This window comes from Lignipirellula cremea (assembly GCF_056501455.1).
Window position 1 is genome coordinate 5,171,960 of sequence record NZ_CM151415.1, and the last position, 57,281, is coordinate 5,229,240.

49 protein-coding genes (2 of these 49 running past the window's edge) are annotated in these 57,281 nt (G+C 65.4%); 22 read left to right on the forward strand and 27 right to left on the reverse strand.

The window, feature by feature from the left end; all coding sequences use genetic code 11:
* Together SH602x_RS20160 and SH602x_RS20165 are read left to right on the forward strand one after the other, a co-directional pair.
* Positions 1-643, forward strand: the end of a protein-coding gene (locus SH602x_RS20160) for a PSD1 and planctomycete cytochrome C domain-containing protein (RefSeq protein WP_479474009.1). It extends 1,826 nt beyond the left edge of the window; 643 of the gene's 2,469 nt are visible here — the last part of the coding sequence; its start codon lies off the left edge, out of view; it ends in the stop codon at positions 641-643.
* 2 nt (positions 644-645) lie between these two features.
* Positions 646-2,094: a DUF1501 domain-containing protein gene (locus tag SH602x_RS20165; protein ID WP_479474010.1), complete on the forward strand. Its 1,449-nt coding sequence runs from the start codon at positions 646-648 to the stop codon at positions 2,092-2,094.
* Between the two features lie 118 nt (positions 2,095-2,212).
* On the opposite strand, the gene SH602x_RS20170 is transcribed toward SH602x_RS20165, so the two are convergent.
* Both SH602x_RS20170 and prfB read right to left on the reverse strand, forming a co-directional pair.
* A complete protein-coding gene (locus tag SH602x_RS20170; protein ID WP_479474011.1) occupies positions 2,213-2,827 on the reverse strand; it encodes a hypothetical protein in 615 nt (204 codons plus the stop codon).
* A protein-coding gene (gene prfB / locus SH602x_RS20175) for a peptide chain release factor 2 (protein WP_479474012.1) occupies positions 2,824-3,946 on the reverse strand; the annotation gives its coding sequence in 2 pieces (ribosomal slippage) (positions 2,824-3,876 and positions 3,878-3,946; 1,122 coding nt in all). The genes SH602x_RS20170 and prfB overlap by 4 nt, the downstream gene beginning before the upstream one ends.
* 277 nt (positions 3,947-4,223) lie before the next feature.
* Here prfB and mnmA point away from each other — a divergent pair.
* From mnmA to SH602x_RS20210, 7 genes are all read left to right on the forward strand, one after another.
* On the forward strand, positions 4,224-5,444 hold the full coding sequence (mnmA, locus tag SH602x_RS20180) for a tRNA 2-thiouridine(34) synthase MnmA (RefSeq protein WP_479474013.1): 1,221 nt from the start codon (positions 4,224-4,226) through the stop codon (positions 5,442-5,444).
* Positions 5,445-6,025: 581 nt separating this feature from the next.
* Positions 6,026-6,991 carry a flotillin-like protein FloA gene (floA, locus tag SH602x_RS20185; RefSeq protein WP_479474014.1) on the forward strand — a complete coding sequence of 322 codons (966 nt, stop codon included), beginning with the start codon at positions 6,026-6,028 and terminating at the stop codon, positions 6,989-6,991.
* A 72-nt stretch (positions 6,992-7,063) separates the two neighbouring features.
* Positions 7,064-7,762: a formylglycine-generating enzyme family protein gene (locus SH602x_RS20190; protein WP_479474015.1), complete on the forward strand. Its 699-nt coding sequence runs from the start codon at positions 7,064-7,066 to the stop codon at positions 7,760-7,762.
* Positions 7,763-7,924: 162 nt separating this feature from the next.
* The gene (locus tag SH602x_RS20195) at positions 7,925-8,863 is read left to right on the forward strand and encodes a dihydrodipicolinate synthase family protein (RefSeq protein WP_479474016.1); all 939 of its coding nucleotides are present in this window, start codon (positions 7,925-7,927) and stop codon (positions 8,861-8,863) included.
* A gap of 149 nt (positions 8,864-9,012) precedes the next feature.
* A complete protein-coding gene (locus tag SH602x_RS20200; RefSeq protein WP_479474017.1) occupies positions 9,013-9,408 on the forward strand; it encodes an NINE protein in 396 nt (131 codons plus the stop codon).
* Positions 9,409-9,438: 30 nt separating this feature from the next.
* Entirely contained in the window at positions 9,439-10,257 is an 819-nt protein-coding gene (locus tag SH602x_RS20205) for a hypothetical protein (protein WP_479474018.1), read from the forward strand.
* 74 nt (positions 10,258-10,331) lie between these two features.
* On the forward strand, positions 10,332-11,351 hold the full coding sequence (locus SH602x_RS20210; RefSeq protein ID WP_479474019.1) for an endonuclease/exonuclease/phosphatase family protein: 1,020 nt from the start codon (positions 10,332-10,334) through the stop codon (positions 11,349-11,351).
* Positions 11,352-11,384: 33 nt separating this feature from the next.
* Here the strand turns inward: SH602x_RS20210 and uvrA are convergent, their stop codons facing one another.
* Both uvrA and SH602x_RS20220 read right to left on the reverse strand, forming a co-directional pair.
* Positions 11,385-13,952, reverse strand: coding sequence for an excinuclease ABC subunit UvrA (gene uvrA / locus SH602x_RS20215; RefSeq protein WP_479474020.1), 2,568 nt, complete (start codon positions 13,950-13,952; stop codon positions 11,385-11,387).
* Positions 13,953-13,971: 19 nt separating this feature from the next.
* A complete protein-coding gene (locus tag SH602x_RS20220; protein WP_479471292.1) occupies positions 13,972-14,373 on the reverse strand; it encodes a bifunctional nuclease family protein in 402 nt (133 codons plus the stop codon).
* Positions 14,374-14,642: 269 nt separating this feature from the next.
* On the opposite strand from SH602x_RS20220, the gene SH602x_RS20225 reads away from it, so the two are divergent.
* Both SH602x_RS20225 and SH602x_RS20230 read left to right on the forward strand, forming a co-directional pair.
* Positions 14,643-15,920 (forward strand): BaiN/RdsA family NAD(P)/FAD-dependent oxidoreductase, encoded by a 1,278-nt coding sequence (locus SH602x_RS20225; protein ID WP_479474021.1) that lies wholly within the window; start codon positions 14,643-14,645, stop codon positions 15,918-15,920.
* Between the two features lie 11 nt (positions 15,921-15,931).
* Positions 15,932-16,897, forward strand: coding sequence for a hypothetical protein (locus SH602x_RS20230; RefSeq protein WP_479474022.1), 966 nt, complete (start codon positions 15,932-15,934; stop codon positions 16,895-16,897).
* Between the two features lie 21 nt (positions 16,898-16,918).
* Here the strand turns inward: SH602x_RS20230 and SH602x_RS20235 are convergent, their stop codons facing one another.
* From SH602x_RS20235 to SH602x_RS20265, 7 genes are all read right to left on the reverse strand, one after another.
* Complete coding sequence (locus SH602x_RS20235) at positions 16,919-17,608, reverse strand: hypothetical protein (protein WP_479474023.1); 690 nt, start codon at positions 17,606-17,608, stop codon at positions 16,919-16,921.
* Positions 17,609-17,679: 71 nt separating this feature from the next.
* Complete coding sequence (locus SH602x_RS20240) at positions 17,680-18,582, reverse strand: DUF1559 family PulG-like putative transporter (RefSeq protein ID WP_479474024.1); 903 nt, start codon at positions 18,580-18,582, stop codon at positions 17,680-17,682.
* A gap of 141 nt (positions 18,583-18,723) precedes the next feature.
* Positions 18,724-19,209: a hypothetical protein gene (locus SH602x_RS20245; protein WP_479474025.1), complete on the reverse strand. Its 486-nt coding sequence runs from the start codon at positions 19,207-19,209 to the stop codon at positions 18,724-18,726.
* Between the two features lie 199 nt (positions 19,210-19,408).
* On the reverse strand, positions 19,409-19,909 hold the full coding sequence (locus SH602x_RS20250) for a hypothetical protein (RefSeq protein ID WP_479474026.1): 501 nt from the start codon (positions 19,907-19,909) through the stop codon (positions 19,409-19,411).
* Positions 19,910-19,947: 38 nt separating this feature from the next.
* Positions 19,948-20,511 carry a hypothetical protein gene (locus tag SH602x_RS20255; RefSeq protein ID WP_479474027.1) on the reverse strand — a complete coding sequence of 188 codons (564 nt, stop codon included), beginning with the start codon at positions 20,509-20,511 and terminating at the stop codon, positions 19,948-19,950.
* Complete coding sequence (locus tag SH602x_RS20260; protein WP_479474028.1) at positions 20,508-20,963, reverse strand: hypothetical protein; 456 nt, start codon at positions 20,961-20,963, stop codon at positions 20,508-20,510. The genes SH602x_RS20255 and SH602x_RS20260 overlap by 4 nt, the downstream gene beginning before the upstream one ends.
* Positions 20,960-21,823, reverse strand: coding sequence for a 3-keto-disaccharide hydrolase (locus tag SH602x_RS20265; RefSeq protein ID WP_479474029.1), 864 nt, complete (start codon positions 21,821-21,823; stop codon positions 20,960-20,962). The genes SH602x_RS20260 and SH602x_RS20265 overlap by 4 nt, the downstream gene beginning before the upstream one ends.
* A gap of 264 nt (positions 21,824-22,087) precedes the next feature.
* Between SH602x_RS20265 and SH602x_RS20270 the strand changes: the two genes are divergently transcribed.
* A complete protein-coding gene (locus SH602x_RS20270) occupies positions 22,088-23,476 on the forward strand; it encodes a sulfatase-like hydrolase/transferase (protein WP_479474030.1) in 1,389 nt (462 codons plus the stop codon).
* A gap of 38 nt (positions 23,477-23,514) precedes the next feature.
* On the opposite strand, the gene SH602x_RS20275 is transcribed toward SH602x_RS20270, so the two are convergent.
* Together SH602x_RS20275 and ggt are read right to left on the reverse strand one after the other, a co-directional pair.
* Positions 23,515-24,957 (reverse strand): sulfatase, encoded by a 1,443-nt coding sequence (locus SH602x_RS20275; protein WP_479474031.1) that lies wholly within the window; start codon positions 24,955-24,957, stop codon positions 23,515-23,517.
* Positions 24,958-24,988: 31 nt separating this feature from the next.
* Positions 24,989-26,701 (reverse strand): gamma-glutamyltransferase, encoded by a 1,713-nt coding sequence (ggt, locus tag SH602x_RS20280; RefSeq protein WP_479474032.1) that lies wholly within the window; start codon positions 26,699-26,701, stop codon positions 24,989-24,991.
* A gap of 297 nt (positions 26,702-26,998) precedes the next feature.
* Here ggt and SH602x_RS20285 point away from each other — a divergent pair, with 297 nt between their 5' ends.
* The 4 genes from SH602x_RS20285 (at position 26,999) to SH602x_RS20300 (ending at position 33,990) form a co-directional block, all read left to right on the forward strand.
* Positions 26,999-30,418 carry a PSD1 and planctomycete cytochrome C domain-containing protein gene (locus SH602x_RS20285; protein ID WP_479474033.1) on the forward strand — a complete coding sequence of 1,140 codons (3,420 nt, stop codon included), beginning with the start codon at positions 26,999-27,001 and terminating at the stop codon, positions 30,416-30,418.
* Positions 30,419-30,445: 27 nt separating this feature from the next.
* Positions 30,446-31,864 (forward strand): DUF1501 domain-containing protein, encoded by a 1,419-nt coding sequence (locus tag SH602x_RS20290; RefSeq protein WP_479474034.1) that lies wholly within the window; start codon positions 30,446-30,448, stop codon positions 31,862-31,864.
* Between the two features lie 154 nt (positions 31,865-32,018).
* Positions 32,019-33,035, forward strand: a complete 1,017-nt coding sequence (locus tag SH602x_RS20295) for an aldo/keto reductase (protein ID WP_479474035.1) — start codon at positions 32,019-32,021, stop codon at positions 33,033-33,035.
* A 58-nt stretch (positions 33,036-33,093) separates the two neighbouring features.
* A complete protein-coding gene (locus SH602x_RS20300) occupies positions 33,094-33,990 on the forward strand; it encodes a hypothetical protein (protein ID WP_479474036.1) in 897 nt (298 codons plus the stop codon).
* 158 nt (positions 33,991-34,148) lie between these two features.
* On the opposite strand, the gene SH602x_RS20305 is transcribed toward SH602x_RS20300, so the two are convergent.
* The 4 genes from SH602x_RS20305 to SH602x_RS20320 all read right to left on the reverse strand — a co-directional run bounded on the left by SH602x_RS20305 (position 34,149) and on the right by SH602x_RS20320 (position 39,179).
* Positions 34,149-35,525: a DUF1552 domain-containing protein gene (locus tag SH602x_RS20305; RefSeq protein WP_479474037.1), complete on the reverse strand. Its 1,377-nt coding sequence runs from the start codon at positions 35,523-35,525 to the stop codon at positions 34,149-34,151.
* Positions 35,526-35,536: 11 nt separating this feature from the next.
* The gene (locus tag SH602x_RS20310; RefSeq protein ID WP_479474038.1) at positions 35,537-37,927 is read right to left on the reverse strand and encodes a DUF1592 domain-containing protein; all 2,391 of its coding nucleotides are present in this window, start codon (positions 37,925-37,927) and stop codon (positions 35,537-35,539) included.
* A 442-nt stretch (positions 37,928-38,369) separates the two neighbouring features.
* Complete coding sequence (imm48, locus tag SH602x_RS20315) at positions 38,370-38,840, reverse strand: Imm48 family immunity protein (protein ID WP_479474039.1); 471 nt, start codon at positions 38,838-38,840, stop codon at positions 38,370-38,372.
* Positions 38,841-38,921: 81 nt separating this feature from the next.
* Positions 38,922-39,179, reverse strand: a complete 258-nt coding sequence (locus SH602x_RS20320; RefSeq protein WP_479474040.1) for a hypothetical protein — start codon at positions 39,177-39,179, stop codon at positions 38,922-38,924.
* A gap of 267 nt (positions 39,180-39,446) precedes the next feature.
* Here SH602x_RS20320 and SH602x_RS20325 point away from each other — a divergent pair, with 267 nt between their 5' ends.
* Positions 39,447-39,809 carry a hypothetical protein gene (locus tag SH602x_RS20325; protein WP_479474041.1) on the forward strand — a complete coding sequence of 121 codons (363 nt, stop codon included), beginning with the start codon at positions 39,447-39,449 and terminating at the stop codon, positions 39,807-39,809.
* A gap of 173 nt (positions 39,810-39,982) precedes the next feature.
* On the opposite strand, the gene SH602x_RS20330 is transcribed toward SH602x_RS20325, so the two are convergent.
* On the reverse strand, positions 39,983-40,969 hold the full coding sequence (locus SH602x_RS20330) for a hypothetical protein (RefSeq protein ID WP_479474042.1): 987 nt from the start codon (positions 40,967-40,969) through the stop codon (positions 39,983-39,985).
* Positions 40,970-41,305: 336 nt separating this feature from the next.
* Here SH602x_RS20330 and SH602x_RS20335 point away from each other — a divergent pair, with 336 nt between their 5' ends.
* The 3 genes from SH602x_RS20335 to SH602x_RS20345 all read left to right on the forward strand — a co-directional run bounded on the left by SH602x_RS20335 (position 41,306) and on the right by SH602x_RS20345 (position 43,817).
* Positions 41,306-42,301 (forward strand): NADPH:quinone reductase, encoded by a 996-nt coding sequence (locus SH602x_RS20335; RefSeq protein ID WP_479474043.1) that lies wholly within the window; start codon positions 41,306-41,308, stop codon positions 42,299-42,301.
* A gap of 11 nt (positions 42,302-42,312) precedes the next feature.
* Positions 42,313-42,858, forward strand: a complete 546-nt coding sequence (locus SH602x_RS20340; RefSeq protein WP_479474044.1) for a hypothetical protein — start codon at positions 42,313-42,315, stop codon at positions 42,856-42,858.
* A 71-nt stretch (positions 42,859-42,929) separates the two neighbouring features.
* The gene (locus tag SH602x_RS20345) at positions 42,930-43,817 is read left to right on the forward strand and encodes a class I SAM-dependent methyltransferase (protein ID WP_479474045.1); all 888 of its coding nucleotides are present in this window, start codon (positions 42,930-42,932) and stop codon (positions 43,815-43,817) included.
* Here the strand turns inward: SH602x_RS20345 and SH602x_RS20350 are convergent.
* The 3 genes from SH602x_RS20350 to SH602x_RS20360 all read right to left on the reverse strand — a co-directional run bounded on the left by SH602x_RS20350 (position 43,781) and on the right by SH602x_RS20360 (position 47,269).
* Positions 43,781-43,999 (reverse strand): hypothetical protein, encoded by a 219-nt coding sequence (locus SH602x_RS20350; protein ID WP_479474046.1) that lies wholly within the window; start codon positions 43,997-43,999, stop codon positions 43,781-43,783. The genes SH602x_RS20345 and SH602x_RS20350 overlap by 37 nt on opposite strands.
* Positions 44,000-44,232: 233 nt before the next feature.
* Positions 44,233-44,859 (reverse strand): RNA polymerase sigma factor, encoded by a 627-nt coding sequence (locus SH602x_RS20355; protein ID WP_479474047.1) that lies wholly within the window; start codon positions 44,857-44,859, stop codon positions 44,233-44,235.
* Positions 44,860-44,926: 67 nt separating this feature from the next.
* Positions 44,927-47,269 carry a serine/threonine-protein kinase gene (locus SH602x_RS20360; protein ID WP_479477124.1) on the reverse strand — a complete coding sequence of 781 codons (2,343 nt, stop codon included), beginning with the start codon at positions 47,267-47,269 and terminating at the stop codon, positions 44,927-44,929.
* Between the two features lie 186 nt (positions 47,270-47,455).
* Here SH602x_RS20360 and SH602x_RS20365 point away from each other — a divergent pair, with 186 nt between their 5' ends.
* Positions 47,456-48,112 (forward strand): hypothetical protein, encoded by a 657-nt coding sequence (locus tag SH602x_RS20365; RefSeq protein WP_479474048.1) that lies wholly within the window; start codon positions 47,456-47,458, stop codon positions 48,110-48,112.
* 27 nt (positions 48,113-48,139) lie between these two features.
* On the opposite strand, the gene SH602x_RS20370 is transcribed toward SH602x_RS20365, so the two are convergent.
* The 5 genes from SH602x_RS20370 to SH602x_RS20390 form a co-directional block, all read right to left on the reverse strand.
* The gene (locus SH602x_RS20370) at positions 48,140-48,514 is read right to left on the reverse strand and encodes a hypothetical protein (RefSeq protein ID WP_479474049.1); all 375 of its coding nucleotides are present in this window, start codon (positions 48,512-48,514) and stop codon (positions 48,140-48,142) included.
* Positions 48,515-48,803: 289 nt separating this feature from the next.
* Positions 48,804-49,730: a hypothetical protein gene (locus SH602x_RS20375; RefSeq protein WP_479474050.1), complete on the reverse strand. Its 927-nt coding sequence runs from the start codon at positions 49,728-49,730 to the stop codon at positions 48,804-48,806.
* 361 nt (positions 49,731-50,091) lie between these two features.
* Positions 50,092-51,276, reverse strand: coding sequence for a S1 family peptidase (locus tag SH602x_RS20380; protein WP_479474051.1), 1,185 nt, complete (start codon positions 51,274-51,276; stop codon positions 50,092-50,094).
* Between the two features lie 219 nt (positions 51,277-51,495).
* On the reverse strand, positions 51,496-52,071 hold the full coding sequence (locus SH602x_RS20385) for a PRC-barrel domain-containing protein (protein WP_479474052.1): 576 nt from the start codon (positions 52,069-52,071) through the stop codon (positions 51,496-51,498).
* A 440-nt stretch (positions 52,072-52,511) separates the two neighbouring features.
* Entirely contained in the window at positions 52,512-53,474 is a 963-nt protein-coding gene (locus SH602x_RS20390) for a type III secretion system chaperone (RefSeq protein ID WP_479474053.1), read from the reverse strand.
* 272 nt (positions 53,475-53,746) lie between these two features.
* On the opposite strand from SH602x_RS20390, the gene SH602x_RS20395 reads away from it, so the two are divergent.
* Positions 53,747-56,608 (forward strand): HYR domain-containing protein, encoded by a 2,862-nt coding sequence (locus tag SH602x_RS20395; protein WP_479474054.1) that lies wholly within the window; start codon positions 53,747-53,749, stop codon positions 56,606-56,608.
* Positions 56,609-56,636: 28 nt separating this feature from the next.
* On the opposite strand, the gene SH602x_RS20400 is transcribed toward SH602x_RS20395, so the two are convergent.
* On the reverse strand, positions 56,637-57,281 hold the final stretch of the coding sequence (locus SH602x_RS20400; protein WP_479474055.1) for a glycosyltransferase. The gene runs 711 nt beyond the window's last position; only the last 645 of its 1,356 coding nucleotides appear in the window; the start codon falls outside the window, past its right edge; it ends in the stop codon at positions 56,637-56,639.

Here is a 57,281-nt window from a genome sequence, read left to right on the forward strand (position 1 = left end):
CGCGCTGTCGATCGGCGGCCTGCTCGTCGACGAGATGGGCGGCGACAGCGTCAAGCCGTACCAGCCCGACGGATACTACAAGCACCTGAACTTTCCGAAGCGAACGTACAAGAGCCACGACGACGAACGCCAGTGGCGCCGGGGCGTCTACGTTCACTGGCAGCGGCAGTTTCTCCATCCGATGCTGAAGGCGTTCGACGCCCCCAGCCGCGAGGAATGCACGGCCAAGCGCCCGCAGTCGAACACGCCCCTCGCGTCGCTCGTGCTACTGAACGACCCGACCTTCGTCGAAGCCGCGCGGCGCTTCGCCGAGACGCTGCTGCTGGAAGCGGAGCATCGTGAGACGCCCGTTTCCACCGCCGCCGCGCCAGCCGATGCCGATCAAGCCGCTTTCGACGTCGTTCTCGAAAACGCCTTCCGCCGGACGCTCTCCCGCTCGCCGGAAGATTCCGAACGGGCGAAGTTCGCGGAGTTCTACGCTTCGCAGAAGGCCCGCTTCGCCGCGAGTCCGAAGGATGCCGAGGCTCTGATCGGCGTCGGACTGGCCAAGCGAATCGGCGAAGCAGACCCCGTCGAACTCGCCGCCTGGACCAGCGTCTGCCGGGTTCTGTTCAACCTGAGCGAGACGATCACGAGGAACTGACCATGCACGATCCCCGCCTCGCCGCGCTCCTGCAACGCCGGACGTTTCTATCGAACGCCGGCGTCGGGCTCGGCGCGCTCGCGCTCGGCAGCCTGCTCCGCGGGAACGAGTCGGCGCCGAAGCTCGACCCGTCAACGCTCCGCGCCAACGGTCCGGGCGTCGCGGGTCTTCCACACCTGCCGCCGAAGGTGAAGCGGGTCATCTTCCTCTGCATGGCGGGCGGTCCGTCGCATCTGGAGACGTTCGACTGGAAGCCGAAGCTGGCCGAACTCGACGGCAAGCCGATGCCCGAGTCCTACACGAAGGGCCAGCCGATCGCCCAGTTGCAGGGCACGGATCTGAAGGCTGCCGGGCCGATGACCAAGTTCAGGAAGCATGGCCAGAGCGGGCTGGAAGTCAGCGACTTTCTCCCCTGGCAGGCGAAGCTGGCCGACGAGATCTGCGTCATCAAGTCGATGGTGACCGAGCAGATCAATCACGACCCCGCCCACACGTTCATGAACACCGGCACCGCCATCAGCGGTCGCCCCTCGATGGGCTCGTGGGTGAACTACGGCCTGGGGAGCGAAGGCGACGACCTGCCCGGCTTCGTCGTTCTGACCAGCGTCGGCGGCCGCGATCCGCAGCCGATCGCCTCGCGCCAGTGGGCCTCCGGCTTCCTCCCCAGTCGGTTCCAGGGCGTGGAGTTCAACTCCTCCGGCGACCCCGTCAACTACGCCCGGAATCCGCCAGGCGTGGACGACTCGTCGCAGCGGGAGGTCGTCGATCTCGTCCGTCAGCTCGACGGCGAACGCTACGCGAAGACCGTCAACCCCGAAATCGCGACCCGCATCGCCGCGTACGAGATGGCGTTCCGCATGCAGTCGTCGGTGCCCGACCTGACCGATCTGTCGGACGAGACGCAGGAGACGCTCGACCTCTACGGCGCCAAGCCGGGCGACGGGTCGTACGCGTCGAACTGCCTGCTCGCGCGGCGACTGGCTGAGCGGGGCGTGCGGTTCATTCACCTGTACCACCGGGGCTGGGACCACCACGGCGACTTGGTGAAGTACATGAACGTCTGCTGCGGGCTAACCGACCAGCCGACGTACGCCCTGCTGACCGACCTCAAGCGTCGCGGGATGCTCGAAGACACCCTCGTCATCTGGGGCGGCGAGTTCGGCCGCACCCCGATGTTCCAGGGGAAGGGCGGGCCCGGTCGCGATCACCACATCAAGGGCTTCTCGATGTGGATGGCAGGCGGCGGCCTGAAGAAGGGAATCAGCTACGGAGCGACCGACGACCTCGGCTACAACGCCGTCGAAAACGTCGTCCACGTCCGCGACCTGCACGCGACGATGCTCCATCTCCTCGGCATCGATCACAGTCGCTTCACCTACGAGTACCAGGGCCTCGACACCAAGCTCACCGGCGTCCAACCGGCCAAGCCGGTGAGGGAGATTCTGGCGTAGCCATGGCGGGAAGCTCGACGCCTTCCTGAGCGGGGGACGAAAGTCCCCCGAGGAATGTCCAGAGTTGCGTCGAAGACCTCGGGGGACTTTCGTCCCCCGCTCAGAAATTACGCAATCGTCAACCGAACCCGCACACGTACCGCCAGCGTGCCGACGCGGGCGGCGAAGCGCCGCGAGTTTCGTCCGACGGAACCGCGGCGACGACCTCTTCGCGTCCGACCAGCTCCGTCGTTTCGCCGGTGATCAGCGTGAAGAACGCGGGGCGGGGGAGGCGATCGTCAGGGAAGGCGACGCGGTAGGCGCTGCCGAGATACCCGGGCGCTTCGCGGTAGCGGCAGGCGACGTCGAATTCCCAGCCGGCGACGTCGTCGCGGGCGGTGACGCTGGCCGACCAGTGACTCTTCCCGGCCATGCCGACGAAAAACCACGCGGGTCGTCCGTCGATCTCCTGGCGGTGAAACTGTTGGAAGGGCGGACTCGCCGGCCAGGCCTCCGTCGCCGCGGCGTGCATACCGTGCGATCCGTCAGGCGCAGCCTGACCTGCGAAGGCTCCCTCTTCGCTCGCTGCCGAGGCGATTCGTTCCCCCTCGGCGCTCAGCAGTTCGATCCGATGGGCGTACCGGTCGCCCGCGCGAAACAGCACGAGCCGGAGGAAGCGTTCCCCCGACTCGATCGTCCATTCGGCTTCTATCGGGCGCTCGACGGGCGGCCCGTTTCCTGTCGATTCGCTCAATCGTCGTCGCCGCCTTCCGCGACGTCCTGACCGACGCGCCAGCGGAGCGTCGCGTCGAGGAACGGCTGAATTTCGCCGTCCATCACCGCGTGAAAGTTGCCCATTTCGTATTTATGCCGGGCGTCCTTCACCCGCTGATCCGGATGCAGGAAGTAGTTGCGGATCTGGCTGCCGAAGCCGACGCGGGCTTTGTTCTTGTATGCGTCCGCCTGCTCGGCTTCCCGCTTCTCTTCCTCGATCCTGAGCATCGCCGCGCGGAGCATCTTCCAGGCGGTGGCGCGATTCTTGTGCTGGCTCCGTTCCTGCTGACACTGGGCCACGGTGCCCGTGGGAAGGTGGGTCAGACGGATGGCGCTGCTCGTCTTGTTGACGTGCTGACCGCCGGCGCCGGACGCGCGGAACGTATCCTCGCGGACGTCCTCTTCCCGGATGTCGATGACGATCGTGTCGTCGACCTCGGGCGTGACGTCGACCGCCGCGAAGCTGGTCTGACGCTTTCCTTCAGCGTTGAAGGGGCTGATCCGGACCAGCCGGTGATGCCCCGTCTCCCCCTTCAGATAGCCGTAGGCCATCGGTCCGCGGATCGCGATCGTGGCGTGATCGATGCCGGCTTCGATGTTGTCCTCGCGATCGAGGAGTTCCAGTTGATAGCCGTTCTTCGACGCCCAGGCGGCATACATCCGCAGGAGCATATCGGCCCAGTCGCAGGCGTCGGTGCCGCCGTCGCGGGGGACGATCGTCATGATCGCGTTGAGCGAATCGTTCGGACCGTTGAGGAGCGCCTTGAGCTGAAGTTCTTCCAGCCGCCCTTCGACCCGTTCGATCTCCTTGCGGATTTCGGGAACGAGCGAATCGTCCTCTTCGGCCAGCTCGAACAGTTCCGCGAGGTCGCTCTCCGTCTTGATGCAGTCGGTCAGCGGCTCCACGACGGTCCGCAGACCCTTCATCTTGGCGAGCGTCGCCTGGGCCCTCGTCTGATCACCCCAGAAGCCGTCCATGGACATTTCGTCCTCGAGGGCGGCTAATTGCCGAGCTTTTTCAGTCCAGTCAAAGAGAGTCCCTGAGGACGGTGATCGACTGACGGATCGATTTGGCGCGATCGTAAAGTTCGGCTTCCATGTCGTTCCTTCGGCCCGGCGACGATGCGCCTTCGGCTGGGTGATCATCAGGCGCCTCCGGAATCCGAAGGCGCGATCGAGCATCTTAACGCATCCCGGGCGGACGGGGCGCCCGCTCGGCTTCTATAATTGGATGCACGTCAGGGCGGTGCGGTTTTCGATCTATTTCCTGAGCGGAGGGTGTCAACCCTCCGAGTCCGAACGACAAGGCGCCGATACGCTCGGAGGGCTCACGCCCTCCGCTCAGCGGCTCACTTGTTTCACAGCGGAGTTCAAGTTTGGCACGCGTCGTTCTCGCCATGTCGGGAGGCGTCGACAGCAGCGTCGCGGCCAGCCTGCTTCTGGAGCAGGGCCACGAGGTCGTCGGCGTCTTCATGCGCCACGGCGAAGCGAGCCCGGTCGCGTGCGAGCTGGAAACGGTCGGCGAAAGCGCTGCCGGCGACAACGCTTCTGAGCGGGGGACGACAGTCCCCCGAGGTCGAATCGATAACAGCGCCAGCCTCGGGGGACTGTCGTCCCCCGCTCAGGGTCTGGAATTGCCCGTTCTCTCAGCTCATTCCGACCACAAACGCGGTTGCTGCACGGCCTCCGACGCCGAAGACGCGCGCCGCGTCGCCGATCGGCTCGACGTGCCGTTCTTCGCGCTCGATCTGGCGGGCGAATTCCGCGAAATCATGGACTACTTCGCCGACGAGTATCTCTCCGGTCGCACGCCCAACCCCTGCGTGATGTGCAACCGCTGGATCAAGTTCGGCAAGCTGTTCGACTACGCCGACTCGATCGGAGCGGAGTTTCTCGCGACGGGTCACTACGCCCGCATGAGCGTCCACGACGGCGAACCGGCCCTGCTGCGCGGCGTCGATTCCAACAAGGATCAGTCGTACGCTTTGTTCGGGGTCGAGCGGCATCTGCTCTCGCGAATGCTGCTGCCGGTCGGGACGTTCACCAAGCCGGAGATCCGCGCCGCGGCGGAACGGATCGGCCTGCGGGTGGCGGAGAAGCGCGACAGCCAGGAGATCTGCTTCGTCGCCTCGGGCAAGCATGGCGACTTCATCCGCGCCCGGCATGGGGGCGACCGGGCAGGGGAGATCGTCACCGTCGCGGGAGAGGTTGTCGGCACCCATCGCGGCGTCGAGGATTTCACCATCGGCCAGCGCAAGGGACTGGGCGTCGCGATGGGCGAACCCTACTTCGTCGTGTCGATCGATGCCGAGAGCCGCCGCGTGACGATCGGCCCGGAAGAGTCGCTCTACGCGGAGGGCCTGGAGGCGAGCGACGTCAACTGGCTCGTCGATCTGCCTTCCGCCGCAATCCGCTGCGAAGCGAAGATTCGCTACAACGGCCCCGCGACGTCCGCGACCGCCGAACCGACGGAGGAGGGCTTTCGCCTGACCTTCGACGATCCGCGGAAAGGGGTCGCCCCGGGGCAGGCCGCCGTACTGTACGACGGCGACCGGGTCCTCGGCGGCGGATGGATCGACCGGGCGTTCCGCCGGTAGTGGGCTAGCTTAAATGTCGTGTTAGGTCAGGCGGTCGCGATCATGGATGCCAATGCGATGAGTCCGATCACCGCCAAGATGGTCGCCAAGTAGACCGCGGCCAGGATGACCGGCAGCAGCCTATTGCAGTTCCCGCAGATGAGCTTCCGCGTTGGAACCCACGTTTTGCATCCCTTGCAATAACTCTCCATTCTGGGATCTCCGAACCGCTCGATCAGCCGAAGTTGCAGGAAACAGCCATGTTCCTAACGAAACTCGCGCGAATCCTGACCTTCGCTGGATATGGCTGCCTCGGACTTGCCGTCGCGCTCTTTCTAATCTTCCCTGGCTCGAACGTGAAAAGCGAGTTCGTCAGCGTCGGTCTCCTCGCCGCGGCATGCATGCTTCGCCTAATTGCGTACGTGGTTTCGCGCTTAGACGCCCCTGACCAGCCTCGACGAACAAACTAGCCCACTACCGTTCCGCATCGAACGCTGAATCCGGCTCCGCGAACGACTACACTGAACCCCGCCCTGCAAGAGCGGGCCGTTTTCCTGCACCCGTCTCGACTTCGCGCTGCCGCCATCCCCTGAGCGATCGCCATGATGGATCCCTGGATGCTTCTGTTCATCGGAGCGGCCGTCGTCGGCGGCCTGTTCCTGATGGCGCTGCTCGTCGTCTTCTTCATCTACGGCAGCCTCTGGTTCCAGGCTTACATGTCGGGCGCCGACGTCAGCATCTGGAGCCTCGTCGGTATGGGCTTCCGTCGGGTCGATCCGCGCACGATCGTCCAGGCGAAGGTGATGGCCGCTCAGTCGGGCCTCAACATCGGCCGCGGCGGCATCACGACCTCCCGCCTGGAAGCCCACTTCCTTAGCGAAGGGAACGTGATGAACGTCATCAAGGCCCTCATCGCCGCGCAGCGGGCGCAGCTCGATCTGGACTTCGACAAGGCCGCGGCGATCGACCTGGCGGGTCGCGACGTGATGGACGCCGTCCGCACCAGCGTCCATCCGAAGGTGATCGACTGCCCCGACCCCGTTCGCGGCGGGCACAACGAACTCTCCGCCATCGCGAAGGACGGCATCGAGCTGCGGGTCAAAGCCCGCGTGACGGTGAAGACCAACCTCGAACAGCTCATCGGCGGCGCTACCGAAGAGACCGTCATCGCCCGCGTCGGCGAAAGCATCATCTCTTCGATCGGCTCGTCGGCGTCCCACCGCGACGTGCTCGCCAACCCCGATCGCATTTCCAAGGCCGTGCTGCAACGCCGGCTCGATTCGGAAACGGCGTTCGAAATCGTCTCCATCGACATCGCCCACGTCTACCCGGGCAAGAACATCGGCGCCCGGCTGAAGTTCGACCGGGCCGAGGCGGACAAGCGCATGGAACGGGCTCAGGCCGAAAAGGAACGGGCCGAAGCCGTCGCGCTCGAACAGGAGAACCGCGCCCGCGTCGCCGAGCACCGCGCGAAGCTGATCCTCGCGGAGACCGCCGTCCCCCACGCACTCGCCCAGGCGTTCCGTGCCGGCGGCATGGAAACCCGCAGCGGCAACGGCGGCGTTTAACGATCCGCCGAACTTGGCGAGCGGGGGACGTCAGTCCCCCGAGTCCGGCGATCGTGAAAGGGAATTCCAACGATGTCTCCGTTCGCTGCTTTGTTCGTTTCGCTGATTCTGGCCGCGGAGCCTGACGCCGAACGGCTGAAGACCTTCCGCGAAGGCTTCGTCCCGCTGAAGGTCGACGAGGCGGCGAAGCAGGCGAGCGTGCCCGCGACGCTAGCCGTTCACCGTTACGAGGTGACGCAGGAAGACTACGCGTCGATCGCCGGCGCTGATCCCTCCCGCTGGAAGGGGGCGAAGAACTCGGTCGAGATGGTTTCCTTCGACGAAGCGCAGACCTTCTGCGCGGACATGACGAAGGCTCTCCGCAAGGCGAAGCTGATCGGCGAAAAGGAAGAAGTTCGTCTGCCCACCGAGGCCGAGTGGGAGTTCGCCGCGCGGGGCGGAACGAAGACGCTCTATCACTTCGGCGACGATTCGGAGAGCCTCGGCGACTACGCCTGGTCTCACGGCAACGCCGCCGGGAACGATCCGCCGGTCGGCGCGAAAAAGCCGAATGACTTCGGGCTGTACGACGTCCACGGCTATCTGTGGGAGTGGTGCTCGCCTACTCTCGCGACGTCGGACGAGAAGAAACCGGAATCCGGCCCGGTCCTCCGCGGCGGAAGCTGGAAGGACGACGCGGACAAGCTGGCGTTTCCCTCGCGTCGCACGGCTCGCGCGACGCTTCGCGACGACGCCGTCGGATTTCGGTGCGTTCTGGCCCCGGTCCCCTAACTATCCGTAGATTTTCGCCTTCGTGGCGAAAATCACGCCCGGCAAGTTCGAAACAAGTTTCTCACGCCTCGCAAGACAGCGGAACATCCGCTGTCTTGACGCCGCATCCGTGCGGCGAACGCAGTCCGTTGAGTAAATCAACGGGCTGCTAACGGATTTCTCATGACCGAACCGAACGATCGACCGGAAGGCCTGATCTGCCCGATGATCACGCCGCTGACCACGGCGCGGAAGTTGGACGTCGACGCGCTCGACCGGCTGATCGAGCATCTGATCGCGGGCGGCGTCTCGGCGATCTTCATCCTCGGAACGTCCGGCGAGGCGCCTTCGCTTTCGTCGGACACCAAGCGGGAACTGATCTCGCAGACCGCGGATCGAATCGCCTCGCGTCTGCCGTGGTACTGCGGCGTCAGTCACACGTCGCTGGACGAGTCGCTGAAGCTCGCTTCGTTCGCGGCGGAGAAGGGCGCCTCGGCCATCGTCTCCACCACGCCGTATTACTACTCCCTGACGCAGGAGCAGGTCCGCCGGTGGTTCGAATCGCTGGCCGACCGGCAGATGCTGCCGGTGATTCTTTACAACTACCCGAAGCTGACGAAGACCCCGATCGAACTCGAAACCGCCGTGCAGCTTCTCGCGCACGATAACGTCCTGGCGATCAAGGACAGCGCCGGCGAAGTCGACTACGTTCGGGCGCTGTGCGAACGCTTCGCGGGGCGGACGGACAAATCGATCCTCGTCGGGCCGCAGCGTCTGCTCGTCGAGGCGCTCGCCCTCGGCGCGCAAGGGGGCGTCTGCTCCGGAACGAATCTCTTCCCGTCGCAGTACGTCGCCCTCTACCACGCGGCGAAGGCAGGCAAGAAGGGCGAGATCGCGCGCCTGAACGAAGTCGCGGCGAAGATTCTCGCGACGATCATGCCGGTCAGCGGCGACGCGGCGAATCTGGTCGCAGCGCTGAAGTCCGCGGCCGCGGCGCTGGGCCTGTGCGAATCGCATCTGGCCTTCCCGCTGACGCAGCCCGAGCAGGCCCTGAGCGAGGCCTACGCCCTGGCCGTGCAGGCGCTGCGCGACGAACTCGATCCCAAGAAGGCAGCCTCCTGAGTGAAGGTCGCAGTCGCTCCGATTCGGAACGGTCCGCGCAAGAATCGTCGTCCGTTTCCGAATCATCCAAAGGTAGAGCAGGGCGCCGCGGAGAACGCGGCGCAGTGTCCGTCGATCGATCGCTTCCAGGGGGAGATCTGAGTCTCAGGATGAACGGTACGCATTCGATACTGGTCGGCTACTTGTGCTGGATCGTCGGCTTCACCGGCGCCCATCGCTTCTATTACGGTCGGCAGATCACCGGCACGATCTGGTTCTTCACGCTCGGCCTGTTGGGCATCGGCTGGCTGATCGACGCCTTCCTGATCCCGGGCATGGATCGTAAGGCCGACCGGCGGTACGTCGCCGGGCGCTACGACTACAACGTCGCCTGGCTGCTGCTCGCCTTCCTCGGCCTGTTCGGAATCCACCGCCTCTACCTCGGCAAGATCGTGTCCGGTCTGCTCTACCTGTTCACCGGCGGGCTGCTCGGAATCGGGTGGCTCTACGATCTCTGGACGCTCAACAGCCAGGTCAGCGAACGGAACCTGGAGACGCTGACGTAGTCCGAAGAACAGGCCAGAGGATGCGAAACGATGAAAGAGTCCTTCCCGACGTTCCGCGCCTGGCGGGTACTCTTGAACCGGAGCGTTCATCTGGGACGAGCGGGACTGGCTCTCTTCGCCGCGGCAATATTAATGTTCGCGCCGATTGGACTGTCTCTCAGCGCGTTGAAGTTCCTCATCGCGGGAACTCGCACCACCGGTGTCGTCACGGCGAAGGTTCCTGTTTCGGCCGCCGTTCGGACTCAATTCCCGATAGCCAGTCTCTTGGCGATGGGGGGCAGGAAAGCGCCGCACTATTTGAGCTATGAGTTCCGCGACGCATCGGGAACGCTCCGGAAGGGACAGACCTACGTCACTAGCAGCGTCTGGAGTGCGACGCACATCGGCGACCCGATCGAGGTGCTCTACCTCGACTCCGACCCGAGTCTTAGTCGGGCCTGGCCTGCCTGGAGCGCAGATTCGCTTGGACTCTGGGCATTCGGCGTCGTCGGATTCGGCCTTCTCGTCTTCGCGGGATATTCGATCTCGCGAGGGATCCTCGCCACCCGATCGACAATCGCTCTCCTCCGCGAAGGTTCGGTCACCGAGGGTTCCATCGTCGAGATCGACGGTAGGGCGGGGAAAATTGAATACCGCTATCGCGCGTCTCTGAGCGTCGGCGAACGTCCTGCAGCTCTTTTCGGAACCTATACATTCGTGGCCAGGCGGCAGAAAGTGGTCGCCGGCGACGTTGTTCGAGTGGTTTACGATCCCCGCGAGCCTGAGACTTCGACGCTCGATCTGTTTTCTCTTTGCGTCGACGAACGAGAGAAGGGCAAGCATGCACACGTGCCGATAAACCGCTCTTGAGCCGTCCGGCTCGCATTGACTAACGTTCCGCGCCCGGTGGAAGAACAGGGGACGCGCAGCGGAAGGTCGTTCGGGTGGCTCAGTCGTCGTCGAACCGCGGATATGCCGTAATCGTCGTGCTGTTTCTGGCAGCCGCCGGTTACGTCGTGTCGACGCGTCCCCCCTGGGCCGCGCCGATGCTCGACGCGCTCGGCGCCGCGGCCTCGCAAACAGCCGCGAATAACCCGGGCGGCCTCGAAAGTCAGATCGCGGCGGCGCCTCGCAGCGGCGGCGACGTCGTCCGCATCGCCAGCTTCAACCTGCAAGTCTACGGCGAAGCGAAGGCGAGCAACCCGTTCGTCATGCAACGCCTGGCGGAAATCATCCGCCTGTTCGACGTCGTAGCCGTGCAGGAGATCCGCACGCTCGACGAGACCCACCTGCAGAAGCTCGTCGCGCTCGTCAACGCCGAGGGGCGGCAGTATCTCTACGTCGCCGGTCCCCGGCTGGGACGCTCCGTCTCCAAGGAACAGTACGCCTACCTCTACGACGCGACGAAGCTGGAGTGCGATCGGGACCAGGTCTATTCGGTCGAAGACCGGAGCGATCTGCTCCACCGCGAACCGCTGGTGGCATGGTTTCGCGCGCGGGGGCTGCCGCCGTCGGAGGCCTTCACCTTCACGCTCGTCAACTTCCATCTCGACCCAGACGAGGTCGACCGGGAACTGCCGATGGTCGACGAGGTGCTGCGAGCCGTGAAGAACGACGGACGGAACGAAGACGACATCATCCTGCTGGGCGACTTCAACGCAGACCAGATCGAGTTCGCCGAAAAGGCGTCGCTCCCCGGCATGCAGTGGGTCGTGCGCGACCTTCCGACGAACACCCGGGGCACGGCCAGCTACGACAACATCGTTTTCATCGGCTACGACACCGAGGAATACATCACGGGCGGCGTCTTCGACTTCGTGCGGGAGATGAACTTGAGCCTGGAAGACGCGCTCAAGGTGTCCGACCATCTGCCCGTCTGGGCGGAGTTCTCCGTCGTCGAGAAACGTCCCTACCGCGCGGACGCCGCTTCCACCGGACGCTTCTTCCAGCCTCCGCGACGGTAGCATCGAGGGCTCGTTCTCTCTGAGCGGAGGGCGTCAGTCCTCCGAGGGAGCAGGCGAACCAGCAAGAAACCGCGCCAGATAAGGCGACGTCCGGCTTCCCTTCGCCTTCGCCACTTCGCTGGGCATGCCCGAGGCGGTGATGCGTCCCCCTTCGTCGCCGGCGCCCGGTCCCATGTCGATCACCCAGTCGCTTTCGGCGACGACGCGCAGATCGTGCTCCACGACGACGACCGAATTGCCGGCGTCGACCAGCGCATGCAACTGGGCGACGAGTTTCTCTATGTCGGCCGGATGCAGGCCGGTCGTCGGCTCGTCCAGGATGTACAGCGTCTTGCCGCGACTCGCCCGCTGCAACTCGGTCGCCAGCTTGATCCGCTGCGCCTCGCCTCCGGAAAGCTCCGTCGCCGGCTGACCCAGTCGCAGGTAGCCCAGGCCCACTTGCTCCAGTACTTCGAAGGCTCGCCGGAGCCCGGGCTCTTCGGCGAAGAACTTCGCCGCTTCGGCGACGGTCATCGCCAGCACGTCGGCGATCGACCGATCGCGCAGCTTGATCTCCAGCGTCTTCGCGTCGAAACGCGATCCGTGGCACGCGGGGCAGGGGGCATAGACGCTCGGCAGAAACAGCAACTCGACGAAGACGAAGCCTTCCCCTTTGCAGGTCGCGCAGCGTCCCTTCGCCACGTTGAACGAGAAGCGCCCGGCGTCGTACCGGCGAGCTTTCGCGGCCTTCGTCGCGGCGAACAGCTTTCGCACGTCGTCGAACAGTCCGGTGTAGGTCGCAAGGTTCGATCGCGGCGTTCGTCCGATCGGCTTCTGGTCGACGGTCACCAGCCGCCGGACGAACTCCATCCCCTTCGCGATGCGACCCGCGGCGACGGCGACCGCCGGCTCCGCATCGTCCTTCGCTTCCTCGGCGCTCGCGGTTTCGTCGCCCAGACTTCGCGCCACCAGTTCCGCCAGCGCCGAGCTGACGAGGCTCGACTTGCCTGATCCTGAAACGCCGGTGACCGTCGTCAACGTCCCGAGCGGAATGTCTACATCGAGGTTCTGAACGTTGTTCTGCGTGACGCCTTCCAGCCGCAGGCGCCCGATCGGCTCTCGCGGGACTCGTTCCGCCGGACCTGCTTCGCGGAACAGATACCGCGCGGTGCGAGACTCTTCGACGTCAGCGAGTCCCGCCGGCGGACCGCTGTAAAGGACGCGTCCCCCGCGCTCGCCGGCCTCGGGTCCGACGTCGACGATCCAGTCCGCCCGTCGCACGACGTCGAGGTCGTGCTCGACGATGAAGAGCGAGTTGCCGGAAGCTTTGAGCCCTTCCAACGCCTTCAGCAGCGCCTCCGTATCGGCCGGATGAAGACCGGCAGAAGGTTCGTCGAGCACGTAGACCACGCCGAACAGATTCGACCGGACCTGCGTCGCCAGCCGAAGCCGCTGAAGTTCTCCCGGCGAAAGCGTCGGGGTGCTGCGATCGAGCGACAGATAACCGAGTCCCAGATCGAGCAGCACGGCCAGGCGGGCCTGCAGATCCTGATTGATTCGCTGCGCGACGATTGCCTTTTCCGGGTGCGCTTTCGCGAACGCCTTCCACCCGGGCGCCGCTTCTTCCGCGTACGGCTTCAGCGCCTGGGCCAGTCGCTTGAGCGGAAGCTGCGACATCTCGGCGATGTCCCGTCCCGCGAACTTCACCGCCAGCGCCTCGGGGCCGAGCCGTTTCCCGCGACAGAGCGGACAGTCCGAACTGACCAGATACCGCGCCGCGCGCTTCTTCATCGAAGCGCTCTCGGTGCCCGCGAACGTTTGCAGCACGTAGCGCCGGGCGCTGGTGAACGTCCCCTGATAATCCGGCTCTTCCTTCCGGGCGATCGCGTCGCGCACCTGCTGCGCGTCGTAGCCTGGGTAGACCGGCACGACGGGTTGTTCGTCAGTGAAGAGGAGCCAGTCGCGATCCTTCCGGGAAAGCTTCTTCCAGGGCCGATCGATATCGAAGCCCAACGTCGTGACGATGTCCCGCAGGTTCTGCCCATGCCAGGCGACCGGCCAGGCGGCGATCGCGCGCTCACGAATGCTGAGGGCGTCGTCGGGAACCATCGAAGCTTCGGTCGCGTCGTAGACTCGACCCAACCCATGACACGTCGGGCAGGCGCCGGCGGGCGTGTTGGCCGAGAACGATTCGGCTTCCAGAGGAGAAGCGTCCGGCGGATAGTCTCCCGCGCGCGAGTAAAGCATCCGCAGCAGGTTCGAGAGCGTCGTCACGCTGCCGACGGAGGATCGCGTCGTAGGAGAACCCCGTTGCTGCTGCAGCGCGACGGCGGGCGGCAACCCTTCGATCTCGTCGACCTGGGGCACGCCCAGTTGATGAAACAGCCGGCGGGCGTAGGGAGCGACCGACTCGAGATAGCGTCGCTGCGCCTCGGCGAACAACGTCGCGAACGCCAGCGAAGATTTGCCCGATCCCGAGATCCCGGTGAAGACGACGAGCGCCTGACGCGGAATGTCGACGTCGACGTTCTTGAGATTGTGTTCTCGCGCGCCACGAACCCGGACGAAGCCGGCGAAATCGTCTCTCGCGGAAGAAGGTCCCGTCGCGCCACGTCGCTGCACGGTCAATCCTCAGATGGGTCTACCGCAGCGCTTCGTCCAGCACGTCCTCGGCCACGTAGATCGGCAGCGGCGGATCGCAGGTCATCGCGACGGCGATCGCGTCGGAGGGTCGCGAGTCGATGGAGATGATCTCCCCGTCGCGCTTCACGCGCAGCTCGGAGAAGTACGTCCCTTCGCGCAGGTCGGTGATCACGACGCTGTCGAGTTCGCCCCCCATGTCCTCGATCGCCTTGACCAGCAGGTCGTGCGTCAACGGACGGGGCGATGGGTGACGCTTGACCTTGCGATCGATGCTCGTCGCTTCGAACAGTCCGATCACGATCGGGAACTGGCGATCGCCGTCCGCCTCCCGCAGGTAGATGATTTGCGGCTCGCTGATCTCGCTGATGACGATGCGAGACAGGCGCATGAGCACCGGCATGGGGGGGTCCTGGTCGATTCGCTCTATCCGCTCTCGCTCCGCACGAAGTCGATCGGGCGGAGAACGCCTGAAGTACGTCGTGCCGAGGGCGGCGAAGGCGCCCGGCAGAGCCGCAAGCGCCGTAAGTTTCCGACTGGCGATTATACGTCCTCCGCACGATCGGGGAGTAGCGACGTCGGCCCGAGCCGTCTCGGCAAGAGAGTCCGGCCCGTATAATTCGCCGCTCGAAGTTCGTCCCCCCGTCGATGTTTACCTCCGCCGCGTCGCCCATGTCCGCGTTTTTCTGCGACGTTCTCGTCATCGGATCGGGCCCTGCCGGTCTGATGGCCGCGATCCGCTCCGCCGAACGGGGGAAGCGGACCGTCGTGCTGGAGAAAAATCGCAAGGCGGCGGTGAAGATCCTGATGTCGGGCGGGACGCGGTGCAACCTGACGCACGACTGCGACGCCCGGGGCATCATGGAGGCCTTCGGACCCGCCGGGCGTTTCCTGCACTCGGCCCTCGCGCGTCTCGGCCCCCGCGAGTTGGTCGAACTGTTCGAGGCGGAGGGAATGCCGGTCAAGGTCGAGCCGGGCGGAAAAATCTTCCCTGTCAGCGACCGTTCGCTCGACGTCGTGAAGGCGCTGATCGCGCGACTGAACCGCAGCGGCGCCCAGCTTCTGCTCGGCGAAGGGGCCGCCGACGTCCGTCCGCTGGCGGAGGGCGGTTTCGAGGTCGAAACGACGGAGGGGCGAACGCACACGTGCCGCTCGCTGGTGGTCGCGACAGGCGGGAAGAGCTATCCCGGCTGCGGCACGACCGGCGACGGTTACGCCTGGCTCGCGCGTCTCGGCCATACGATCCGGCGCCCGCGACCCGCACTCGTGCCGCTGATCACGGGCGACGACTGGGGGAAGGATCTCTCCGGCGTCACGATTCCGGACGTCGAACTCCGGGCCCTCGATCCCGAAGCGGCGAAAGCGGCCAGGCGCCGCGGCTTTCCCGCTGGCGTGACCGAACTGCGACGCGGGTCGCTGCTGCTGACCCACTTCGGGCTTTCCGGGCCTACGGCGCTCGACGTCAGTCGAGCCTTCACCGATCGCGAGGCAGCGAGTCGTCGCCGGCTGGTCGTCGACTTCCTTCCCGACATGCCCGCGGCAGAGTTCGAGCAGCGCCTGCAATCTTCGGCAGCCAGCGACGGTCGCCGCGCCGTCGCCGAACTGCTCCCCAGCGCGTTACCCCGACGATTGACCGAATCGCTGCTGCAACAGGCGAACGTTCCGGCGGATCGCCGCGCGGCAGAGCTTTCGCGGGATGAGCGTCGGCGAATTGTGGAGCGAATGAAGGCCTGCCCCTTCGACGTGACCGGCAGCCGGGGTTTCGAGAAGGCGGAAGTGACCGCGGGCGGCGTCGCGCTGGACGAAGTCGACGGTCGTACCCTGGAGAGCCGTCTGGTTCCCGGCCTGTTCATCGTAGGCGAGATACTCGATCTGGACGGCTGGATCGGGGGCTACAATTTTCAGGCCGCCTTCAGCGTCGGCTGGCTCGCGGGCGAATCCATTCCCTGACCGTTCTCTCCATGAACTTCGCTCTCCGAATCGCTGCGTTAGTTCTGCTCTTCGCTTGGTCTTTCCCGGCGCTCGCCCTCGCGGAGGATCTCTTCGTCGCCGCGGGCTACGGCGGCAGGCGGATGGTTTCGACCGACGGGCTGAACTGGGAGATCACGGAGGAATGGGCCCAGCCGGGCGGTGACGACGGAAACAACCTGATGTCCGCGGTCTGGGCGGAAGGAAAGTTCGTCGTGGTCGGCGGCGGAGGCGGGGGGCGTTCCGGCGACGGGCACGTGCTGGTCTCGACCGAAGGTCGCGAGTGGAAGCGGACGCATCACACGTTCAACCGCATCAACCCCATCGTCTACGGCGACGGGCGGTTCGTCGCCGGCGCGCCGGACCGTTCGCTGATCGTTTCTGACGACGCGGAAACCTGGAGCGAGGGCGCCCGGATCGAAGAGAAAGAGTGCACGCACTTCCGCGGCGGAGCGTACGGCGCCGGGCGCTTCGTCTTCGTCGGCAATCACGGCGGCGGAGGCGGACCCCACTGGTCCGCCGTCTCGAAAGACGGCAGCTCGATCGACGGCGTCCGGACCGATCTTCCCGGCCACGGGCGCATCGTCTTTCAGGGCTCCCGCTTCCTGATGCTGACCGCGCATTCGAGGGCCGGGCTGATCGCCTCAGCCGACGGCCTCGAATGGAAGCCCCTCGCGATCGAGGGCGTCGAATCGTTCGAGTGGTTGGTGGACGCCGGAGATACCGCCATCGTCGGCAACCACGAAGGGATGTGGAGCACGACCGACGGCGAGACCTGGGCGAAGCGCGAAGGCGCTTCGCGATCCGAGGTCGTCTGGTCCGACGGCAAGCGCTTTCTCGCCACCGGCTGGCCGGGCAAGATGTTCTTCTCGCCCGACGGCGTCGAATGGAAGGCCTCGCCCAGGCTGACCGACAACGGCATCAATGTCGTCGTGCGAAAGGGCGACGCGGGTCGTTGAGCGTGCCGCGTCCGTTTTCGCTCAAGCTTCCGACGCCAGCGCGACGCGAGCCGTCTTCGGCAGCCGAACGACGACGCGTCCCTCGTCGTCGACCATCGACTCGAGCGGTAGACCGGCAACGATCAGGCGCGCGAACGCAGGGCGCGTCGCCAGCCAGACCACCACGTACACGCACGTGCCGAACGCTGCCGTTCCTGCGGCGAGATGGAGGATCGTCGCCGAACCGTACGCGCGCGCGGAGGACGCAGTTACGATGAAAGCGTGCATCATCCAGAGAAAGAACAGGCAACCGCCATTGCTGATGCCCATGCTCGCGCTGGTGCATCGCCAGCCGCCGCGAAACAGTGCGATTCCGTTAGCAGCGGCAGTACCCGTTCGTAGAAGCGTGGACAGGCTTGCCCAGACGAGCAGCGAGTTCAGGAACATCACCGTCCCGAGAAGGGACCAACTCGGCGGCATCGCGAGCGTCGTCCAGGAGACGCCGCCCTTTTCCGCCATGAACGTCTGAGCCGACGTTGCAGCGAAGGTCATGTTCACGGCGCCGAACGCCGCACTCCAGATCGATCCTGCGACGTTCAGCGATCGCAGCCGCCGAACGATCGCGGCGTGGTCCGCGTCCGTCGAAACGATTCGTACCTGCTGCGGATGCAATGTCGACGCGGCGCGGGGCGGGGCATACGGATCGTCTTTAGAGCTTTGGCGCGCGGACATTCCCGCACGATATCCTAACGACGCCGCGTTGACTGTCGCGGCGCCATGATTTCGGTTGCTTCCTTCTGCCCTTACGGAAGCTGCAGCGCTTCGCGCCCGTAGGTCGTCGAGGCAGCGCGCCAGACGTTGAGATCGATCGTCTCGGAAACGTATCGCACGGATCCGTCGCCGAGAACCGTCTGGATGCCGCCCGAGTGCCAGCTCCGCGACGCCATCATCGAGGGGTCGGTCGTCGAACTGACCGCGCAGGGAAGATTCGCGTTCGGCAGGTTGTTGCAGTACGACGCTGAATAGATCCGATCGGGGAGCGGGCTGTTCGGCGGCAGGTAGGTCGTGAAGTTCGACCCGTCGCCCCACCAGGTGAACCCGCGAAGATCGGTTCCCTTCCCCTGGAGCACCTCCGCGGCCAGCATCGTGTTCGACGTTCCGTCGACGAGGCTCGCGAACGAGACCTTCTTCGCCGGGTTGGCGGTGAAGGGCGCTCCCTGAAACGTGACGCCGTTGAGCGTCGCCTGCTGACCGTAGCCGGTGTTCCCGAAGTTCACCGCGTAGTTGTGATTGGTGATGCTGGCGAGGGGTGCATTCGGTTCGTCGCTGGGGCAGGTGAGCGTGGCGATCCGCTTCGTCGTCGCCGGAAGATTCTTCGCCGAGCCGTACCGCGCCGCGACCGGCGTGTCGTCCTTGTCGCTGACGTCGTACAGGTCGTACAGATTCTGATTCTCCATGAAGGGCTGCACGGCGATCTGCCACGTCCCCCAGCAGCAGGCGTACGCCCCGATCGGCAGCGCCTTGTTGACGTCGTGGTAGTTGTGAAACGCGATGCCGAGCTGCTTCAGATTGTTCTGGCAGGAACTGCGATTCGCCGCCTCGCGTGCTGCCTGCACTGCGGGCAGCAGAAGCGCCACCAGAACCCCGATGATGGCGATTACGACAAGCAGTTCGACGAGCGTGAAACCCGTGCGCATCCGTGACATAACGCGTCCCTCTCCTGAACGAAGAATGATGAGATACGCTGCCGACCCGACGGGCCGGAAGCGAGGGCAGGGCAGGCGGGAGAGGGGAACGCCTGACCTTAAAGCAGCTCATTCGCGTGAGCGGCGGTCGCGATTGTCGCGTTACGGGATGTCGAATGCAAACCGATTCTCGGAGGAGGCGACGATTTCTCGCTTCTCAGTGCTTTCGACGTTCCATTTCGCAGGGATCCGCTCGGCGCTGACGGGAAGCGGCCCCGCGTCGCCCGGCATGGTCTCGACGACCGTCTTCTCGTCGACGGCGGAGATGCGGACGACATACTCTCCCGGCTTCGCGCCGCGCGCTGCGGGGATCGAAAAATTGCCGTCCACGATGTCGCCGCCCGTCATCGACGATCCGTCGATCGCGACGAACTGGACCGTTCCTTTCGCGAGCGGAGCGCCCTGAAACTTGACCTCGCCCGCGACCGGATACTTGCCGTCGACGCCGGCGCCGCAACCGACAAGGGTCGCGAAGACGATCGCGAGCGTCGCGATGAGCGGCGCCGTCGAAGCGAGGCGCCGGTAGCAGGGGATCGGCGTGCCGGAGCACGCGAAGGAAGCGTCGAAAGCGAAGCGAACGCGCCGCATGGCCGGACCCTCTCTAAAGCGCATCGAAACATGGACGACGACGCCGCGCGGAGAGGGAACGCGACGACGTCAGCTTATCCGCTCGCGAACGAACGTCCAGAGAGAGGCTGCGGAGAACTGGCAGGCGAATCCCGCCGAGCGCCAGGGTGGATCAACTGGCAGCGACGCCTCGGACGCGTCGGCGGGCGATCGTCTCGTGCTACAGCTTCGCCTGCGAATGAATGCCCGCCGCTTTCAGCCGCCAGTCGAAGTAGAGGACCACCAGCGCCGTGACTACTACGACGAGGCTGATGACGAACGAAACGGCGTTGAACTCGCCGAACGAGCACGACGTCGCGAGCAACAGGCTGTCGATAGTCAAGGCGCCCCATGCGGCCCAAGCTCGACGACGGAAGGAGCCTACGGCGAGGGCGAAGTAGACGCCGACGACCGCGACGGAGAACGCTGTCAGGGCGCCCCCAGCCGCATACAGCTTCCAGGACAACTCGGAAGCGGTCGCAAGTTCCTTGACCAGGTAGGCTACGACCGCGGCATACAGCGTCCCAACGAGACAAAGTTCGATCCCGAGCACGATGCAGCCGCCGCGGAACATCCGCAGCGACCACGACGCTCTCAAGCGCTGCCAGGAATTCGGATCCGCGGTGCCCGACGTCCGCTCAGCGTCGTCCGGCGCCGACAAGGATTCTCCAGACTCGGCCATTACGCGTTTCTCTCTCTCCGCGATTCAGCGAAACGTTCTCACGGCTTCGGCGGCGAATTCTCGTCGCGGGGCACGCCGGCACGCGTCAGCTTCATGAGCGTGCGATGGAAGAACCATCCGGTCGCGACGGAGCAGGCGAGAAACGTGATCGCAGGCGCCAGAACCGCAAGCGTCGGCGCCGCGTCGCCGATACTCGTGACGGCGCTTGCCCTCGTCACGGCGAGCAGCAAGCTGACGCCGCCCAAGCCTCCGCAGACGACGGTCATCGGGAACGCGATGAACTGCGCCAGGCGGACCCGCAAGGCGAGAAACGCACCGAGCAGCGTCAGCGGCAAGCCGAGCGCGAGGGCGGCGATTCCCACGCCGAGATACGGCGAAGCGATCGTCGCCCCTTCCGCGAACCCGGTCGCAACCGCGCCCGCTCCGCTTATCGTGTATAGAGACCCGCCGAAGAGGAGAACGGTCGCGAACGCTGTCCGCCTCCAGGCGAGCGCCGCTCGCAGCCGGTCCAGGTCAGGCTCTACGGACGGAGACGCTTGCGAGGGCGACGATTCCGCGGCGGGCGGGGCGTAGGGGTTCTCGCTCTCGCTCGATCCGATCATCTGTTTTCGTCGCGGTTCATGATCCGATGGAATCGACGACGCCGCCACGCCGCGATGACCACCGCCAGACAGAGTACGGCGCTTAGCGAAGCGAACGCCGCAGCGATCGCGCGGCCGTCGTTCAGGTTATGCAACGTGAGATAGGTATACACGGCGCCGGTAACTGCTGCGGCCAAAACCTGTCCCCTGAAGATCTTCGCTCCGTTGCCGATCAGCACGATCGACAAGCCGGCGAAGAAGGCGAGCGAGACGTACGCCCTCGCCGGGGCATTCGGACTCGCGAGAAGCGCGAAGAATCCGACAATCACCGCCATCAGGCCAGGCAGCGCGCTGATGACGGCGACGACTCCCGCGACCTTGTACAGCGTGCAAAACCTGGACGGCGGCGCTCCCACGCGCGGAGCGATCGTCGCCGTCGGCTTCGCCGGTTCAGGAAACTCTCCCTCGCTCACTCTTCGATCACCATGATCTCGACCTTGCGGAAGTCGATCGGGTGGCTTTCCGACTGGAGCGAGATGGAACCCTTCGTGAGCATCTTCTCGCCGCCCGCCTTCTCGATCAGCATCTTCACGTGTCCGTCGGGCGAGACGGCTCCTCCCTGTTCGTCGAGCTGCGCCTGTTCGTACTCCATCACCTGCTGGCCGTTGACGAAGTGCTTGATGGCGCCGTTGCCGTGGACTTCGATCTCGCAGGTCACCCACTGATCGCCGCGGAACGTTTCAGACTTCGAATTCATGCAGTGCGGCGTGTGCAGCTTGCCGTCCATGACGACATGGGTGCCCGGCGTGCAGAGGTTCGCCGTCGTTCGCGTTCCGCTCTCCGGTCCGCCGAGAAGCTGCACCTCGATCGAGGCGGGAAAGTTCTGGTCCTTCGTCATCCCCGCGGGCGACTCGCCATGGATCATGACGCCGCTGTTGCGAATGGCCCAGCCGGGACCGCCCGGGCACTGCTCGCCGACGAAGCGATACTCGACGCGAAACTTGTAATGCGAGAAGGGCGTCTCGTAGAAGAGATGGCCGAACGTCTCGTCGAACTTCTCGTAGCCGTCGTACCGCACCTGCAGCAGACCATCCTCGACGCGGAACGTGTTCGCGAAGTTGTCGCCCGCTTCGTGAAACCGGATCTTCGGCGTCCACCCCGTCAGATCCTTGCCGTTGAATAGCGAGACCCACTCGCCGACGGGGAACTTCTTCTCCCCGGCAGGCGCCTTCTCGTCGGCGAATGCGGAAGTGGCGAACCCGGAGAAGGAGAGAACCGCAGCCGCGCCGACCAGCGCGAAACCGAATGCACGGAAGAGGAATGCAGGAAGCATCGGGGAGACCTTCGAAGGAGAGCGGCGGTACGGGAAGCGCAAGACCATCGAGCATTGGCGGCGGAGCGCGAAGCATAAGATCTTCTTCGCCTCCGCCGTCGACACGACTATGGTACTCGGCCCGGAAGGGAGTTCGTACGCACGACCGGACGATCTTCGGTTCCCCGTCCGGCGGCCTCGTCGGTTGCAGCCGAACCGTCCGGGGACTACGTTCGACAAACCGCTCGCTGCTCCTCCTCGTCTTCTCTTCTTCACGCGACGCCCATGCACGCCTTCCTGATTCTTCGCGCGGTCCCGCGGCGCTTCCGGCATCCCGCAGCGATCGGGCTGACGCTGGTCGCGGTCGCCTGCGGTTCGTTCGCCCGGACCGGCGCAGGAGACGAAGGAGTGCGTCCGAACGTGCTGTTCATCGTCTCCGACGATCAGGGCTGGAACGACGTCGGCTGGCATAACGAGGAGATTCGCACGCCCCATCTCGACGCGCTCGTGCGAGGCGGCGTCGAACTCGACTGCCACTATGTCATGCCGCAGTGCACGCCGACGCGCGTGGCGCTGATGACCGGCCGCTATCCCAGTCGCTTCGGCGCTCACGCCTGCTTCGCCAACAACGCCCAGGCGTTTCCCGTCGGCACGCTGACCCTGGCGAAGATTTTCCAGGCGAGCGGCTACGACACGGGCATGTCGGGCAAGTGGCATCTCGGCTCGAAGTTCGAGTGGGGGCCGCTGCATCACGGCTTCGATCACGCTCATGGCGCGCTCGCGGGCGCCGTCGGCATGTACGACCACCGTTATCGGATCGGCTCGCCGTTCGAGCGGACCTGGCACCGCGATCACGAGTTCCTCGAAGAGGAAGGGCACACGACCGACCTGCTCGAACGCGAAGCGGTGACCTGGATCGAAGAGCATGCGAAGAGCGACGCGCCCTGGTTCTTCTACGTACCGTTCCTGGCCGTGCATAACCCGCTGGTCGAGCGCGACCCGAAATGGTCGGAGATGAACGCCCATATCGCGGACGAAGAGCGCCGACTGTACGCCGCGGCCGTGTCGCACATGGATGCCGCGATCGGAGCGATGATCGACGCGCTGGAACGGACCGGCCAGCGGGATCGGACGCTGATCGTCTTCACGTCGGACAACGGCGCCCAGGTTAATCACGGCGGCGACGCTTATCCGCCGCCCGATCCGAGGATGACCGACTTCAGCTCGAATCTTCCCCTGCGAGGAAAGAAGACCGAGACCTACGAGGGAGGCTATCGCGTCCCCGCGCTCGCCAACTGGCCCGGCAAGCTGACCCCGCGCAAGGTCGCCGAACCGATGCATGTCGTCGACTGGTCGCCCACTGTGGCGGGCCTCGTCGGCTACGAAGTCGAAGAGGATCCTGCCTGGGACGGAGTCGACGTATGGCCGCTTCTTACCGGCGAGCAGGAAGCGCTCGACGAACGGACCTTCTACATCGTCTGGGGCCAGAAGCGCAACCGCGAAGCGCTCCGCCGCGGCGACTGGAAGATCGTCCGCAACGGCGGCAAGCAGTGGGAACTCTTCAACCTCGCCGACGACCCGTACGAGAAGAAGGAACTGTCGACCCTGATGCCTGAGAAGGTCGAGGAGTTGCTGGCGATCTATGCCGAGGAGCGCAAGAAGGATAAGGAGTAGGGCAGCCAGAGCGTTCGCTCCCTTCGCCCGTGCAGCAACTACCGAAACCGCGGTTCGGCCATCTGGCGGTCGTAGCCCCGCCAGAGACTGATCAGACTTCGAAGCTGCTCCTGGTTCGCCTCGGCGAGGTCGCGAGATTCGCTCACGTCAGTCGCCAAGTCGTAGAGTTCCCAATTGGGTTCACGATCGGCCTCGCCCGTCGGCAGGTCGTTCGCGACCAGTTTCCAGTCGTCGTGACGAAGCGCGCCTTTGGATCCCTGACGCCAGTAGAACGTCCTAGCAGGCGGCTCGTGGCCGTCTTCCTCAAGAAGCGGCTGAAGATCGACGCCGTCTAAAGACGGAGGAAGGTCGGCGCCGGCGAGCGCCGCGAACGTCGGCATCAGATCGAGCGTCGAAACCGGCGAGTCGACGACCTTTCCCGCGGGTAACGCGGCGGGCCAGCGAACGATGGCGGGCACGCGGATTCCACCCTCATATAGGCTCCCCTTCTCGCCCCGTAGAGGCGCGTTGCTGCTGGTCAGTTCCCGCGTGGGGCCCCCATTGTCGCTCCACAAGACCACGATCGTGTTCTGATCGAGACGTTCTTCCGCGAGCGTCTGCGTCACCCGTCCCACTGCCTGATCAAGCCGCGAGAGCATGCCGGCGAAGATCCGTCGCTGAACGTCTTCAATGGATCGGAAGCGATCGACATCCTCCTCCGGCGCCTGCAGCGGAGAGTGGACGGCGTTGAAGGGGACGTACAGGAAGAAGGGCCGATCCCGATGGCGCCGGATGAAGTCGCAGGCCTCGCGAGCGATGGCGTCGGTGAGATACTCGCGCTCTTCGACCGGCTGGCTGCCGCGCAGAATCGGATTGTTCGCGTCATAGGCCGGTTCGTCGTGCTTCATGTGGGTCGACAGAATTAGGTTCTCCGACTCCCAGCGTCCCTGACCGCCGTCGGGGAGACTCTTCCGACGAAGCATAGTCCTGGCGCCCGGCCACGGCGGCGGAAGGTAATAGTGACCTTCGTGCAGGAAGCCCCAGAACTCGTCGAAGCCGTGGCGCTGCGGGTGATACTCGGCGCGGCCGCCCAAGTGCCATTTTCCGACGAGACCCGTGGCGTAACCGGCGTCATGCAGGACCTCGGCGAGCGTCCGCTCCTCGGGCGGCAGTCCGACGCCGGGCGCTTCGTTCTTCGCGCCGACGGGATTGAACTCGTAGCCGAAGCGGGTCGGAATGCGGCCCGTCAGCAGACCCGCGCGGGAGGGGCTGCAGTTCGGCGCCGTCACGTACGCCTGCGTGAACCGCAGGCCCTTCTCCGCCAGCGCGTCGACGTGCGGCGTCGGAATCTGATCGTTCCCCTGGCACCCGAGTTCGCCGTACCCCATATCGTCGACGAACAGCACGACGATGTTTGGACGCTCCGCCGCGACGGTGAGCGTCGAATACACGAGCGCCGCGGCGAGGAGCCCGAGAGAGAAACGGTGCGGTTGGACAGGCATTGCGACAGAGTCCCGTCGAACAGGAAGAGCTTCAATGGCCCGCCGCAAGGCTGTCCGGGTCGCGGCGATCGGCTCCGCCATGCAGATACCCGGTCGCGGGGTCGACGACGATGACCTGAGCGACGCCCTGGTTGCCGGTCTCGGTCAGGTCGTGGCCGAGTTCCTTCAGCAGGGCGAGCGTGTCGGGCGAGAAACGGCGGCGCTCGTAGACGATCCGGTCGGGCAGCCACTGATGATGGATGCGGCCGTAGTCGACCGCTTCCTGAGCGTTCATCTCGAAATCGACGACGTTCACGATCGTCTGCAGCGTCGTGTTGATGATCGTTCGTCCGCCCGGCGAACCGGTCACCATGAACAGCTTGCCGTCCTTCGTCAGGATCGTCGGCGACATGCTCGACAGGGGTCGCTTGCCCGGCGCGGCGAGATTGGCTTCCGTGCCGATGAGGCCGGTCGCCGTCGTCAGGCCGGGCCCCGCGTTGAAGTCGCCCAGTTCGTTGTTCAGCAGAAAGCCCGCGCCCGGCACGACGATGCCGGATCCGTAGGAATACTCCAGCGTGTACGTCAGCGCGACGGCGTTGCGGTCCTTGTCCACGACCGAGAGATGCGTCGTCTCGTCGCTTTCGTACGGCCACTCGAACGAGTCGGGGTCGGACTTCGACGCCCGATCGAGGTCGATCGCAGCGCGCAGCTCGTTCGCGTATTGCTTGGAGATCAGGCGTTCGACCGGAACGTCCGCGAACTCCGGATCGGCGATCCACCGGGCGCGGTCGGCGAAGACCCGCCGCATGGCCTCCGCGTAACGGTGCAGGTAGGCCGCGGAGCCGGGGCCGAGTTCCTTAAGGTCGTACGCCTCGAAGACGTTGAGCGCGGCGATGATCGAGATGCCGCCCGAACTGGGAGGGGGCATGCCGATCACGTCGAAGCCGCGGTAGGTTCCGACGAGGGGGACGCGCTTCGCGACCCGGTAGGCCTTCAGATCCTCGCAATCGATCAGGCCGCCGTGAGCTTTCATTTCCTGCTCGATCAGTTCGGCGGTCTTCCCTTCGTAGAAGCCCTTGGGGCCCTCGTCGCGAATCCGCTTCAGCGTCTCGGCCAGATCGGGCTGTCTCAGGATCTCTCCCGCGCGGATCGGCTCCCCGTCGCGCGTGAACTGGGCCATCGAGGCGGGGTAGGGCGCGAAGTCAGGGATCGCCGCCTTCAACGTCGACTCGAGTCGGAAGCTGACGACGAAGCCCTGCTCGGCAAGTTCGATCGCCGGCTCGATCAGCCTTTCCCAGGGAAGCGAACCCTGTTCGCTCCAGGCCAGATGGAGCCCCGCGGGCGTGCCGGGCACTCCGACTGACAGATGGCTTTCGTGATGCCGCCTCGGATCGTACTTGCCGTCGACCAGCCACATCTCGGGCGTCGCCGCGCGAGGCGCCCTCTCGCGGAAGTCGTAGGCGATCGGGTCGCTGCCGTCGGCAGGGCGCCCTTTACCTGGCCGATAGAGCAGAAAGCCTCCGCCGCCGACGTTTCCCGCCGCGGGATGCGTCACTGCGAGCGCGAAGGCGGTCGCCACCGCCGCGTCGACGGCGTTCCCTCCCTCTTCGAGAACCGACGCCCCCACCCGGGTCGCGATCGCCTCCTGGGCGACGACCATGCCGTGCCGTGCGATCGTCGGGGGAGAACCAGCGAACGCGACGACAATCGACATAAAGGGGGATAGCGAAAGGGCGATCAGCACGAAGCGAACGGGAAGCTGCATCGTCGCGGTTCCTGGCAAAGACGGATACGACTTCCGCAGCATACTCGGGAGGAGGGGACGCGGGTCGAGGCAGAAACCTCGGTTCGAACTTTGGGGAACGCCGTTGTTCGATCGCGGCTGGGCTAGCCAGCCGCGAGACGCAAGCCGGAAAGCCGTGGCTTGGGGGCTGTTCGTCGCGTATCCTGAAGGAACCCTCCTGCTCGCCGCCGATGTCCTTCCCAGGCGAGTCGTTCCTGGATGCAGCGTCTCCTCGGCTGCGTCCCTGTGGACGGCCGCGCTGTTCGTTCAGGATCGACGATGCCGCCCGCCTTTCGCGAACTCGCTGCCGCGTCGGTCGTCTGGACGCTGATCGCGCTCGGGCCCTCGTTCCACGCCCGGGCTGACGAGTCCGGGACGGGAGCGTCCGCTCCGACTCCCGAACAACTGGAGTTCTTCGAGAAGAAGGTTCGCCCGGTCCTCGTCGCCCATTGCTACGAGTGTCACAGCGCCGGCTCGAAGAAGATCGAGGCCGGCCTGCGGGTCGATAGTCTCGCGGCGCTGCTCGCCGGGGGCGACTCGGGGCCGGCGATCGTGCCGGGCGAGGCCGACGCGAGCGAGTTGATCGCCGCCGTCCGTTACGAGTCGTTCGAGATGCCGCCCACCGGCAAGCTGCCCGAGGCGGAGATCGCTGCGCTGGTAGAATGGATCGCGATGGGCGCTCCCTGGCCCCAGGAGGAAGACCCCGCGGCTGCGACTCCCGCGAAGCCGAAGTTCGACCTGGCCGCACGCAAGGCCGAACATTGGTCCTGGCAGCCGGTCGGCGATCCGGCTCTTCCCCGGGTGCAGAATGAAGCCTGGCCGCGCGACGCAGTCGATCGGTTTCTGCTGGCCAGGCTCGAACAGGCGAATCTCGCCCCGGCTCCCGAAGCCGAGCGCCGCACGTACATCCGAAGGCTCTGGTTCGATCTGCTCGGCCTGCCGCCGACGCCGGAGGAGATCGCCGCCTTCGTCCGCGACGATGCGCCTGACGCCCACGAACGGCTGGTCGATCGCGCGCTCGCTTCGCCGCGATTCGGCGAACGCTGGGGGCGTCACTGGCTCGACCTGGTCCGGTACGCCGAATCCCGCGGGCATGAATTCGATAACGATGCGCACGGCGCCTGGCGCTATCGCGATTACGTTATCCGCGCGCTGAACGCCGACGTGCCGTACGACCGGTTCGTCGTGGAGCATCTGGCCGGCGATCTGGTGGAAGCGCCTCGGATCGATCCCGCGGGCCGCGCGAATCAGTCGATTCTCGGCACGGGCTTCTATCACCTAGGCGAATGGGTCCACTCGCCCGTCGACGTGCGGAAGGACGAGAACGATCGCTTCGACAACATGATCGACGTGACGACGAAGACCTTCCTCGGTCTGACCGTCGCGTGCGCCCGCTGCCACGATCACAAGTTCGACGCGATTTCGACGACCGACTACTACAGCCTCGCCGGGTTCCTGCAGAGCAGCGACTACCGCGAGACGCCGGTCGAATCGCTCGAACCGAACCGCGTCGTCGCTCAAAAGCTGGCGGAGCTCGACCGGCGGACGCAGTCGGCGATGAGAACGACGATCGTCGAATCAGCGGGCGAGGAAGCCTCTGCCGCACGCGTCGCCGCCTACCTGCTCGCCGTCCGCGACGTCTGGAACGCCCGGCAGGAAGTCGCCGCAGCCGATGCTCAGGCGATCGAGGCATCGACGGCCGAGATCGCAGCGCGGCATGGCGTCGACCGAGATCGGCTGGCGAAATGGGTCGTCGCGCTCGAACAGGCGGCTGAGGAGAAAGACGCCCTGTTCGGATCCTGGAGAGCGATCAGTCAGACGGAAGGCTCGCCCGCCGCGGCGCCAGGTCCGGTCGTCGCTCCCGCTTCGGCGAATCGCCTGATCGTCGACTACGCGATCTGCGACGATTCGCAGTTCCTGCAGGATGGCTTCTCCTTCGGCGCCGATCCGATGCGCCGGGGCGATCTACGCCTGGGCGGAACTCCGGACGCGCCGACCGTCGAAGTCGCTCGTTTCGGGGCCGCCGTTCGCGACGCCGCGTGGAGCGGTTTCGCTGCCGCGCTCGATCCGAAGACGAACGAACAGAGCCGCCTCCTTGAGGTTCCTCAGGCAGGGCGAACGCTCCGCACGCCGACGTTCGAACTGACGACCGGCAAGCTTTCGATTCTGGCCAAGGGCGCCGCCCGGGCGTTCGTCGTCGTCGACTCGCATCGCCTGATCTTCGGACCCCTGCATGGCGAGACGCTGTTCGACTTCGATCATCCCGGCGATCCGCAGTGGCGAACCCAGGGCCTCGGTCGCTATCTCGGCCATCGGGTGCATGTCGAGATCACGCCCAGGGGCGACGTGCCTCTCGAAATTCTCAAGATCGTCGACGGCGATCCGCTGGCTGAAACGCCGGTCGTCGGCGACGCCGTCGCGAACGCTGACGACCGGCCTGCATCGGATGCGGAATCGATCGCTCGTTCGCTCGCCGAACGCTTCGTTCTCGCAGTCGCAAAATGGTCGAAGCTCGAAGCCCTCGAAGAGTCCGACGTCGCGGACGCCGGCCTGTGGCTGTTCGAGCGCCGGGAACTCTTCGTCGCCGACGCTGCCGCGCTCGATGCGAAGTTGCACGAGATCGCCTCCGTTCATCTGAAGGAGCGGGCAGCGCTCGCGACGCGGATCGTCAACTCTTCGCCGCTGGCGATGGCTATGGGCGACGGCTCAGGCGAGAGCGAACTCGTTCACATCCGCGGCAGTCACGAGAACCTCGGCGACGAAGCGCCGCGACGCTTTCTCGAAGCGCTGGCCGGCCCCGAACCGATGACGATCGGGCAAGGCAGCGGTCGCCTCGAACTGGCGGAACGCTTGGTCGACGAGGAAAATCCCTTCTTCTCCCGCGTGATCGTCAACCGCGTCTGGCAGCATCTGTTCGGTCGCGGCATCGTCCCGACGGTCGACGACTTCGGCGTGCTGGGCCAGGCGCCCTCGCACCCTGAACTGCTCGATCGGCTGGCTCATGACTTCCTCGATGACGAGGAACGGTCGATCAAGCGTCTCGTTCGCCGGCTGGTCCTGACGTCGGCCTATCGGATGGAGAGCCGATTCGATCCGGAGCAGGAAGCCCTCGATCCCGGCAACCTGCTCTGGCATCGCATGCCGGCCAAGCGCCTGGAAGGCGAAGCGCTCCGCGACGCGATGCTCGCGATCTCGGGGCGGCTCGACGAATCGATGCACGGCCCGCCGATCCCACTGCACCTGACCGAGTATATGGACGGTCGCGGACGCCCCGGCGTGAACGGCCCGCTCGACGGCGCCGGCAGACGGACGATCTATCAAGCGGTGCGCCGCAACTTCCTCTCCCCCTTCCTCGCCGCGTTCGACACGCCCGGCCCCTTCAGCACGATGGGCCGCCGCAACGTCTCCAACGTGCCCGCCCAGGCGCTGACCCTGCTCAACGATCCGTTCGTCATCGAACAGGCCAGGCTCTTCGGCGTACGGGCTCTGGCGCTTTCGGAAGCGTCGACCGACGACCGCATCGTCTGGATGTACGAAATGAGTTTCGCCAGACCGCCGGAAGCCGAAGAACTCCTCCTCGTCCGCGACTTCCTCGCGCAGCAGGCTAGCGTTCGTGGCGTCTCGCCCGAAGATCCTGCCGTCTGGGGCGACCTCGCCCATGCCCTGTTCAACGTGAAGGAGTTTCTGTTCGTGCCGTGAGCACGGGCTGAAACGACGGAAGCGCCTATGACCCGCTCCAGTCATTGCGGACGCTACTCTCCCGCGCCGATCAGTCGTCGCGAGGCGCTTCGTCGCTGCGCGGGAGGCTTCGGCGCCGTCGCGCTGGCGGCGCTCTCGACCGACCGTACCTTCGCGAGCGAGGCCCACGGTCCGCACTTCGCTCCCCGCGCGACGAGCGTGATCTTCCTCTACATGGACGGCGGCCCCTCGCAGGTCGATACGTTCGACCCCAAGCCGGCCCTCGACAAGTACCACGGCAAGGACCCGGGCTCCCTCTTCAAGGTCGAGCCGACGCAATTCAACAATAACGGCGTCCTCCTCAAGAGCCCCTGGAAGTTCTCGCAGTACGGCGAGTCGGGCCTGCCGATCAGCGACCTGTTCCCGCACGTCGCGAAGCATGCCGACGAACTGGCCGTGATCCGTTCGCTGACCAGCGAGTTCAGCGAACACACCTTCGCCAACTACTTCCTCCACACGGGCAGCGGCTTTCAGGGCCGCCCCAGCATGGGCGCCTGGACGACGTACGGACTGTCGTCGGTCAGCCGCGACCTGCCCGGCTTCGTCGTGCTCAACGGCGGCCTGATTCCGCCGGGCGGTCTCGACTGTTTCGGCAGCGGCTTCCTGCCCGCCAACTTCCAGGGCTCGCTCTTCAAGCCGAGCGGCGCCGGCGTCGCGAACGTGCAGCCGGGCGACGCGGAGAAGATTCGCGCGGGCAAGCTCGACCTGATGAGGTCGCTCGATCGCGGCGTGGTCGAGCGCGAGGGCGCTCACGACGCCATCGAATCGGCGATCGAGAACTGGGAACTGGCCGGTCGTATGCAGGCGGCAGTGCCCGACCTGATGAACTTCGCCGACGAGCCGGAGCATATCCGCAAGCTCTACGGCCTCGATGCGGAGTACGGCCCGACGAAGACCTACGCCGCGGAGTGCCTGCTCGCGCGGCGGCTGGTCGAGCGGGGCGTGCGGTTCGTCGAACTCACCTGCCCCGGCGTGGGGCACGATCGCTGGGACCAGCATTCGCGATTGAAAGAAGGACACGAGAATAACTGCCGCGCGACCGATCAGCCGATCGCGGGACTGCTCGCCGACCTGAAGCAGCGGGGGATGCTCGACTCGACGCTGGTCGTCTGGGCGGGCGAGTTCGGTCGCACCCCCTTCGCCCAGGGCAGCGACGGCCGCGACCACAATCCCTTCGGCTTCACCGTCTGGATGGCCGGCGGCGGAGCGAAGGGAGGCGCCGTTCACGGCGCGACCGACGAGTTCGGCTACAAGGCGATCGAGGGGCGCCAGGAGATGCACGATCTCCACGCAACCATGCTGCACCTGCTGGGCGTCGACCACACCCGATCGACCTTCCGCTTCGGCGGTCGCGACATGCGCCTGACCGACGTCAAGGGCCACGTGATCGAGTCCGTGGTAGCGTAGGGTCGCGTAGAATCGGCGACGCTCGGCTCTCGCTCTTTTAGGGCAGGCGCCCCGCCTGCCATTGCGGCTGGTACAAGCTTCGTGGCAGGCGGGGCGCCTGCCCTACAGGAAGACCCAGAGGGCTAACGCCCCCCGCTCAGGAAGACTCTGCTTCATGCGCCTCCGCACCCTCGGCAAGACCGGCATCCAGGTCGGCGAACTATCGCTCGGCGGGCTCTTCACCTCCTCGCTCGCCGGCGGCGTCGACGAGACGAGGAAGATCCTTCGCCGCGCGGTAGACCTGGGGATCAACCTCATCGACACGGCGCCCGCCTACGCCGACAGCGAGGCGACGCTCGGCCCCGCGCTGGCCGAGATCGACGCCCCGCTGATCATCTCCACCAAACTCGGCGGGCGACCGCAGCCGTTCGATCCGCAGGATCCCGCGGGGCTGCTGGCCTCGGTCGAGGAGAGTCTGCGTCTACTTCGGCGGGAGACGATCGACCTCCTTTTCGTGCACGAACCCGATCGTCCCGGTCAGTATCCCTGGTGGACCAGCTACGATCCGCTCGACGGGCCCGTGCTGGGCGTGATCAACCGCCTGAAGCAGCAGGGGAAGATCCGCTACTCCGGCCTCGGCGGAACGACCGTCTCCGAGATGACGTCGCTGGTCCGGTCGGGGCTGTTCGACGTCCTGCTGACGGCGTTCAACTACAACATCCTCTATCGCGAAGCCGCCCGCGATCTGCTCCCCGCGGCGACGGAGCTCCATATGGGCGTCCTGCTGGGATCGACGATGGGCCAGGGAGGCATCGCCCGGCGCTTCGACGAGGAGGTTCGTCGCGGGGCGCCGTGGCTCTCAGGCGCTCGGCAGGAGCAACTCCTCGCGCTCTACGCCCTCTGCGACGAAGCGGGCATGGCGCTGCCGGAGATGTGCCTGCGATTCGCCGTAGGGTCGGAGCTGATCCACACGATTCCGATCGGCGCGAAGAACGTCGCCCAACTCGAAGAGTCCGTCGCCGCCGTCGAAAAGGGGCCGCTGCCTGAGGACGTCCGCCAGCGCCTCGACGAGATCGCCGCCCTCGTCCCCTTCCGCCCCTTCGAAGAGCCGATGATCCTCCCCTTCGGCAAAGCCTACTACGGTCCCGGCTCCGCCAACGTCGGCGCTGGGGTGAAGGTGGGGAGGTTGTGAGCGAGTTACAACTCGCGTTTAACCTCGCTAGATAACTATCCGATCGCGACGGCGGGATATGCAGAACTTAACTCCTTCGGCCCGTGTCCTCATCGCGACGCTCGCTCTCTCGATCGCGAGTACAGGTTCGTCTCGTTGCGACGCCGAGACGATCGTCGACGAAGCTCGCGGGTACACGCTGAGATTGCCGGAAGGCTTCGTCGAGGTCCCTGACGACGTTGATTTCGGTCCGACCATCGATCGCGCGTTTTACCGCGGCGATCTGAACGACGACCAAGCGGACATCCTGCTGCTCGTAGACCCGATGAACGGGACGATCGGACGCGAGCGGCTTTCGCCCGATCATCTACCGCCGGGATTCCAAGGACGGCTGGCTCGTACGAAATGGAAGAGCTTCGACGTCGACATGTTCGTCGTTCCCGAGACCGCGAACGGCGTCGATTTTCTGACGTACAACGTTCAGATTCCTTTCGTCCCTCAAGCCGTTCAGTTCAAGCTCTTCGGTCCCGCAGATCGGGAGGCTGAACTGGAATCGACGCTCGTTGAAATCCTCGCAGGTCTCGACGGCGAATCGAACTGGTCTCGCCCCGAATCGGAGGGAAGGAGACTTCGCATGCTGTCGTCGCCATGGATCTCGGAAGACAGTTTCCCCACCATCTTCATCGCTTGCTTGATCGCGTTCGGAGTAGTCGGGCTGGTCGTCTTCTACCTGTTGTCGCGATTCGGACCTCCGGCCTCCGTGCTGATCGCGGGCCTCTGCCTGTTCGCGGCAAGCTGGGCCATTCCAGAGAACGACTATCGCGAGCTTCGCGGACTGGAAGGCGGGATGAGAATGCTCGGCGACGCCGGAATTCTCTTGGGGATCGCCGACCTAGTCTTCAAGCGATGGCGAAAACCCCGAGCGGCGCCGTCGAGCGTTGAGCCGGAGTCGCAATCGAACGATGCGGTTCCGTAGTTCGTAGGGTGGGTCATTGACCCGCCGCATGCGTTCGAGGCGGCGCATATACGCCGGATCGAACCGCACGACGAATGCGGTTCGACCGCGAACCGCTCGCAAATCTACGAGAGGAAACGTGGGTCAATGACCCACCCTACGAAGAGACGACGAAGCGCTTACGCAAGTTGGTCGAACTTGCCGGTCGAGTCGCCGAACTTGTCGACGAAGATGCCGTGGTGTTCGAGCATCTTCACGTAGAGATTGCAGAGCGGCGTGTCCCCCTTCGCGCGCAGGCGGCGGCCGGGGCGGATCTGGCCGTTCGCCTTGCCGGCGAGGAGCAGGGGGAGGTTCTTCTCCTGATGGCTGTTGCCGTCGCGAATGGTCGAACCGAACAGGATCTGGCAATGGTCGAGCAGCGGCTCGCCTGCTTCGTCGAGGCCCTTCATCCGTTCGAGCAGGTAGCTCGTCTGCTCCAGGTGCCAGGTCACGATCTTCTCGTAGACGACGAGGTTCTCTTCCTTATTCTGGTGATGCGAGATGCCGTGGAAACTGCCGTTCACGCCGTCGAGGAAGTTGAAGTTCCTTCCCGTCTGGGCGTTGCCGTACATGAACGTCGCGATCCGCGTCGTGTCGGTCCAGAAGGCCAGCACGAGGATGTCGAGCATCAGCCGGACATGCTCGGGGTGACTCTCCGGGATGCCGGGGCCGGGCCGAGGCACGTCGAAGCGACCTTCGTTGATCCAGCGCTTCTGCGGCTTGAGCGAATTCTCGATCCGGCGTTCGACCGAGCGGACCGATTCGAGATACTCCGCCAGCTTCTCGCGATCCTGCGCGCCGAGCTTCCGGTCGAGCGACTTCGCCTCCGACAGCGCGAGGTCGAGCACGCTCTTGTCCGCCTTCGCCAGCGCGCTCGTCACCGCAGGCTGACGCGTCGTGAAGCCGGAGACGGGAGGCGCCGCTGAGCCCGTCTTGAACAGGCGATCGAACGCCAGTCGCGGAACGATCTCGCGCGGGGCGGGCGTCTGCGGATCGCGCCAACTGATGTGCGAGCCGTAGATCCGCGTGAAGCCGCCGCCGACGTTGTCGACGCCCTTGTACGTTTCGTCGACCGCAAGTTCCAGCGACGGCAGCGGCGTCTGATCGCCGATCTGCTTCGCCAGAAACTGATCCAGCGACGTGTTGCCGACGTCGAGATCGCGACCGCTGGTCCTCACGACGAAACCGCCCGACAGGAAGGCGGGGATCTTCGGCCAGTGGCCGTTACGTCCCACCGACTTTTCGTTCCAGAGGTTCTCCAGCAGGCAGAAGTCGTCCTTCACCTTGCCGAACGATTTCAGGATCGGCGTCAGCTCGAACTTCTCGTCGTCGCCGGGCGGCGTCCAATGATCGGGCCGCACGCCGTTGGGCATGAACAGAAAGGCCGACCGAAGCGGGGGCCGGTCGAGCGTCTCCGATCCGCGGGCACGCGACGCCATCGCCTCCAGCCAGGGAAGCGCGAGAGCGACGCCCGCTCCTCGAAGAACCGTTCGACGCGAAAGACGGGGAGCCGTCATGGCGTTTCCTCCTAGGCAGGTTCCGGGGCGGATTCGGGAGAGCGGGTCGTTTCCGCCGCGTTCGGCTCTGCAGCGGCTGGCGCGTCGACGTCCGTCAGGTTAGCAGGCGCCTCGATGCGACGAAACGGCGCAGAAAGCGCCACCTCGCGGACCAGCGACCTGACGCGATAGTCGTCCGTCGCCAGCTTCTGCGAAATTCGCTGGACCGTGCAGTCGTCGCCGTCTTCCAGGCTGCGCCCGAGGGCGTAGCCCAGAACCTTGCGAGTCAGGTGGCGAACGTAAGGGTCGCGGCGCTCGGACAGGACCTGCTTCAGGCCCGCGAGCCCCTCGAACGATTCGCCGGAGGGAAGCGACGCCGAGGCGTCGATCTTCGCGTCGCCCTCTTCGTCGCGCCAGCGACCGAGGACGTCGTAGTGATCGAGCGAGAAGCCGAGCGGGTCGATCAGGTCGTGGCACGCGGCGCAGGTCTTGTTCTCGCGATGCACGGCCAGCGCCTCGCGGACGGACTTCTTCTTTTTCTTGTCGACCTTCAGTTCGGGAATGTCGGGCGGAGGCGCAGGAACGCGGACGCCGAGCAGGGTCTCCAGAATCCAGCCGCCGCGAAGAACGGGGCTCGTCCGGTTGGGGTACGACGTCGCCAGATGGACCGCCGCCATGCCGAGCGTTCCGCCGCGCCGCCCGTCGTCGAAGACGATCTTGCGGAACTCGCCCGCCTTGCCGGGGTCCTTCTTCGACTTGCCCTCTTCGGCCCGCTTCGTGTCGTCCTCGATCAGACCATAGTGGCGTGCCAGTCGATCGTTCGCGACGGTCCAGTCGCCGAGGACAAGATCCAGGACGCTGCCGTTCTCTTTCAGGAGCATCGCGAACATGCGGACCGGTTCCGCCCGCATGTCGTCGAGGAGTTCCATCGTGAAGTCTTCGCGGAAGTCGTCGACGCTGGGCGTCACCCGGGCGCCGACCTCCGACGTGCCGAGCCACTGGCCGACGAAGTCCTCGGCGAAGCGCTCCGCCTTCGGATCGTCGAGCATCCGATCGACTTCCTTCGCGAGCGTCGCGTCCTCCTGCAGCTTTCCCTCGCCAGCGATTTCCAGCAGGCGATCATCGGGCGTGGACGACCAGAGGAAGTACGACAGCCGCGTCGCCAGTTCGTAGTCGCCGATCGGCTGCGACTCTTCCGACTCGGGAGCCGCCTCCAGTCGGAACAGGAAGTGGGGCGACACGAGCATCGTCTTCAGCGGCAGCTTGATCGCTTCCTCGAAGGGAGCGCCCGCCTCTAGCGTCTGATCGAAGACCGCGACGTAGGTGTATAACTCCTGGTCCTCCAGCGGACGACGAAAGGCGCGACGACCGAATTCGCGGACGATCCGGCTGGCTTCTTCCCGCGGGTTCTCGACCGGCTTCAGCGCTTCGAGTCCGAGCAGCCGGCGGTGGCGCTCTTTCCGTTCGTCGGTCGCTTCGACGACGCGCTCGCGAAGTTGCATCGACGCGACCTCCAGCGGTTCGTCGCCTTCGCAGCGGATCGAAAGGTAATGGTCGCCGCGCGGCAGCCGCAGCACGGCCTCCCGCTCGACGGTCTTGTCCTGATCGCCGTCCGAAAGATCGAAGCGCTCGGCAGCGATGCCGTCGATCTTCAGAACGGCCTTCAACGCCCCCTCCGGCGCTCGCAGTTTCAGAACGACGTCAAAGTCCCGATCGCCGTAGGACGACACGAAGGCGGCGATCTCCTGTTTCGGCGCGAGACGCCGCGGCTCATCGTTCTCCCCATTATCCGATGCTTCTTTCGCGGTATCGGAAGCCAGGAAATCCTGCGGTCCGAACTCGATCGTGCGCGGGTTCGAGACGATCGCGGCATCGACGATCCGACCCGCCGCCTCGATGAACCGCTCCATCAGCAGTTCGCCGAGGAACAGGGTCTCGCCGTTGTTGTCGAAACCTTCGCCGCCCGAGCCGTCGACCGGGAAGACTTCTTCGACCGGGAAATCGACGCCGGTCATGTCGAGAATCGTGTAGCGATACTCGCGACGGTTGAGCCGCCGGGCGGTAACAGGCGCCGCCGCTTCGCCGCAGTCGCAGGCCGTCGCTTCCAGCGTCCGCTCGATCCAGTCGGCGAGCAGCAGGCGCTCTTCCTCGCTCGGCTGCGTTTCGTCGGCAGGCGGCATCGTGCGATTGCGAAGCTGCTCCACGGCGCTCCGCCAGACGCTTCGCCCGGCGCTCATTCCTTCGACGGTCGTCGCCTGCATGAACAGGACGTGGTCATCGACCTCCGGCGCGTGGCAATCGCCGCAGAACTTCTCCAGCACCGGCCGAATGGTTTCCGCGTAAGCCACATCGGATGCTGCCGGCAGCGGTTCTTCCGCCTGGACCGAATTCAGGCCTGACGCCAGCGCAAGCGGCGCAGCCAACAGGACGAATCGCAGGAATGCGAGCGCACGTAGAAGCATCAGACAGGCAGGACGAGGCGGGCGGGAGGGAACGGCGGACGAGCGCAGGCAGGCGGGGGCGACTCATGCCGATGGTTCAATTTTAGAGGCGTCGATCGGCGGTCACAACCGAAAAGGACGCCTCGCTTGCCGGACCAGCGTCCCATGGCTGGCTTTCTGAGGAATCATTTCGACACGGCGCCGTCAGGCAACGCTCGTGTGCCACGGCTGGCTTGCCCAGCCGTGAAGAATCCTCGCCAAAGCCTTCTGTCTCGATCGTCGCGACCATGCGATATCGGACAGGTCCACCTTTCAGGGCCGACCACTCAACCGCTGCCGCACGGCTGGACAAGCCAGCCATGGCGCACAAGACGAGCGTGCTCCACGTTTCGACGGAATTACGCCCGATCACACGGAGAGCGAGCTAAGGCGTTTCGCCTTCCTCTTCGTCCTCGTCGCCGAACTCTTCGTCGCCCTCTTCGAGGTCGCCTTCGTCCTCGCACTCTTCGAGGAGCGCGGCGAGCGACTCGACGGCCTCTTCTTCGCCGTTTTCGAAGGCGGCGATCGCCTCGGCGCCGGTGTCGATCAGCTCCCGCGTCTCTTCGTCCGCGGTCGCCTCGATCATCATCTCGGTCACGCCGCCGAGCATTTCCTGCGGCCAGTCGAAGAGCCGCTTCATCAGTTCCTGGAAGGCCGATTCGATCTGCGGCTGCGAAAGCTTCGCCGGCTCGGCGAAGGCATGCACCGAGCCGAACGCGAACAGGCAGAGGACGTACCGCTGCAACTCCGATTCGTCGAGCGCGACCTCGTCGACGTATTCGAACGACGCCTCCATAAAGGCGGTAGCGCGATCGACGACTTCGTTCTCGGTGATACCGCCGGACGATGCATCCATGATGAGGTCTTCTGCTTTTGCGTTACGAACGAAAGCCGCAGGGTCCTTGGAACCTGGGCAAGCGCCCCCCAGCATAGCGACTTACGCCGACTCGGGGCTGCGGGGCTCGGACGAAGGGAGTTGCACCGCCCGTCGGTCGCGGACCATCGTCGCGAAGCCGATCAGGACGACGCCGATCCACCAGGCGAGCGTCGACAGGACGTTCGAGACATCGGCGAGGCTGTAGGCGAGTTCCTCGTCGCCCAGAAAGTCCCAGCGATAGACGGCCAGCGTCACGAAGTCCGCCGCCGCGGCGAACGTCACGCTCAGGATGCCCAGGATCGCGAGCAGGGGTTTCATCGGCGCCGTTCCCGAAACCGTCCGCCGAACGGCGTCGAACGCCATCCCGACGGAGACAAGGATTTATCTTCCGGAAGCAGCCTATCTTCGCTCTGCCAGCGGCGCCAGCTTCCGCTCCTGTCCGCTCGACGTTCGGTCCGGTGGGGGAGGGGGAGAAGACTATCCGCGCGCCGTCGCCCGCCGCATAATGGCGGGGTGAGCTGCACTTTCCCGCCCCGCGTCTCGCGACGCCCCATTGCTTGGCCGCAGAGCCAAGAGGTCGAATCGATGAAAATCGGAAGCCTGTTCGCGGTCGCTGCCGGAATCGCGGTGGCGCTGTTCGTCGGCTGCGAAACGCACAGCGTCAGCATCCCCGCCAGCACGACGACTACGGCAGCCGTCGCCGGCGAAACGATGGTCGTTCACGTTCCGGAGATGATGTGTCCCTTCGCCTGCTGGCCGGCAGTTCAGAAGGATCTGGCCGCTCAGCCTGGCGTGCTGGAAGTGGAGCTCGCTCCGCAGAAGGACGAGAATACGATCGACAATCCGAAGGTCTTCGTCCGCGTCTCCGAAGATTTCGACCAGACCGCCGCGGTCGAGAGCCTCGCCGAAGCCGGATTCAAGGGATCGGAAGTCGCGGCGGCGAACTGAGTCGCAGGCGTCGCTCTTTTAGTGCAGGCGCCCCGCCTGCCAATGCTGCGTGTACCCGTGTCGTGGCAGGCGGGGCGCCTGCCCTACAAAACTCGCCGCGCGCGCCCGGTCGAGGCCTTGCGACCTCGACCGACGGGCTCGGCGGGATTCACATCCCCCGCTCGCCAAAAGAATTACCGCCGGGCGACGCTGCCGTTGGCCAGGTAGAACGACACGTCGTCGACGACCCAGGGGGTCGACCAGGTCTTGCCGTCGTCCATGTTGGCGACGTTGAAGAAGACCGTCTCGAACCACTTCGCCTGATAGCCGTACGGGAATTGCGACGTCAGGCGATCGTTCGCCGTCAGGTTCTCGATGCCCGGCTTGGCGTAGTAGTGGACCGCTCCGTCCGGCGTGAACGACATGCCGAGCGTCCACCAGCCCGGCTGCTCGATCTTCGGTCCGAAGATGTCGTGCCCCGTCGGACCCGAGCGGACGATGATCTGGGCGTGGTCGTGGTCGGTCTTGCCGTCGGTCACGCTGTGAAACTGGATGAACATGCCGGGCCAGTACTCTTCGGCTTCGGTCTGCGACCCCAGGCCGAACAGTCCGCCGCCGCTGGTGGTCTTCGTCGTCAGGCAGCCCGCACGGATGCCGAACGAGACGCCGGTGCGATCTTCCCACTCTTCGAACGGCGGCAGATAGACCCGCGTCGTGAAGTTCGGCGACTGGCTGACGGAGATGTTCCCCCCCACCTTCGAGGCGCAGTTCATCAGGAAGTCGTCCTGCTGCATCTTGTAGGTGAAGCGCTTCGGGATGCCCGAGTAGAGCGTCCTGAGCATCAGCGCGCCCTGACTTCCGGGAATCCCGCCGGGCGGAGTTTCGACGCGGACGATGTAGTCCGGATGACCGCGCTTGGCGCTTTCCATCCAGCGGCGATTGGTCGAGTAGCCCGAGGGATACCGGACCTGCTCGTCCATTTCGTGGCTGGCCTTGGGATAGTTGTGGACGAAGCTCCACTCCGGATCTTCGAAGTCGTCGCCCACCTTGGTGATCTTCATCCCCGTTCCGGGAACGACGGGCTGATTCTGGGCGAGCGCCTCGCCCGCGGCGAACGCCGACAGGGTGACGGCCAGCGCCAGAGCCGCAGCTTTCGCGGGACGACGAGATCGGATACGCATCGAACGTGCCTCTTTGCCGGTCGAAGTGACGCAGTTCCGTGCCGTCGGTCCGCGGCGCGCCGATGCGCGCAGCCGCCCCCGGCACGGTCGCTCTCATGGGAATCGGATCCCGGACGGGCCGCGGTATAGAAAAATCCTTAAATCCGACAAAACCGGAAGCGGATCGGCGGGCGGCGAGGGCCGCGAATCTCAGAAAGCTCGCCGGTCGTGCCTCCCGCTTCTCCGCGTCCCGCGGCAGGGGTAGAGTGGCCGCAAGAAACGGAGTTTCGATCACCGACGCCGCATCCGTCTCGCGGGCAGCGAGTCGCGCCCGGCGTCCGTCGCGGAGAGAGCACGATGAAAGCCGCCTACATCGAACGGACCGGACCGCCCGACGCGATCCGCTACGGCGAACTTCCTGATCCGACTCCCGGCCCCGGCCAGGTTCTCGTCAGAATGCAGGCCTGTGCGGTCAATCCGATCGACGCCTACATCCGCAGCGGCATGATCGCGATGGATCTGCCGCTGCCGTTCGTCGTCGGCTGCGATCTGGCAGGCACGGTCGAATCCGTCGGCGAGAACGCGAACCGCTTCAAGGCGGGCGATCGGGTCTGGTGCTCGAACCAGGGCCTGCTGGGACGGCAGGGAACGTTCGCCGAGTTGTGCGCGATCGACGAGAAGTTCCTCTACCCGATCTGCGACGGCGTCGAATTCGAAGCCGCGGCGGCGAGCGCTCTCGTCGGCATCACGGCCCACCTGGGACTCTTCCGCGAAGCCCATCTCAAGCCGGGCGAAACGATTTTCGTGCAGGGCGGATCGGGCGGCGTGGGGTCGACCGTCATTCAGATGGCGAAGGCTGCTGCGGCGAAGGTTTTCGCGACCGCCGGATCCGACGAGAAGGTCGCGTACTGCAAGGAACTGGGCGCCGACGAAGCGGTGAACTACAAGACGACCGACGTCGCGGCGGCTTTCAAGGAGTTCGCCCCGGGAGGAGCGCACGTCTTCTGGGAAACGCAGCGGGAACCCGACTTCGACTTCATCGTCGGCTGCATGGCGGAGCGCGGGCGGATCGTGCTGATGGCGGGTCGCGATGCGCGTCCTGCGTTCCCGGTCGGTCCGTTCTACGTCAAGGGGCTCTCGCTGCACGGCTTCGTCATGTTCAAAGCGACGCCTGAAGAGATGCGGATCTGCTCCGAAGACATCAACCAGTGGCTTCGCGACAAGCGACTCCGTCCGCTGATCGGCAAGCGACTGACGCTCGCCCAGGCGGCCGAAGCCCATCGCCTGCAGGAGGAAAGCACGATCTCCAAGTCAGGCGCTCTCCACGGCAAGATCGTCATCACGCCGGCGTAGCGGAGGGCGACGTGATCGAGTTAGACGACCCGGTCTGGAGCGAACTCAAGCACGCGCATGGTTTTGCCGAGGACGTGCCCCATGCGCTCCGGTCGATCGAACGCAGCAAGTCGCTCACGCAGAAGTTCTGGGACGACCTGGAGCACAAACTGGTCCACCAGTGGTCGATCGGCTCGGCGAGTCTCGCGGCCATGCCGCACCTGGTGCGAATCGCGGGTGCGAACGGCGAGCGACGAAAGGGCTTTCTCGCTCTGCGTCTCGCGGCGATGATTCTTGCCAGCCTCACTAGCGGCCAGAACGGCCGACTCCCCCGAATTCGAGAGAAGGAAATCGACGGGCCGCTTCGGGACGCGGTCGCGGAAGGACGGCGGATCCTGGCGTCGATGATGAATCAGAAACGCAAGTCGTTCGCCGAAGAGATGGAATATCTCGCGCTAATCGCGGCGTTCGATCTGCGCTCGGACGTCGCGGGAATGCTCTGGGAACTGCAAGGCGGCACGTTCGTCTGCCCTCGGTGCGAAGCGGACGTCAGCGTTCACGACCTCTATTCCTATTGAAGCCGTACGCTTCGCCTCGTTCGCTTTCAATTCGCACTCGCAACGGCGACGTTGCACAACGCTTGGACGGCATGGCTTCAGACGATCGCTTCGCGTTCGGCGAGAACTGGTCGCGCTTCCTGCGACTGGTCGACGATGATCGTATCGCCGACGCGAAAGCGTCGCTGAAGGGCCTGCTGCGGCTGGAGAAACTGGAGGGGATGACCTTCCTGGACGCCGGATCGGGGAGCGGACTGTTCTCGCTCGCCGCGCGGAACCTCGGCGCTCGCGTCCGCTCGTTCGATTACGACGCCGACTCCGTCGCCTGCACGACTGAGATGCGACGAAGGTTCGGCGAAGGGGATGCGACCTGGATCGTCGAGCGGGGCTCGCTGCTCGACGAGGCCTATCTGGAAGGCCTTGGCCAGTTCGACGTCGTCTACTGCTGGGGCGTCGCCCACCATACGGGCGAGATGCGGCGCGCGCTTCATAACCTGAGCGAACGCGTTGCGCCGGGCGGTCGCCTGGCGATCAGCCTATACAACGACGAGGGGGGACGGTCCCGCGCCTGGATGGTCGTGAAGCGGCTCTACCAGCGACTCCCCCGACCGCTGCGACCGATCTACGCCTGCGGAATCTGGCTTTGGCAGACGCTGCGCAGAGCGGCGGTGACGACGGCGGCCAGCGCGTTCCTCCTCATGACGCTCCGCGATCCGACGGCGCCCTGGCGAAACTGGATCGCCGAAAGGCCGGGGCGCGGCATGTCGCCCTGGCACGATCTGATCGACTGGGTCGGCGGCTGGCCGTTCGAGGTCGCCGCGCCGGACGATGTCTTTCGCTTCTATCGCGACCGAGGCTTCAGGCTGGAAGAGCTGAAGCTCTGTCACGGGTACGGATGCAACGAATACCTGTTCGTTCGCTGCGCCGGGTCGAGCGAATCCGGTCAGTCCTCGGCGCCGCCGAATGAGCTGCCGGTCTGACCCTCGGGGCTGATGTAACCGTCGCCCGAGAGTCCGCCCCCCACGCCGACGTCATCGTCCGCCGCCGGCGAGGTCGATTCCATCACGCGCTGCATTCCGGGATTCCCTTCGCAGCCGACGCTCAGGAGAAGAGCCGACGCGAACAGGCCGGTCGCGAAGAGAGGGGCGGCGAGTACGCGCATGGGTCGCTCCGAAAGGTTGTTCGAGGGAAGGTTCGAGTTTCGGATACGACGTCTGTGCAAAGCGTGCGCCACCGATCGACCTTTCCCAGAGTTCCGTAACGCGCCGAAGCCTTCAGAACCTCCGCCTGAGCTTCCACGTCGAACAGCTCATTCGCATCTTCGACCTGGTCGACACCGCCGCCGTTCAAGCACGGCTGGACAAGCCAGCCGTCGGAACACGGACGTTCTGGTTCCTAGAACGTCGGCGCGTCGTCGCCCATGATCTCGCGCAACTTCGCGAGCGCGCGGGTGAGCATTACGCGGACCGAGCCATCGGTCTTGCCCAGCCGTTCGGCGATCTCTTTCGTCGGCAGGTTCTCTGCGTAGCGCATCTGGATCGCCTGCTTCGGCACGTCGTCAAGCTGTTCGATCGCGGCGAGCAGGCGGAACTCCCGCTGATTGCGCGAGAAAGCCGCGCTCGCGCTGGTCATGCTCGCGACCAGCAGATCCTCCATGCCGCGACCGTCGTCGCCGCCGCCCGCGCTCATCGGGATCTCTTTCCCGGCGTCTCGCTTGCCGCTGGCGAAGCGCCGATGGGCGTCGACGATCCGCCGCTCCGCCATCTGGCAGAGCCATCCGAAAGGGTCGCGATCGCCCATGTCGTACTCGGGCAGCGCCCGGAGCGCGGCGGCGGTCGCCTCCTGCAACAGATCCTCCGCCTCGGTCTTGCGGGAGAGCTGGGCGCTGAGGTTTCGCTCGATATACGCGAGCAATTGCGGCCGGCGAAAATTGACGTACTCCGCGAGCGCCGACGGCTCCCGCTTCCGGATGCGAACCTCCAGCGCTTCCTGTCGCTCGTCGCGATCTTCGGGTTCGGTCATGGGATGCAATCTTGAAAACGGTCTATCGCCGCTGATCAATGTAGCCGATTCGGTCGCGTCGTTTCTTTCAGCGACGCTCGCCGCCGCCGACGCTGGACCAGATCGACGCCGCCGCGTCGAAGCGACTGGTTCGTTCCAGTTCTTCGGTACGCGCCGGATCGGGAGACAGGGCGATGCGGAGCGCGGCCGCGTTCCGCTGAATCTCCTTCGAGAGCCAGAAGATGGCGGCGAGTCCCACGAAGCCGATGACCCCGAGCGCGAGGAACGGGAAGCGTATCTCCGCGTCGCCGAATGAGAGCAGGATCACGCACGCGGACGGAATCACCGCATAGACGGCCGCCAGTCTTCCCGCCCACCACGGCACGTTCCGCAGATCGGCCACGGCCTGAGCCGATGCGTCGGTTCGCGAGATGGTCGCCGGGATCCAGACCCGCAGCGCGAGGTACGTGAAGAGAAAGTAATCGAAGAGCCCCGCGAGCGCTCCGCAGACGACCTGCGACAGGAAGAAGTGGCTGTACCGCCCCAGGTGCGCGTCGCCCACGGCCAGATGCGTCCAGACCGGGAACACGACGCCGCAGCAGGTCCACATGACGACGGTCACCCAGGCCGCGAACGGGCCCAGCGCGAGCGTCTTCCCGATCAGAGTCGCAGCGGGGGCGGGCTCTCGCTCGCCTAACCTGACCGCGCGGATGGTGCGCGAGAAGGGAATGGCATAGAGCAGGAATAAGGCGATGCCGAGCGAGTAAGCGACGAGGTTGATGACCGTCACCTGCTTGTCGAACAGGTCGGGCGCCCAGCCCTGTGCGACCGCCCGCGCGTTGTAAGCGATGTTCAGCGCGCTCAGGACGACGTTCGGCGGAAGGACGCACAGGAAAATCGCGAACAGGGGAAATCGGAGCGTCCACCCGAGCCACCCGGTCGGACGCCTCCAGAGCAGGCGTTCCACCTCGGGATGCAGGCAAAGTAGAAGCTGCCGCGCCAGTTCGTCCGGCTCTGCATAACGTCGCTTCGGATCGGGATCGAGGCACTTGAGCAGAATCGGACGCAGCGCCGGCGGAGCGTCGGTCGGAAAACGCTCGACGGCATCGGGTCGGACGCCGTGCGCTCGCGATCGATAGAAGGCGTCCAGCGCCTCCATCTTTCCGACGCCGGCGGGAGGACGCGGAAAGGGTCGGTCGCCGGAGAAGAGTTCCCACAACACGATGCCGAGCGCGTAGACGTCGCTCGTGACGTCCAGATCCTCGGGTCGCACGCTGGATCCGGGTCGCATGGCGTCGAGCTGTTCGGGCGACATGTAGGCCAGGCTGCCGCCGAAGAACTCGCTGGCCGAGAAGCCCTGCACCTCGCTGCCGAAGCTGACATTGAAGTCAACCAGTTTGGGGAACGCCGAGGCGCTCAGCAGGATATTCGCCGGCTTGATGTCGCGATGCAGCACGCCCCGGCGCTTCGCGTAGCCCAGAGCCAGCGCGAGATGCGAACCGAGCAGGCAGACGGTTTCTGCCCAGCTCGTCCGTTCGAGCAGCGCCCGGTGGAGCGAGTCCTGCGGCGGCGTTTCGTGCCGCGCGCGAAGCGCCTCGTCCAGCAGTTCGAGCATGGCCTTGCCGCAACGCTCCTCGCGCGGGAGCTTCGCGACGGCCTTCTGAATGTCGTCCAGCGTTCCGCCGCGGACGTACTCCATGTAGAGCAGCCGCAGTTCGCCCTCTTCGATGTCACGCACGTCGAATACGCGCACGATGAAGGGGTGTTCGAGCTGGGCCAGCGTCTGCGGTTCGGCGCCCCCCGCGGCGGAGATCTTCAGCGCGACCCAGCGCTGCATCGATCGCTGCCAGGCGAGAAAGACCGTCGCGAACGAACCGGCGCCGAGACGATTGACCAGATCGAAGTCGTCGATCCGGTCGCCCGGCTGAAAACGCTCGGAAAGGGGCTGATCGCGTTCGTCGCCGCGCTTCGTGCCGGACGCCGACGACCGCGCGCTTTCGACGCCGCTTTCGAATCCGACCGCCGACGCCACTCGCGGGGCGAGCGAGGGGAAGCGAGACGCATACTCCCCCTGCGAGATCTTCTCGCCCTGCCTTCGGCGAAGATGGATCTCCTCCAGCACGAGTTCGAGAATCGCGTCGTCGTCAAGCAGATCGGCGAACTCGCTCAGGTACTCCTCGACGGTGCGGAGGGAGCCGTGCGACCGCCGGCACTCCATGTCGAGCTTGATCAGTTCCAGCAGCGCCGACCGCCGCGTGGGAATCGCTCCCTCGGGCAGGAAGTCGAGCGGGCAGGGGGGCGAGTCCTGCCGCGGCCAGGAATCAGGAGCGCCCCACGCCTCCGCGAACGCGTCGATCCGCGCAGCGACGAGCGTCCAGGCGACTTCCATCGCCGGCACACCCTGCTGCGTCGATTCTTCGGGTTCGGGCATTTCAGCCACGGGGATTCCTGAGGGACGCGGTTTCGCGAGCGACGCCTCGCCCGCGTCGTTCGCATCAGGCGATTATCCCGCCGGACCCGCCGCGTCCGCAATCGTATGCACGCCGGGGATACACGGGGTACAACCGTTGCGTCCGCCTCAGACAGGTCGGGACGATCGCCTTGTCAGGAGACTGCCTTGACTGCCGCTGAGCGACTGCGCCGCCTGCTCCACGAGATGACCACGGTCGAGAAGGTCGTTTATACAACCGCCAGCGGTTGCTACTTCGTGTTGGGGCTCGTCGTCGTGCCGTTGGTTTACGGGTACGCTCTGGAGCAGGTCGGGGAAACGGTCGGCAGACACCCCTTCGCTAATGTGATCGGCGCCAGGATCCCGTTCGATAGCCCGCTCTTCATCGCGCCCGTCGCGGTCCTGGCTGCCGGAGCGGGAGCGTTGCAAATGGCAGTTATCGTGCGGCTCGCCGCATTCGTCCCGCCGATCGGCGAGCGTATCGACGCACTCTATCGGTCGATCGGCTTGCCCGTCTTCGGCAAGTGGCCCTCTCTGGTTCTGTTCGTCTTCGTCAAACTGGGGACACTGATCATTCCGTCCCTGGCATGTGGTTGCGTCGCAGGGATGGTCTTGGGATGGCTGGGCGTGTATGAGACGCCGCCTGGATTCTATGCCCTCACTGCCGTTCTTGCATCGCAATGGTTCGGGGCAGGCATCGCGGGCATCGCCACCATGATTTACATGCCTGAATACGAACATGCGCTGCCCCGGTTGATCGCCGAACTGAGGCGAATTCTAGGGCCGCAAACTCCGCCGAACGGGCAGTTCACGGACGCGAAGTAGCGGCGGGCTCGTCCTCGAGAACATCCTTCACGGATAGCGAGCGATCCCGCCGCGTTCGATCACCAGGTCGTCGCCCGTCAGGTCTCCGACTCTCATCCACGTGCGCGTGACTCCAACCGGTACGCCGTCGATTTCGAAAGCCCAATACCCTGGGGAGATTGTCGGGTCGAAGTGCAACGGCTTAAGAACTTCCGCGTCGAACTTCTCGGGAGTCGCGCGTACCGCGTCACGAGGAATCGATCGGCCGACGAGAAGAACTGAGAAGTTGGGCACAGGCGCGTTGCCGATGAACGCCTCGACGAGCACGCCGTCCGGCCTGTTCGTCGCGCTCACCTGCCAATCAGGACCGCTATTGAGCCAGGTAGCGACCGCCACCATCACGGCGAAGCCCGCCAGCAACATCACTCCGACTAGAAGTAGCGGCATCGCGGGCGACCATCCGCGGCGCGGTTCTTGAACTGTCATCGCGGCATCTTTCTCGACCCGTCCCCTTCGAGCAGACGACTGCAGCGTTCGTCCGCTTCATCGACCAAGAATAACGGGATCGCGCGTCCGCCGACGAAAAAAGCCGCCCCTCGCGTAGAAGGGAGGCTCTTCGGCTTCGGTCGGTTCGTCAGGAACCGGCTGACAGGCTCCCAGGGAAGGGACCGGCTGACCGCTGCGACGGGCGTCGCAGTCAGTCGGCGATCGATCAACCCCGCACGAAATCCAGTCCCGAGTCGCTGGAGCCGTCGAGCTTGAAATTGAAGCCGTTCGCCGCGAGGGTCAGCTTTCCGCCCAGCTTCTGGTTATCGCTCGACCGGGAGAGCGTCAGCGTTTCGCTGCCGAAGGCGTACGAACCCTGGAAGGAGTTCGTCTTGCCTTCCTGCGTCGCGGTCCAGAGGAACGAGCCGTCGGCTCGCAGTTCCAGCCGGATCGTGGCGCCGTTGCCGAGCTTGGCGACCCAGGCGCCGACCCGGGGATCGGTCGCCGCCTGAGCCGGAGCGACGGAAGCCGTCTCGGCGGACGTCGCCGGGGGAGCCGACATTCCGGCGAGGATCTGCAGAGCCGTCATCGAGGCGTCCGCCGCAGCGGCAGGCGCCTGCGACGCCGGAGCCTGAGCGGCCTGGTTCGGGGCCGCTTGAGCGGGAGCGGCTTGCGGAGGGAGAGTCTGCTGCTGGGAAGGAGCGCCCTGGGGTGCGTTCGCGAACGGTTGTTGCGGCGCTCCCTGCTGCTGATTCGGCTGGCCCTGCGGAAACTGCCCCTGCGGAGCCTGACCCTGCTGCACTTGCTGACTCGGCTGACCCTGCTGAGGAAAGCTCTGACCCTGCGACGGCTGACCGGGGAACTGCTGGCCCTGGATCGGTTGACCCTGGATCGGCTGGCCCGGTTGACCCTGCGCGAAGCCGCCGGCCGGCTGCTGCGGGAACATCTGCTGCGGCGGGATCGAGGGCTGCGGCGCCGGGCGATACTGCGGCGGGGCGTGGTACTGGGGCTGAGCGTACTGGACCGGGCGATGATATCCGCCGCCGTAACCGCCACCGCCCGGACGGGGACAGGCGAAGGCGCTGGACGCGACGGCGACCGAGAGACCGAAGACGACGAACTTGACGGGGCGGGAAGCGACGAACCGGATCATGACTGTTCTCCTTTGCGGGGCGATCGAAAGGCGGCTGGTTGTTCGTTTCGAGGTCCCCTTGTCGGGTTCCTCTCATGCATGGCCCAGCGGGGATTCCGCGAGAACGTTACGGACGTTTTTCATTTTTCGCTCCGGAGCGAAACGCGAAACGACCGCGGCGAATCGGAGGGGAAGGGCTCCCGTTCCGTTCGCCGCGGTCGTCCGCCGCTTCCGCCCCTGCCGAGGGCGTTCGAGCGTCTGGTGTGCCCTGGCTGGCTTGCCCAGCCGTGCGTAAGACGGGTCTCGATTCGGCACGGCTGGGCAAGCCAGCCGTGGCACACAGAGGGTTTCTTCGCGGCCAAAAGGCCCCGAGCAGTCGATCTCAGTTCGCCAGCCAGGAGTTCAGCGTGTCGGTGGAACTGGTCGTCTTCGCCTCGGGAGCGAGCTCCTTCTTCATCGCGACCGAGAGTTTGCCGACGTAGTTCATCGTGCTCTTCACCGCGTCGGGCGCTGCGGTCGCGTCCATCTTCACGCAGTAGACGATCAGCCACTCACCTGCCGGGTTTCGCTCGAGCGACCAGGCGCCGATCTTCGTACGGGCGGACTGCTCCAGCAGCTTGGTCATCGTGTCGGCGGTAGGCGCTTCCTTCGTCACCTGGGCCAGAGTCCAGATCCGGCGGACGTCCGCCCGTTCGAAGTACTCGACGTCCTTGGCGATGAAGACCGACGCCGTCTGATCGGTTTCCGGGGTCATCTTGACCTCGAAGTGACCGGTTTCGTGCTTCGTGTACGTCAGGTCGGTCCGCTTGAGAATCTCTTCCACCGGCAGGGGCGCCGGCTTCCAGGGGCTGTCGAGAAAGTCGCGAACCTCGGTCACGTCGACGCAGTACGTCACCAGCCTGGCCTTGGGAGAGACCGCCTGGGCGACGGCGACCAGTTCGCCCTTCGCGTTCACGACCGGTCCGCCGCTGTCGCCCGAGTTGATCGGCGCCTGAGTTTCGAGAACCGTGAATTCGTGATCGCCGGCGCCGCTGCGGAAGGACTTCTTGTAGACCGAGCGAACCGTGCCGGAGGTGAAGACCCACAGGGCATCGCTGGCGCCAGGGTTTCCGATCGAGTTCACCGCCTCGCCCGGGAGGGCGCTCGTCGCCGCGAGGATGACCGGCTTCGCCCCCTCCGGAATCCGGTCGATCTCGATCAGCGCCAGGTCGCGTTTCCGATCGACGGCCACGACGCGGCCGCGCAGGCCGAGCTTCTTCACATTGTCGTAATAGTGCTGGCGGTCGACCTTGGGGCGGTCATTTTCCAAGTCGGGAAAGAACAGAACCGCGTTGCGGCACTCGCCGACGACGTGGGCGTTGGTGATGACCAGCTTTCGATCGGCGTCGATCAGGACGCCGGTGCCGCTGGAGGTTCCTTCGGAACCTTTCGCCAGGACCCAGACCGTCGAGGCGAGCGTCGTCTGGTAGATCGTCGGATCTGCCAAGGCAGGGCGGGCAGCCAGGCTGGCGAGCATCAGGCCAGCCGTCACGGCGAGGCGACCGAGAGGGAGCGGGCAGGCGTTCATGGAAGGATCCTTCTGGTTTCGTCGAGACTTCGGCAGGGAAGAAAGGCGGATTCGGGACGCAGAGCGCCGCGTGCTTTCTTCCTGGCGAAGCGAAAACCACGTCGGATCGTTACTTCGGGCGGGCGAATTCCCGCGAAAATACGAAGAAAGCCGCCCCGCCGGCAGTGCGTCGGCGAGGCGGCTTTCTTCAATTCAGCTTCTTTCCGTGCGATCGAAGGGTTACCGGACGACGGCGCGAAGGGAATCGCCCGGGGGTCCGGGGCGTGCCGAGCGGACGTTCTTGTAGTAATCGCGAACGCTGGCCGTGTAGACCTCGTCCGCGAAGTTCGGCCAACTCTCGAGCGAGAACCGCGGGCCCTGCTTGATCGCCTCGGGCGACAGGCTCAGCCGCAGTTCATGGCAGCCGGGAGCGATCTCCAGGCAATCCCACGGCACGACGTAGACCACGTCCCCCATGCCGACCATGCGACCGAAGGAGACCGCCGCGTAGACGACGCGGCCCGCGCGCGGCTCGATGATCAATTCCTGCACGCGGGCGACGACGTCCCCTTGGTCGTCGCGAATAAACATCGTTCCGAGCGTGCGGCCCGGAATCGCGGCGTTGGCCGAAGCTGCCCGGGGAGGAGGATCGGGCACCGGCGGAATCTCGGCGCCGTTGGCGTCGGGCGCGACCTGCTGCACCGGGCTGACGATCCCGGCAGGGGGTAAGTCGGGCGGCAGGGCGAGGTTCGGTGGACGCCCCCCTGCGTAAGCCACCAGCGCCGCCCCCAGAGGAAGAAGAAGTTTCTCGACCATCGCGTTGCCTCGTGTTCCCCGACAGGGAAGAGAAGAGGGGACCGCCGAGGAGACTGCCCTGGCTCAGCGGTCCGAAAGAATGCGGTCAGCAACCATCAACCGCACACAGAAAAGGTCGAGGGGCGAAGCGTTCGGCGGCCCGCATCCGGGTGGCCGATTCGTTCGCGTGCTATCCAACGCTAGAACGAGTCCGCCCGGGCGGCCGACCTGATCTTCGGAGCGGCAGTCCGGCGAGCGACGCGGCGGGGCGATCCCTACCTCCGTCACAGACCGATTCACGTAAGTGAATGGACGCAAGTTCTGAACTCGTAAAGCCCTTCGCGTAAGGGGTCGCGATCGCTTCGCTCGGCAGTACCGGAATTTTTCCTAGCCGAGCATGAGAAAAAAGTTTCCAGTTTTTTTGGCGGCGTCGAATCGGCGACCTAGAGGAATGCTGAAGTTCACTTCGGCTTTTGGAAGACGAGCGCCGTCGCGGCGCCTCCTTCCGGCGTGAACTCGAACTGGTCTGCCGAGCGAACGACGATCGTTCCGACGAGGGCGCCTCCCTTCGCGTCGTTCAGCGAGAGTTTGCTTCCTGACAGGACGTAAGTCCCGCTGGACTGAGCGTTTCGCGTTCCGTCGACCGTGACGAGGTCGAACGCGCCGTCGGCCCCAAGCCGCAGAGCGAACGCCTGCGTCTTCGATCGGGATGCGGTCCACGAACCGACAATAGCGGCGGATGCGCTCGCGGTCGGCGTTGCAGATCCGCCGGAGACCGACGGCTTCGCGGCATCGCTCGCGGCGGGCGATGCAGGCGCAGGCGACGACGCGGGCGCTTCTTCGAACTTCCAGAGCGACGCGGTTTCCTCGGCGACGGCGACCATCGCCTCCAGCGAATCGCGAAGCCGGGCGCCGGTGACGCCGCGGTTGTCGAGCGAGCGGTGCAACTCGATCCGCCCCAGCTTGACGCTCAGGGCGAAACGCTCGGCGCGATCAGCGCGGTTCGCCTCCATCAGCGCCGCCAGACGATCGGCAGGCAGCTTCGCCCCCTTCGCCAGCGAGTCGAGCGGCAGAACCAGTTGCACCCGCTTCCGATCCTCCGAAACGGTCGCGAAGGCCGTCTTCTGCGTCTCGCCGGAGCGAACCACGACAGTCAGATACTGGGAGTTCGCTTCCTGCGGATCGAAGCCCCCGTTGCGGAGCGCCTCGGCCAGCGACGCCGGTCCTGCGATCTCGACCGGCGAGTGCGGCCCGCCTGCGGGAATCGTCGGAGCGGCTTCCGTCGGCTCCAGATCGGCTGCCGACCCCGACGAGCCGTAAACCGACTCGATCTTTAGATCGGAGAAGAGATCGTCTCCCCCGAAGGCGAGCGACGCGGCGGAAAGACTGGTCCACAGGACGTGGAAGGCGATCGAGCGGGACATGACGCGTCCACCCCGGCAGAAGGAACGACGCGGCGTGCGAATCGCCGCACGCCTGCTCCTTCGCCGAGCGCGGTCTCGCTCGGGATGTTACGGACAATCGCGAGCCCCGAGCCCAGGCGGAGAGCTTCGACAGCCTGCGTCACGACAGACCCGAACGGAGCCGCCGAAAAGAAGCTGTGACGGCCTGACAAGAAACTCTGTAGCGGAGAGATCCTGCAGGACACGCCCGCCGGTTACGCATCATTATGTCCAGATATGTCCGAAGGGGCTCCATGACGAACGCTCGCGATTCAGTTCTCGCCGGATTCTTTATCGTGGCGGTCGCGTCGATCGCCGGCGCTCAGGCGCAGACAGTTCAGCCGCCGACGATTCAGCCGCTGGGATGGCTGGATTCGGGCGTACGGCATTCCGTGGCGAAGGGCGTCTCTGCGGACGGGTCGCTGGTTGTCGGGCACTCTCGTTCAGCCAACGGATACGATCGCGCTTTTATCTGGTCCGCCGCGACAGGAATGCTGGAGTTGGGAACGCTCGGTAACGCTCCGGGAAACAGCTATGCCGAGGGCGTCACTACGTCGACCGCAGGAGGCATCGGTCCGGTGAGCGCGACGGTATCCAGCACGCCGATCGTGGGAACGGTGGTGGGACACTCGGCGAGTCCGTTCGGATTCATCAGCGCGTTTCGCTGGCGAGATTCCACGGGTATGACCCACCTACGGGCGTATGGATCCGCCACGGGCGAGTCGCGAGCCTTCGACATCAGCGCCGACGGTCTTCAGATCGTCGGTAGCAGCATCCGCGCAGTGGGCGCCGAATACCAGTCGCCAACAAGTTGGAACAGCATTCTCATTCCATCAACACAGGGAACATCTTCCGGATTTATCAGGGGAGTCTCGAGTAACGGAGATTTTGCGACTACGTACTGGGACGATACCCGATTTCTTACAAGGGTACCTGGGATAAGCGAGGGCAATACCGGTCAATTGCCGTTCGCCACGGAATCCTATGGGGAAGCGGTGTCGCTGACCAAGTTGATCGTCGGGTTCTCGTCGGTTAACGGAAAATACGTGGCCAGCTCCTTTCGAGCTACGGGTAGAAGCGGAGCCATCCACGCGAATCAGAATGAAAATAGTTGTGCATACGACATAACGGACGATGGGTCGCTCGTCGTAGGCGAGGTTTCGACCGGCGGCGTGGGACACGGCAATGCAGCGATCTGGATTTGGGATTCTCCTTGGATACATAAATCGCTTCGCGACGTCCTGGCGACCGAGTATGGCATCGACATGACCGGCTGGGGTCGTCTGTACACCGCGAACAGCTGCTCCACGGATGGGAGCGCCGATGAGGACTGCATCATCGTCGGCTCGGGTGAATATCAGGGCGCGACGACGGCATTTCGAGTCTTCGTTCCCTTCAGAAATCGGCGCCCGACGGTGACGTCGGCGCTCGTTCAAGGCCAGTCGTATAGCGTTCCCCTCGGTTCTTCCTTTTCAGCCGCGCTGGTCGGCCAGGATCAGGACAACGAAACGCTGACGCTCAAGGCGACGGGCCTGCCTCCGTCCGCGGTCCTGACGCCTCCTGTCGGGTCGACGGGGAAGCGGCCCTTCAACGTCAGTTTAAACTTCACGCCGACGCTCGCCGACGTCGGCTCGCACAATGCCGCGATCGCCTTCGCCGACACGGCTTACGCCGGCAATCCCGGCAAGATCAACTTCACCCTGACCGTTCCGCCCAACAACGTCCCGACCGCATCGGCGATGTCGGCGGAGAACGTCGAGTGCATCGACGGCAGCCACCTCGTCACGCTCGCTTCCACGGTCGGCGACGCGGACGGCCATCCGCTGACGGTCGTCTGGAAGGTCGACGGCGTCGCCCAGCAGACGACGCCGAACGTCGTCTCGGGCACGTCGATCGCTTTCGAGTACGACTATCCCCACGGTCAAAGCATGGTCACGGTCGAGGCGAACGACAGCTATCACACGGGCACGGCGACGACGACCGTCACGGTCACCGACGCGGCCGCTCCCTCGGTTACGGTCGCGTCCGACGTCGTCGTGCCGACGGACGCCGGCAAGAGCTTCGCGACGGGCGTGGTTCTGACGCCGCCGACGGTGGCCGACAACTGCGACGGCGAACCAGCGCTGACCCATAACGCTCCGTCGCAGTATCCGCTGGGCGAAACGATCGTCACCTGGACCGCGACGGACGCGAACGGCAATCAGGCGACCGCGACGCAGAAGGTGACCGTCGTCGACCAGGAGAAGCCGACGCTCGCGCCCGCCGCGGCGATCGATCGCTTCGTCGATCCCGGTACGCTCTTCTCGGCCGCGCCGCTGACTCCGCCGACGGCTTCGGACAACGTCCCCGCGGGTCTGCAGGTGACGTCCAACGCACCGTCCGTCCTGCCGATCGGGCTGACGACCGTCATGTGGACCGCGACCGACGCGGGCGGCAATACGGCGAGCGTCTCGCAGAACGTGACAGTCGTGAACCGCACGCCGACCGCGAATGCCGGCAAGCGGATCGTCGTCACGACGTCTTCCGAAAAGGGAGCGACGGTCAGGCTGAACGGAAGCGCCTCTTCCGATCCCGATCAACACAATCTGACGTATCGCTGGACGGCGCCCGGCGTGCGACTGAAGAAGCCGACGACGGCGAAGCCCAGCGGCGTCTTCCCCATCGGAACGAAAACCGTGACGCTGACCGTCACCGATGCTGCCGGCGCCAAGTCGGTCGCGAAGGTCAAGGTGACCGTGAAGCTGAAGAACGCCAAGGCCCGCTCCCGCGGGAAACAGGCGAACGAGGCTTTCGCCAAGACGTTCCATCACGGCACGCGCGACGCGGTGAACAGCGCTCCGAACGCGATGAGCCTGTCGGGCTACGCCTACGCCAACGCCGCCCAGCGGATCGCGATCTACGCCGGCGATCACGTGCAGTGGAACGAAGGCCAGGCGCCTGCCGACGCCGAGTTGGAGTACGCCGAGCTGCGCGCGCTGCAGAGTCTCTGCGGCGAGCGGGCCGCGTCGGCGTATCTCGATGCCTATGCCGAAACGGGCGACGAGGACGCCCTCCATGCGGCCCTCTGGGCGCTGAACGGCGCGGCGTGCGCCGAAGCGGACATCTTCGAACGCTGAACGGCGACTGAAGGCAGACGCCGAACGGCTAACGACCGGCGGAGGCTCGATCGAGTCCCGCCGGGGCTGCAGTTCGTCGGGTTTCACCTGTGCGACGGTCGAGGAGTTCTTCTAACGCGTCGCACGTGGGGGCGAGGGGCTCGGCGCCGTCGAAGCGGCGGGCGAGGTCAGCGCAGCGCCGGGCGACGTCGGGGGAGGAGAGCAGGCGCTGCAACTTCGGCACGAGTTCGTCGGCCCGGTAGCGACTGGGGGAGATGCGATCGGCGACGCCGAAGCGAGTCAGCCGGGCGGCTTCGTCGGGCTGATTGAAGGCGACCGGCATCACCAGTTGCGGCACGCCCGCGGCGAGGGCCTGGGCGACGGTGCCGATCCCCCCGTGGTGCACGAGGCAGGCCGCACGCGGGAGAATCTTCTCGAACGGAACGAACGCGAACGCCCGAATCCCTTCCGGAAGCGTCGCCGGCAGAAGCTCGCTGCGGCGAGAGAGCAGGATCGCGCGACGCCCCAGCCGCTGGGCCGCGGCGACCGATTCGCTGTAGAAGGAAGCGTCGGCGAACCCTGCCGAGCCTGCGGTGAAGACGATCGGCGCGTCGCCCTCCTGCAGGAAGCTCTCGATTTCGGCGTCGACCGCCGCTTCGGGATCGGGATCCCAACGCAGGAACCCGGTCAGTCG

What these genes read in the sequence shown, in the direction of transcription:
- SH602x_RS20165 (WP_479474010.1), top strand. Translation starts at nt 646, where the DNA reads ATGCACGATCCCCGCCTCGCCGCGCTCCTGCAACGCCGGACGTTTCTA.
- floA (WP_479474014.1), top strand. Translation starts at nt 6,026, where the DNA reads ATGATGGATCCCTGGATGCTTCTGTTCATCGGAGCGGCCGTCGTCGGC.
- SH602x_RS20190 (WP_479474015.1), top strand. Translation starts at nt 7,064, where the DNA reads ATGTCTCCGTTCGCTGCTTTGTTCGTTTCGCTGATTCTGGCCGCGGAG.
- SH602x_RS20195 (WP_479474016.1), top strand. Translation starts at nt 7,925, where the DNA reads ATGACCGAACCGAACGATCGACCGGAAGGCCTGATCTGCCCGATGATC.
- SH602x_RS20200 (WP_479474017.1), top strand. Translation starts at nt 9,013, where the DNA reads ATGAACGGTACGCATTCGATACTGGTCGGCTACTTGTGCTGGATCGTC.
- SH602x_RS20205 (WP_479474018.1), top strand. Translation starts at nt 9,439, where the DNA reads ATGAAAGAGTCCTTCCCGACGTTCCGCGCCTGGCGGGTACTCTTGAAC.
- SH602x_RS20220 (WP_479471292.1), bottom strand. Translation starts at nt 14,373, where the DNA reads ATGCCGGTGCTCATGCGCCTGTCTCGCATCGTCATCAGCGAGATCAGC.
- SH602x_RS20225 (WP_479474021.1), top strand. Translation starts at nt 14,643, where the DNA reads ATGTCCGCGTTTTTCTGCGACGTTCTCGTCATCGGATCGGGCCCTGCC.
- SH602x_RS20230 (WP_479474022.1), top strand. Translation starts at nt 15,932, where the DNA reads ATGAACTTCGCTCTCCGAATCGCTGCGTTAGTTCTGCTCTTCGCTTGG.
- SH602x_RS20235 (WP_479474023.1), bottom strand. Translation starts at nt 17,608, where the DNA reads ATGTCCGCGCGCCAAAGCTCTAAAGACGATCCGTATGCCCCGCCCCGC.
- SH602x_RS20240 (WP_479474024.1), bottom strand. Translation starts at nt 18,582, where the DNA reads ATGTCACGGATGCGCACGGGTTTCACGCTCGTCGAACTGCTTGTCGTA.
- SH602x_RS20245 (WP_479474025.1), bottom strand. Translation starts at nt 19,209, where the DNA reads ATGCGGCGCGTTCGCTTCGCTTTCGACGCTTCCTTCGCGTGCTCCGGC.
- SH602x_RS20250 (WP_479474026.1), bottom strand. Translation starts at nt 19,909, where the DNA reads ATGGCCGAGTCTGGAGAATCCTTGTCGGCGCCGGACGACGCTGAGCGG.
- SH602x_RS20255 (WP_479474027.1), bottom strand. Translation starts at nt 20,511, where the DNA reads ATGATCGGATCGAGCGAGAGCGAGAACCCCTACGCCCCGCCCGCCGCG.
- SH602x_RS20265 (WP_479474029.1), bottom strand. Translation starts at nt 21,823, where the DNA reads ATGCTTCCTGCATTCCTCTTCCGTGCATTCGGTTTCGCGCTGGTCGGC.
- SH602x_RS20270 (WP_479474030.1), top strand. Translation starts at nt 22,088, where the DNA reads ATGCACGCCTTCCTGATTCTTCGCGCGGTCCCGCGGCGCTTCCGGCAT.
- SH602x_RS20275 (WP_479474031.1), bottom strand. Translation starts at nt 24,957, where the DNA reads ATGCCTGTCCAACCGCACCGTTTCTCTCTCGGGCTCCTCGCCGCGGCG.
- ggt (WP_479474032.1), bottom strand. Translation starts at nt 26,701, where the DNA reads ATGCAGCTTCCCGTTCGCTTCGTGCTGATCGCCCTTTCGCTATCCCCC.
- SH602x_RS20285 (WP_479474033.1), top strand. Translation starts at nt 26,999, where the DNA reads ATGCCGCCCGCCTTTCGCGAACTCGCTGCCGCGTCGGTCGTCTGGACG.
- SH602x_RS20290 (WP_479474034.1), top strand. Translation starts at nt 30,446, where the DNA reads ATGACCCGCTCCAGTCATTGCGGACGCTACTCTCCCGCGCCGATCAGT.
- SH602x_RS20295 (WP_479474035.1), top strand. Translation starts at nt 32,019, where the DNA reads ATGCGCCTCCGCACCCTCGGCAAGACCGGCATCCAGGTCGGCGAACTA.
- SH602x_RS20300 (WP_479474036.1), top strand. Translation starts at nt 33,094, where the DNA reads ATGCAGAACTTAACTCCTTCGGCCCGTGTCCTCATCGCGACGCTCGCT.
- SH602x_RS20305 (WP_479474037.1), bottom strand. Translation starts at nt 35,525, where the DNA reads ATGACGGCTCCCCGTCTTTCGCGTCGAACGGTTCTTCGAGGAGCGGGC.
- imm48 (WP_479474039.1), bottom strand. Translation starts at nt 38,840, where the DNA reads ATGGATGCATCGTCCGGCGGTATCACCGAGAACGAAGTCGTCGATCGC.
- SH602x_RS20320 (WP_479474040.1), bottom strand. Translation starts at nt 39,179, where the DNA reads ATGAAACCCCTGCTCGCGATCCTGGGCATCCTGAGCGTGACGTTCGCC.
- SH602x_RS20325 (WP_479474041.1), top strand. Translation starts at nt 39,447, where the DNA reads ATGAAAATCGGAAGCCTGTTCGCGGTCGCTGCCGGAATCGCGGTGGCG.
- SH602x_RS20330 (WP_479474042.1), bottom strand. Translation starts at nt 40,969, where the DNA reads ATGCGTATCCGATCTCGTCGTCCCGCGAAAGCTGCGGCTCTGGCGCTG.
- SH602x_RS20335 (WP_479474043.1), top strand. Translation starts at nt 41,306, where the DNA reads ATGAAAGCCGCCTACATCGAACGGACCGGACCGCCCGACGCGATCCGC.
- SH602x_RS20345 (WP_479474045.1), top strand. Translation starts at nt 42,930, where the DNA reads ATGGCTTCAGACGATCGCTTCGCGTTCGGCGAGAACTGGTCGCGCTTC.
- SH602x_RS20350 (WP_479474046.1), bottom strand. Translation starts at nt 43,999, where the DNA reads ATGCGCGTACTCGCCGCCCCTCTCTTCGCGACCGGCCTGTTCGCGTCG.
- SH602x_RS20355 (WP_479474047.1), bottom strand. Translation starts at nt 44,859, where the DNA reads ATGACCGAACCCGAAGATCGCGACGAGCGACAGGAAGCGCTGGAGGTT.
- SH602x_RS20360 (WP_479477124.1), bottom strand. Translation starts at nt 47,269, where the DNA reads ATGCCCGAACCCGAAGAATCGACGCAGCAGGGTGTGCCGGCGATGGAA.
- SH602x_RS20370 (WP_479474049.1), bottom strand. Translation starts at nt 48,514, where the DNA reads ATGTTGCTGGCGGGCTTCGCCGTGATGGTGGCGGTCGCTACCTGGCTC.
- SH602x_RS20375 (WP_479474050.1), bottom strand. Translation starts at nt 49,730, where the DNA reads ATGATCCGGTTCGTCGCTTCCCGCCCCGTCAAGTTCGTCGTCTTCGGT.
- SH602x_RS20380 (WP_479474051.1), bottom strand. Translation starts at nt 51,276, where the DNA reads ATGAACGCCTGCCCGCTCCCTCTCGGTCGCCTCGCCGTGACGGCTGGC.
- SH602x_RS20385 (WP_479474052.1), bottom strand. Translation starts at nt 52,071, where the DNA reads ATGGTCGAGAAACTTCTTCTTCCTCTGGGGGCGGCGCTGGTGGCTTAC.
- SH602x_RS20390 (WP_479474053.1), bottom strand. Translation starts at nt 53,474, where the DNA reads ATGTCCCGCTCGATCGCCTTCCACGTCCTGTGGACCAGTCTTTCCGCC.
- SH602x_RS20395 (WP_479474054.1), top strand. Translation starts at nt 53,747, where the DNA reads ATGACGAACGCTCGCGATTCAGTTCTCGCCGGATTCTTTATCGTGGCG.